This is a genomic window from Candidatus Halocynthiibacter alkanivorans (genome assembly GCF_003333265.1).
GTDB classification, from domain to species: domain Bacteria; phylum Pseudomonadota; class Alphaproteobacteria; order Rhodobacterales; family Rhodobacteraceae; genus Halocyntiibacter_A; species Halocyntiibacter_A alkanivorans.
This window is the reverse complement of the sequence record NZ_QOLB01000032.1, coordinates 1-56,756: the sequence shown is the minus strand read 5'-3', so window position 1 is coordinate 56,756 and position 56,756 is coordinate 1. Positions and strand designations below refer to the sequence as shown.

General features: G+C 60.8%; 54 protein-coding genes and 1 other RNA gene (1 of these 55 running past the window's edge). 18 read left to right on the top strand and 37 right to left on the bottom strand.

All coding sequences use genetic code 11. The annotated features are described in order from the left end of the window. Both DWA01_RS01975 and DWA01_RS01970 read left to right on the top strand, forming a co-directional pair. Window positions 1-705, top strand: the 3' portion of a protein-coding gene (locus DWA01_RS01975) for a helix-turn-helix domain-containing protein (RefSeq protein ID WP_114283966.1). The gene continues 696 nt to the left of window position 1, outside the view; the window shows 705 of its 1,401 coding nt (coding positions 697-1,401); its start codon lies off the left edge, out of view; its stop codon occupies window positions 703-705. 86 nt (window positions 706-791) lie between these two features. Next, window positions 792-1,244: an SRPBCC family protein gene (locus DWA01_RS01970; protein ID WP_114283965.1), complete on the top strand. Its 453-nt coding sequence runs from the start codon at window positions 792-794 to the stop codon at window positions 1,242-1,244. A 42-nt stretch (window positions 1,245-1,286) separates the two neighbouring features. Here the strand turns inward: DWA01_RS01970 and DWA01_RS01965 are convergent, their stop codons facing one another. Continuing rightward, on the bottom strand, window positions 1,287-2,195 hold the full coding sequence (locus DWA01_RS01965) for a DMT family transporter (protein ID WP_114284032.1): 909 nt from the start codon (window positions 2,193-2,195) through the stop codon (window positions 1,287-1,289). Window positions 2,196-2,236: 41 nt separating this feature from the next. Continuing rightward, window positions 2,237-2,839: a LysE/ArgO family amino acid transporter gene (locus DWA01_RS01960; RefSeq protein ID WP_114283964.1), complete on the bottom strand. Its 603-nt coding sequence runs from the start codon at window positions 2,837-2,839 to the stop codon at window positions 2,237-2,239. An 86-nt stretch (window positions 2,840-2,925) separates the two neighbouring features. Here DWA01_RS01960 and DWA01_RS01955 point away from each other — a divergent pair, with 86 nt between their 5' ends. Beyond that, complete coding sequence (locus tag DWA01_RS01955) at window positions 2,926-3,801, top strand: LysR family transcriptional regulator ArgP (RefSeq protein WP_114283963.1); 876 nt, start codon at window positions 2,926-2,928, stop codon at window positions 3,799-3,801. A 65-nt stretch (window positions 3,802-3,866) separates the two neighbouring features. Here the strand turns inward: DWA01_RS01955 and DWA01_RS01950 are convergent, their stop codons facing one another. From DWA01_RS01950 to mgtE, 6 genes are all read right to left on the bottom strand, one after another. Next, complete coding sequence (locus tag DWA01_RS01950; protein WP_114283962.1) at window positions 3,867-4,607, bottom strand: YebC/PmpR family DNA-binding transcriptional regulator; 741 nt, start codon at window positions 4,605-4,607, stop codon at window positions 3,867-3,869. A 123-nt stretch (window positions 4,608-4,730) separates the two neighbouring features. Next, complete coding sequence (locus DWA01_RS01945; protein ID WP_114283961.1) at window positions 4,731-5,573, bottom strand: AAC(3) family N-acetyltransferase; 843 nt, start codon at window positions 5,571-5,573, stop codon at window positions 4,731-4,733. Window positions 5,574-5,593: 20 nt separating this feature from the next. Continuing rightward, window positions 5,594-7,372: an SLC13 family permease gene (locus DWA01_RS01940; RefSeq protein WP_114283960.1), complete on the bottom strand. Its 1,779-nt coding sequence runs from the start codon at window positions 7,370-7,372 to the stop codon at window positions 5,594-5,596. An 88-nt stretch (window positions 7,373-7,460) separates the two neighbouring features. Further along, window positions 7,461-8,276 carry a TIGR00282 family metallophosphoesterase gene (locus tag DWA01_RS01935; protein WP_114283959.1) on the bottom strand — a complete coding sequence of 272 codons (816 nt, stop codon included), beginning with the start codon at window positions 8,274-8,276 and terminating at the stop codon, window positions 7,461-7,463. A gap of 152 nt (window positions 8,277-8,428) precedes the next feature. After that, window positions 8,429-8,980, bottom strand: a complete 552-nt coding sequence (locus DWA01_RS01930; RefSeq protein WP_114283958.1) for a 5-formyltetrahydrofolate cyclo-ligase — start codon at window positions 8,978-8,980, stop codon at window positions 8,429-8,431. An 11-nt stretch (window positions 8,981-8,991) separates the two neighbouring features. Beyond that, window positions 8,992-10,374, bottom strand: coding sequence for a magnesium transporter (gene mgtE, locus DWA01_RS01925; protein ID WP_114283957.1), 1,383 nt, complete (start codon window positions 10,372-10,374; stop codon window positions 8,992-8,994). Window positions 10,375-10,500: 126 nt separating this feature from the next. On the opposite strand from mgtE, the gene guaD reads away from it, so the two are divergent. Continuing rightward, window positions 10,501-11,793, top strand: coding sequence for a guanine deaminase (guaD, locus tag DWA01_RS01920; RefSeq protein WP_114283956.1), 1,293 nt, complete (start codon window positions 10,501-10,503; stop codon window positions 11,791-11,793). Between the two features lie 200 nt (window positions 11,794-11,993). Here the strand turns inward: guaD and DWA01_RS01915 are convergent, their stop codons facing one another. From DWA01_RS01915 to DWA01_RS01895, 4 genes are all read right to left on the bottom strand, one after another. After that, complete coding sequence (locus DWA01_RS01915) at window positions 11,994-13,334, bottom strand: 8-oxoguanine deaminase (protein ID WP_114283955.1); 1,341 nt, start codon at window positions 13,332-13,334, stop codon at window positions 11,994-11,996. 122 nt (window positions 13,335-13,456) lie between these two features. Further along, window positions 13,457-14,263 (bottom strand): inositol monophosphatase family protein, encoded by an 807-nt coding sequence (locus tag DWA01_RS01910; protein ID WP_114283954.1) that lies wholly within the window; start codon window positions 14,261-14,263, stop codon window positions 13,457-13,459. Window positions 14,264-14,328: 65 nt separating this feature from the next. Next, window positions 14,329-14,712: a helix-turn-helix domain-containing protein gene (locus DWA01_RS01905; RefSeq protein WP_114283953.1), complete on the bottom strand. Its 384-nt coding sequence runs from the start codon at window positions 14,710-14,712 to the stop codon at window positions 14,329-14,331. A gap of 1,292 nt (window positions 14,713-16,004) precedes the next feature. Beyond that, the gene (locus DWA01_RS01895; protein WP_114284031.1) at window positions 16,005-16,898 is read right to left on the bottom strand and encodes a LysR family transcriptional regulator; all 894 of its coding nucleotides are present in this window, start codon (window positions 16,896-16,898) and stop codon (window positions 16,005-16,007) included. A gap of 123 nt (window positions 16,899-17,021) precedes the next feature. Here DWA01_RS01895 and DWA01_RS01890 point away from each other — a divergent pair, with 123 nt between their 5' ends. Both DWA01_RS01890 and DWA01_RS01885 read left to right on the top strand, forming a co-directional pair. Beyond that, window positions 17,022-17,234, top strand: a complete 213-nt coding sequence (locus DWA01_RS01890) for a DUF1127 domain-containing protein (RefSeq protein WP_114283951.1) — start codon at window positions 17,022-17,024, stop codon at window positions 17,232-17,234. A 128-nt stretch (window positions 17,235-17,362) separates the two neighbouring features. Further along, complete coding sequence (locus tag DWA01_RS01885) at window positions 17,363-18,100, top strand: Bax inhibitor-1/YccA family protein (RefSeq protein ID WP_114283950.1); 738 nt, start codon at window positions 17,363-17,365, stop codon at window positions 18,098-18,100. A gap of 93 nt (window positions 18,101-18,193) precedes the next feature. On the opposite strand, the gene DWA01_RS01880 is transcribed toward DWA01_RS01885, so the two are convergent. The 8 genes from DWA01_RS01880 to DWA01_RS01845 form a co-directional block, all read right to left on the bottom strand. Continuing rightward, entirely contained in the window at window positions 18,194-18,697 is a 504-nt protein-coding gene (locus DWA01_RS01880) for a GNAT family N-acetyltransferase (protein WP_114283949.1), read from the bottom strand. Between the two features lie 120 nt (window positions 18,698-18,817). After that, entirely contained in the window at window positions 18,818-18,985 is a 168-nt protein-coding gene (gene rpmG, locus DWA01_RS01875; protein WP_008034579.1) for a 50S ribosomal protein L33, read from the bottom strand. Window positions 18,986-19,139: 154 nt separating this feature from the next. Beyond that, window positions 19,140-19,561: RNase P RNA component class A (rnpB, locus tag DWA01_RS01870), an RNA gene on the bottom strand. A gap of 55 nt (window positions 19,562-19,616) precedes the next feature. Then, the gene (locus tag DWA01_RS01865; RefSeq protein ID WP_114284030.1) at window positions 19,617-20,270 is read right to left on the bottom strand and encodes an N-acetylmuramoyl-L-alanine amidase; all 654 of its coding nucleotides are present in this window, start codon (window positions 20,268-20,270) and stop codon (window positions 19,617-19,619) included. Between the two features lie 81 nt (window positions 20,271-20,351). Continuing rightward, complete coding sequence (locus tag DWA01_RS01860; RefSeq protein WP_114283948.1) at window positions 20,352-21,110, bottom strand: hypothetical protein; 759 nt, start codon at window positions 21,108-21,110, stop codon at window positions 20,352-20,354. 31 nt (window positions 21,111-21,141) lie between these two features. Further along, the gene (gene gatA / locus DWA01_RS01855) at window positions 21,142-22,629 is read right to left on the bottom strand and encodes an Asp-tRNA(Asn)/Glu-tRNA(Gln) amidotransferase subunit GatA (RefSeq protein WP_114283947.1); all 1,488 of its coding nucleotides are present in this window, start codon (window positions 22,627-22,629) and stop codon (window positions 21,142-21,144) included. Window positions 22,630-22,631: 2 nt separating this feature from the next. Beyond that, window positions 22,632-22,919, bottom strand: a complete 288-nt coding sequence (gene gatC / locus DWA01_RS01850; protein WP_114283946.1) for an Asp-tRNA(Asn)/Glu-tRNA(Gln) amidotransferase subunit GatC — start codon at window positions 22,917-22,919, stop codon at window positions 22,632-22,634. A gap of 175 nt (window positions 22,920-23,094) precedes the next feature. Then, the gene (locus DWA01_RS01845; protein WP_114283945.1) at window positions 23,095-23,544 is read right to left on the bottom strand and encodes a nucleoside deaminase; all 450 of its coding nucleotides are present in this window, start codon (window positions 23,542-23,544) and stop codon (window positions 23,095-23,097) included. Window positions 23,545-23,900: 356 nt separating this feature from the next. On the opposite strand from DWA01_RS01845, the gene DWA01_RS01840 reads away from it, so the two are divergent. The 5 genes from DWA01_RS01840 (at window position 23,901) to dtd (ending at window position 28,349) form a co-directional block, all read left to right on the top strand. Next, window positions 23,901-25,088, top strand: coding sequence for a pseudouridine synthase (locus tag DWA01_RS01840; protein WP_114283944.1), 1,188 nt, complete (start codon window positions 23,901-23,903; stop codon window positions 25,086-25,088). 68 nt (window positions 25,089-25,156) lie between these two features. Beyond that, window positions 25,157-25,975 (top strand): TerC family protein, encoded by an 819-nt coding sequence (locus tag DWA01_RS01835; RefSeq protein WP_114283943.1) that lies wholly within the window; start codon window positions 25,157-25,159, stop codon window positions 25,973-25,975. Between the two features lie 84 nt (window positions 25,976-26,059). After that, window positions 26,060-26,428, top strand: coding sequence for a hypothetical protein (locus DWA01_RS01830; protein ID WP_114283942.1), 369 nt, complete (start codon window positions 26,060-26,062; stop codon window positions 26,426-26,428). Between the two features lie 299 nt (window positions 26,429-26,727). Continuing rightward, complete coding sequence (locus tag DWA01_RS01825; RefSeq protein ID WP_114283941.1) at window positions 26,728-27,675, top strand: DUF2927 domain-containing protein; 948 nt, start codon at window positions 26,728-26,730, stop codon at window positions 27,673-27,675. Window positions 27,676-27,902: 227 nt separating this feature from the next. Beyond that, on the top strand, window positions 27,903-28,349 hold the full coding sequence (gene dtd, locus DWA01_RS01820) for a D-aminoacyl-tRNA deacylase (protein ID WP_114283940.1): 447 nt from the start codon (window positions 27,903-27,905) through the stop codon (window positions 28,347-28,349). On the opposite strand, the gene DWA01_RS01815 is transcribed toward dtd, so the two are convergent. Both DWA01_RS01815 and DWA01_RS22880 read right to left on the bottom strand, forming a co-directional pair. After that, entirely contained in the window at window positions 28,346-28,768 is a 423-nt protein-coding gene (locus DWA01_RS01815; protein ID WP_160115941.1) for a CAP domain-containing protein, read from the bottom strand. The genes dtd and DWA01_RS01815 overlap by 4 nt on opposite strands. A gap of 221 nt (window positions 28,769-28,989) precedes the next feature. Continuing rightward, window positions 28,990-29,226 carry a hypothetical protein gene (locus tag DWA01_RS22880; RefSeq protein WP_136057645.1) on the bottom strand — a complete coding sequence of 79 codons (237 nt, stop codon included), beginning with the start codon at window positions 29,224-29,226 and terminating at the stop codon, window positions 28,990-28,992. A gap of 543 nt (window positions 29,227-29,769) precedes the next feature. On the opposite strand from DWA01_RS22880, the gene DWA01_RS01810 reads away from it, so the two are divergent. After that, window positions 29,770-30,120: a RidA family protein gene (locus tag DWA01_RS01810; protein WP_114284029.1), complete on the top strand. Its 351-nt coding sequence runs from the start codon at window positions 29,770-29,772 to the stop codon at window positions 30,118-30,120. Window positions 30,121-30,366: 246 nt separating this feature from the next. On the opposite strand, the gene DWA01_RS01805 is transcribed toward DWA01_RS01810, so the two are convergent. The 3 genes from DWA01_RS01805 to DWA01_RS01795 are packed head-to-tail and all read right to left on the bottom strand — an operon-like array spanning window position 30,367 to window position 33,448. Further along, window positions 30,367-31,428, bottom strand: coding sequence for an ABC transporter substrate-binding protein (locus tag DWA01_RS01805; RefSeq protein WP_114283938.1), 1,062 nt, complete (start codon window positions 31,426-31,428; stop codon window positions 30,367-30,369). Next, a complete protein-coding gene (locus DWA01_RS01800) occupies window positions 31,398-32,780 on the bottom strand; it encodes a sensor histidine kinase (RefSeq protein WP_114283937.1) in 1,383 nt (460 codons plus the stop codon). Before DWA01_RS01800 ends, DWA01_RS01805 begins: the two co-directional genes overlap by 31 nt. Continuing rightward, window positions 32,780-33,448: a response regulator transcription factor gene (locus tag DWA01_RS01795; protein WP_114283936.1), complete on the bottom strand. Its 669-nt coding sequence runs from the start codon at window positions 33,446-33,448 to the stop codon at window positions 32,780-32,782. Before DWA01_RS01795 ends, DWA01_RS01800 begins: the two co-directional genes overlap by 1 nt. A gap of 106 nt (window positions 33,449-33,554) precedes the next feature. Between DWA01_RS01795 and DWA01_RS01790 the strand changes: the two genes are divergently transcribed. The 4 genes from DWA01_RS01790 (at window position 33,555) to DWA01_RS01775 (ending at window position 37,646) form a co-directional block, all read left to right on the top strand. Then, window positions 33,555-34,526, top strand: coding sequence for a Bug family tripartite tricarboxylate transporter substrate binding protein (locus DWA01_RS01790; RefSeq protein ID WP_114283935.1), 972 nt, complete (start codon window positions 33,555-33,557; stop codon window positions 34,524-34,526). Beyond that, complete coding sequence (locus DWA01_RS01785; protein WP_114283934.1) at window positions 34,526-34,966, top strand: tripartite tricarboxylate transporter TctB family protein; 441 nt, start codon at window positions 34,526-34,528, stop codon at window positions 34,964-34,966. Before DWA01_RS01790 ends, DWA01_RS01785 begins: the two co-directional genes overlap by 1 nt. A gap of 11 nt (window positions 34,967-34,977) precedes the next feature. After that, window positions 34,978-36,483, top strand: a complete 1,506-nt coding sequence (locus DWA01_RS01780) for a tripartite tricarboxylate transporter permease (protein WP_114283933.1) — start codon at window positions 34,978-34,980, stop codon at window positions 36,481-36,483. Between the two features lie 119 nt (window positions 36,484-36,602). After that, complete coding sequence (locus DWA01_RS01775) at window positions 36,603-37,646, top strand: AbrB family transcriptional regulator (RefSeq protein WP_114283932.1); 1,044 nt, start codon at window positions 36,603-36,605, stop codon at window positions 37,644-37,646. 50 nt (window positions 37,647-37,696) lie between these two features. Here DWA01_RS01775 and DWA01_RS01770 read toward each other — a convergent pair whose 3' ends face one another. From DWA01_RS01770 to DWA01_RS01745, 6 genes are all read right to left on the bottom strand, one after another. After that, window positions 37,697-38,332 (bottom strand): dimethylsulfonioproprionate lyase family protein, encoded by a 636-nt coding sequence (locus tag DWA01_RS01770; protein ID WP_114283931.1) that lies wholly within the window; start codon window positions 38,330-38,332, stop codon window positions 37,697-37,699. A 110-nt stretch (window positions 38,333-38,442) separates the two neighbouring features. Continuing rightward, window positions 38,443-39,960: a caspase family protein gene (locus DWA01_RS01765; protein WP_114283930.1), complete on the bottom strand. Its 1,518-nt coding sequence runs from the start codon at window positions 39,958-39,960 to the stop codon at window positions 38,443-38,445. Between the two features lie 433 nt (window positions 39,961-40,393). Then, window positions 40,394-40,870, bottom strand: coding sequence for a hypothetical protein (locus DWA01_RS01760; protein WP_114283929.1), 477 nt, complete (start codon window positions 40,868-40,870; stop codon window positions 40,394-40,396). Next, window positions 40,860-41,576, bottom strand: a complete 717-nt coding sequence (locus tag DWA01_RS01755; protein ID WP_114283928.1) for a hypothetical protein — start codon at window positions 41,574-41,576, stop codon at window positions 40,860-40,862. The genes DWA01_RS01760 and DWA01_RS01755 overlap by 11 nt, the downstream gene beginning before the upstream one ends. Continuing rightward, window positions 41,549-43,210, bottom strand: coding sequence for a caspase family protein (locus DWA01_RS01750; RefSeq protein WP_160115940.1), 1,662 nt, complete (start codon window positions 43,208-43,210; stop codon window positions 41,549-41,551). The genes DWA01_RS01755 and DWA01_RS01750 overlap by 28 nt, the downstream gene beginning before the upstream one ends. A 161-nt stretch (window positions 43,211-43,371) precedes the next feature. Further along, window positions 43,372-44,193, bottom strand: coding sequence for a M15 family metallopeptidase (locus tag DWA01_RS01745; protein WP_114283926.1), 822 nt, complete (start codon window positions 44,191-44,193; stop codon window positions 43,372-43,374). Window positions 44,194-44,383: 190 nt separating this feature from the next. On the opposite strand from DWA01_RS01745, the gene DWA01_RS01740 reads away from it, so the two are divergent. Further along, on the top strand, window positions 44,384-44,965 hold the full coding sequence (locus DWA01_RS01740; protein WP_114283925.1) for an OmpA family protein: 582 nt from the start codon (window positions 44,384-44,386) through the stop codon (window positions 44,963-44,965). A gap of 267 nt (window positions 44,966-45,232) precedes the next feature. Beyond that, complete coding sequence (locus tag DWA01_RS01735; RefSeq protein ID WP_114283924.1) at window positions 45,233-47,503, top strand: serine/threonine-protein kinase; 2,271 nt, start codon at window positions 45,233-45,235, stop codon at window positions 47,501-47,503. Between the two features lie 349 nt (window positions 47,504-47,852). On the opposite strand, the gene DWA01_RS01730 is transcribed toward DWA01_RS01735, so the two are convergent. The 6 genes from DWA01_RS01730 to tagH form a co-directional block, all read right to left on the bottom strand. After that, entirely contained in the window at window positions 47,853-48,578 is a 726-nt protein-coding gene (locus DWA01_RS01730; RefSeq protein ID WP_114283923.1) for a PP2C family protein-serine/threonine phosphatase, read from the bottom strand. Further along, entirely contained in the window at window positions 48,575-49,615 is a 1,041-nt protein-coding gene (tagF, locus tag DWA01_RS23235) for a type VI secretion system-associated protein TagF (protein WP_200832486.1), read from the bottom strand. Before tagF ends, DWA01_RS01730 begins: the two co-directional genes overlap by 4 nt. Beyond that, window positions 49,615-53,214, bottom strand: coding sequence for a type VI secretion system membrane subunit TssM (tssM, locus tag DWA01_RS01720; RefSeq protein WP_114283922.1), 3,600 nt, complete (start codon window positions 53,212-53,214; stop codon window positions 49,615-49,617). The genes tagF and tssM overlap by 1 nt, the downstream gene beginning before the upstream one ends. Beyond that, window positions 53,211-54,656, bottom strand: coding sequence for a type VI secretion system protein TssL, long form (tssL, locus tag DWA01_RS01715; RefSeq protein ID WP_114283921.1), 1,446 nt, complete (start codon window positions 54,654-54,656; stop codon window positions 53,211-53,213). Before tssL ends, tssM begins: the two co-directional genes overlap by 4 nt. Before the next feature lie 19 nt (window positions 54,657-54,675). Beyond that, on the bottom strand, window positions 54,676-56,016 hold the full coding sequence (gene tssK, locus DWA01_RS01710; protein ID WP_114284028.1) for a type VI secretion system baseplate subunit TssK: 1,341 nt from the start codon (window positions 56,014-56,016) through the stop codon (window positions 54,676-54,678). 45 nt (window positions 56,017-56,061) lie between these two features. Further along, on the bottom strand, window positions 56,062-56,756 hold a 695-nt coding region (tagH, locus tag DWA01_RS01705; RefSeq protein WP_114283920.1), incomplete at its 5' end, for a type VI secretion system-associated FHA domain protein TagH.

Genomic DNA, 56,756 nt, shown 5'->3' with positions numbered 1-56,756 from the left:
CTGACCCAGAATGAACTGCTGGAAGCGACACTCGATCTGGCGCGGTTTCAGTCAGAAGACGCGAGGGCCATCGCCAAAATCGGTCTGGCGAACTATTTTGCCGGCGCCGCTTTGCTGCCCTATACGCTGTTTTTGCAAACCGCCCGTGAAACCCGCCACGATCTTGAAGTGCTGGCGGACCGCTTTGGCGCCTCGATCGAACAGGTCGCGCACCGTCTGTCGACACTGCAGCGCCCCAAAGCCCGCGGCATCCCGTTTTTCTTTGTACGGGTGGATCAGGCCGGCAACATCACCAAACGTCATTCTGCAACCCGGATGCAATTCGCCCGCTACGGGGGCGCCTGTCCGCTGTGGAATGTGCACCGCGCCTTTGAAACACCGGGGCGGTTTTTACGCCAGCTGGCCGAAACACCAGACGGGGTGCGCTACCTGTCGGTGGCGCGGGATGCCTCCAAAACCGGCGGCAGTTTTCACGCGCCGGTGCGCCGTTATGCCATTGCACTGGGGTGCGAAGTGCAGCACGCGGGCGAACTGGTCTATGCGGATGATCTCGACGTGGACAACCCCCAGGCCTTTTCCCCGATTGGCATCTCCTGCCGCATTTGCGAGAGGCCTGATTGCCATCAGCGCTCGGTGCCGCCGCTTGAGGGCCGCCTGACAATCACACCGGATGCACGCGGCGTGCTGCCCTATCAGATCAATTGAACAGCATCACTGCAGAAACCGCGCGATAGCTCTTGCCTGCCCCGGGCAATCCCTCCTAACCTGCGCCGGACACAGTGGAGGAACACATGGAACTTAAGGGCAGCCGTATCATCAAAGCAGATCGTGCAACGGTCTGGGCGCATTTGAATTCCGCGGAGACGCTGGCGGTCGCCATTCCCGGTTGTCAGGAGTTGACCGGCACCCCGGAAGACGGATTTGCCGCCGTGGTTGTGCAAAAAATCGGCCCGGTGAAAGCCAAATTCAAGGGCAATGTCACGCTGTCGGATATTGTCGAAAATACCAGCTACCGTATCAGTGGCGAAGGCTCCGGCGGGGTTGCCGGATTTGCAAAAGGCGCGGCACTGGTTCAGCTGAGCGACGCTGAAGATGGTTGTGAGTTGTCCTATGAGGTCGAAGCCCGTGTCGGCGGTAAAATCGCCCAGCTCGGCTCCAGACTGATTGACGGCTTTGCCCGCAAGATGGCCGATAAGTTCTTTGAAAATTTCGCAGAAGCGGTGGAAAGCCCGGCGGAGGCGTAAAACCCTCCCCGCCGGAGCTGATTGCCCGCTGGCGGGGCCGGATCAGAGTCCGCTCTGGATATCGGTCCGGGTCCGGGCGCGTTTCAGCATCGCCTCACGCCAGGTGATGAAGGACACCGCGCTGATGATCACACCACCCCCCAGCAGGGTGACCGGGTCCAGCGCTTCGCCAAAGATCAGAACCCCCATCAGCGTCGCCCAGATCAGCTGCAAAAAAGTAACCGGCTGGGTCACCGCCACCGGTGCCACCGCAAAGGCACGTGTCATCGTGTAATGACCCAGGGTGGCAAACACCGCCACAGCACTGAGCCAGAACAGCTGTGTCAGGTTCACCGGCACCCAGACCGCATAAGCAAACGGCGCCAAGCCCACGGTCACCATCACCGTCATCAGCATCACCACCAGCGTTGCCGGCAGTTTTTCAGACAATCGTTTGGCGACCACATAGGAGCAGCCAAAAGACACCGCTGCGCCCAGCATGGTCAGGTGACCGATTGAAATTTCACGAAAGCCCGGCCGCAGGATGACCAGCGCGCCGAGCAAAGCGACCACAATGGCCAGGCCACGCCTGAGCGCCAGCCGCTCACCGAGAAACAGCGCCGCGCCCAGTGTCACCGCAATCGGATTCAGATAGTTCAACGCGGTCACATCGGTCAGCGGTATGCGGGTAATCGAATAGAACCAAAGCCCGACAGCGCCCACATGGATCACCGCCCGCAGGATCGACAACTGCCACAGCCGCGGTGTTATTTCGCGCATGCGCAGCTTCAGAAACAGAGGGGCCATCAGCACCAGCCCGGCTGCAAAACGGATGAACGCGGTCTGCATCGCGGGCAGATCAGAGCCCACATATTTCACCAGCGCCGTCACCATGACAAAACAGAGACTGGACGCAAACATCCACAACATTCCGGCGACCGGGCTAAATTCGGGGGGTGTATTCTGTGTCATGGGCAGACCTGAACCGATCTTTGCCTGTCGCGCAAGTGCAATCACGCCGGCCAGAGTAATCTCCAGGCGATGGACCACATCAGCGCACCGACACCACTGTCCAGCACTTGCCAGGCCCGCGGGTTTGCGAACATCGGGCGCAGCAGCCTGGCGCCATAGCCAAGCGCCAAAAAGAACAGCAGCGACGCCAGCATCGCCCCGGCCCCAAAGGCAAATCTTTCGTCGCCAAAGCGCGCCGCGACTGAGCCGATCAGCACCAGCGTATCCAGATAGACATGCGGATTGAGCCAGGTCAGCGCCGTCAGTGTCAGCATCAGCGGCAGCAACGCGGCCGGCTGCGCATCGTCCGGTATCAGACTTTGCCCGCCTTTCCATGCGGCGAAAAAGGCCCGCGCGCCATAGGCGGTCAGAAATGCGGCGCCGCCGTAGCGCAGCACCGGCATCAGCCAGGGCAAGGCGTCCGCCGCCTGTCCAAACCCCATGACACCCGCCGCGATCAACAGCGCATCTGTCAGCCCACAGAACAGCACAACCGGCAGGATATGACGCCCGTTCAGCCCCACTTTCAGCACAAAAGCGTTTTGCGCTCCGATGGCGGCGATCAGCGTGAGAGAGGTGAAAAAGCCGGTCCAGGCTGCGGTCATGATCTTTTCCTTTTGTACCGCGCTTGACTAACCCGGACGCGCGGCGTAGCCAAATTAAATATCCTGCTGCAACATAAGGACTGCTAATGCTCGACTATCCCGCATTGATGGCGCTGGCAACGGTGATACGTCTCGGATCCTTTGAAGCGGCAGCGCAGGCGCTTGGCGTCACCCAATCTGCGGTATCCCAGCGCATCAAGACGCTGGAAGAGCGTATGGGCACCGCTCTGGTCATCCGCGGTCAGCCCTGTCGCGGCACTGAAGCCGGGGCGCGACTGGCGCACCATGCTGAAGATGTTCAACTGCTGGAGCAGCGCACCCTCGGCGACCTCGGCGCACCCACCCCGATGGCCCCTGCCCGCATTGCGGTGAACGCGGATTCTCTGGCGACCTGGTTTCCCGGCGCCATGGCCGCCTGTCCGCATCTGCTGTTTGACCTTGAAATCGATGACCAGGAGCATTCTGCCGACTGGCTGCGCCGCGGAGAAGTCGCGGCGGCGGTCAGCGCCCACCCGGGCGCGGTGCGTGGCTGCGACAGTACAGCGCTCGGCGCATTGCGCTATATCGCCACCGCCAGCCCGGCCTATATCGAGCGCTGGCTTGCCAGCGGCGTGACAACAGAAAGCCTGGGGCGCGCGCCCGCAATCACCTACTCGTCCAAAGACAGGCTGCAGCTGATCTGGAGTGAAATGGCGACAGGCACGGCCGTAACTGCCCCCAGCCATATGATTGGCTCCAGCCAGGGTTTTGTTGAAATGGCGCTTGCAGGCATTGGCTGGGGCATGAACCCGGAGCCGCTGATCCGCGACCATCTGGCGCGCGGCGATCTGGTGCCGCTGTTGCCGGATCTGGCGCTGGATGTGGCGCTGTACTGGCAGGTCAGCCGGTTGATGGCTGAGGCGCTTGCGCCGCTGAGCCGTGCGGTTCTGCAGCAGGCGCGCGCAGTGCTGGTTGCGCCTTAGGGCCAGACAATAAAAAAGGGCCGCGTTACGCAGCCCTTTTCCGGTTCGTTCAACATTGCCACGCGTTACAGCTGCGACATCACCTCATCAGAGGCTTCAAAATTGGTGGTGACCCGCTGCACATCGTCATCATCTTCCAGCGCATCCACCAGCTTCATCAGCTTCTGCATCGCTTCAAGATCCATTTCAGTGGTCATATTTGGCTTCCAGATCAGCTTGGTGGACTCAGAGTCCCCCAGTTCCGCCTCAAGCGCGGTCGACACCTCGTTGAGATCACTGTCTGCACAATAGATTGTGTGGCCCTCTTCCGAGCTTTCACAGTCTTCAGCACCCGCTTCAATCGCCGCCTCCATTACGGTGTCAGCATCGCCGGCAGCGCTGGTATAGGTGACTTCGCCTTTGCGCTCGAACATGAAAGACACCGAGCCGGTTTCACCCAGGTTGCCACCATTCTTGGAGAAGGTCGAACGCACCACAGAGGCGGTGCGGTTGCGGTTGTCAGTCATCGCCTCAACGATAACGGCAACGCCGTTGGGCCCGTAGCCCTCATAGCGGATTTCGTCGTAATTGTCGCCGTCGCCAGCCTCGGATTTTTTGATCGCGCGATCAATCACATCCTTGGGCACCGAAACCGACTTGGCCTCTTTTACAGCCATGCGCAGACGCGGATTCTTGTCCGGATCCGGGTCGCCCATCTTGGCGGCCACGGTGATCTCCTTGGACAATTTGGAAAACAGTTTTGAACGTACGGCATCCTGGCGACCTTTGCGGTGCTGGATATTTGCCCATTTTGAATGGCCGGCCATGTCTCACTCCGTCTGAAATAGCTGTCGTTTTGCAAACTCTATAAAGCACCCGCCCCCTGCGCCACAAGACCAGGGGCACGCGAAAGGCGCTGAACTCCTTGAAACCCACTCGAATTCGGCAAATTAGCCGGGTTCGTGGCGCAAGCGATCGTAATTCCCGGCCTCAAACCAATCCTGCGCGGCAGAGACAGCGTCCTGCATTTCCAGGAGAACGGCAGCGCCGCCGAACCCGCGACGTACCAGCCCGGTGGCTTCAAACCGACGACCAATTTCGGGGAAATGCTCTTCAAACCTGGCAACATCGGCCACGCGTTTCCATTGTGTCACCCCGTCAACACGACCAACCGGCAGGTTTTCCCACGCCACCACTGGTAATTCCACCAAATATTCGGCCAGATGGAAGCTGGTGCAACTGTCCCAGCCACCGCCAAGCATCAATACACGTGCGCCCAGATAGTGCATTGTTCCCAACGGTGTCTCCGGCCCCAGAGCATTGCTCAGCGGATGAGAAATCGTAATATCATCTGCCAGTGGCCCGCAGGCGAGAAAGGAAAATTTCGGATGCAGACTGCGCTGCACCCCTGTCCAGTGACGAAAGACTTCGGGCACCTGCCCGACATATCCGGTGGGCGTGTGGCAGGCGCTGAACACCGGCATCTGATCGCGAATTTCCTGATGCCAGCGCGCAGGCACCGGTGGGGCTGTCCAGCCGGCGGGATCGCTGAGGTCCAGAGAAAATCCGGGCATCACCAGGGTACCGCCAGATCCGAGAACATCAAACAGCGCTTCAATAACCGCCTGTGCCCCGCCACAAACCCAGCCCAACGCGGAAAGCGACGTATGCACCAGCACAAGATCGCCGCGTTTCAGCCCCATGTCGCGCAGTTCCTGCGCAAGGCCCGCGCGGGTCAACGGCGCGTCCGCTGACTGGATGACCTGGCGTATCCGGGAAATCGCATCGGTCATCGACAAATCCTTTCAGCGGTTCAAAGCGGCCAGAGAATTGGGATGATCGCACTTGCCAGCAATCCGACCGTCAGGTTCAATGGGATGCCAACACGCATAAAATCGGTAAATTTGTAGCCGCCCGGCCCATAGACCAGCATATTGGTCTGATAGCCGATCGGGGTGGCAAAACTGGCGGAGGCGGCCACCATCACCGCGATCACCAATGGCCGCGGATCAAGCCCCATCGCCTGGGCCAGACCAATGGCAATCGGTGTCACAACCACCGCGACCGCATTGTTGGAGACAAGCTCGGTCAGGATCGAGGTCAGCAGATAAATTGCCCAGACCACAAAGAACACCGGCAGACCGATCAACCAGGGCGCCACCGCATCCACGATCAGGCTCACCGCCCCGGAGTTTTCAAGCGCCGCGCCAATCGCCAGCATCGAAAAGATCATCGCCAGCAAGCGGCCATCAACAAACGCAAAGGCTTCTTCCGCATCAATACAGCGGGTGATCAGCACCACTGCCACCGCCAGAACCGCCAGTAAAAAGATCGGTGCCATGCCCAGCGCCGCCAGCACAACAAGCGCCACCAGCGTCGCCAAAGCAACTGGCGCGCGGCCCCGGCGATAGGCCCGTTCCGACGGTTTACTCACATCGACCATTTCCATATCAGCGGCGAGGCGCTGGATGTCCTCCGGCGCGCCTTCCAGCAACAGCGTATCGCCGACCCGCACCACCAGATCCTGAATTTTGTGGCCGATGTTCTGATTGCGCCGGTGCACTGCCAGCGGATAGACCCCATACCGCCGCCGCAGGCGCATTGAACCCAGCGAGCGCCCGACCATGCGGCAGCCGGGCGTGATCAGGACTTCGACGGTCGAGGTCTCAACCGCGGACACCTGATCCATCCGTTTCAGACTTTTGTCGCGCTGCAGCGACAGCAGCTCTGCCATCTGCGTGCGCAGCACAACCCGGTCCCCGACCTGCAGCACTACATCCGCCATCGCATGACGCAGCGAACTGTCTCCGCGCACAATATCGACCAGCCGCACGCCCTCGCGTTTGAACAACTGCACCCCGGTGACTTCACGGCCGATCAGATTGCTGTCCGGCGGGATCACCGCTTCGGTGAAAAATTTCATTTTTGATTTGCCCGACAGCATCGAGGCCATGGAGGCCCGGTCGGGCAACAAATGCGCCCCAAAGAAGCGCAGGTAGATCATGCCCCAGATCACCAGGATGATGCCCAGAGGGGTGACTTCAAAAATTGTAAACGGTTCCAGGCCTTGCGCCCGCGCCACCCCGTCGACCAGCAGGTTTGTGGAGGTGCCGATCAGCGTCATGGTGCCACCAAGGATCGCACCATAGGACAGGGGTATCAGCAGTTTTGAGGCGGAGACCGACAATTTCCGCGCCATCTGCACAAAGACCGGAATCATCACCACCACCACCGGCGTATTGGAGACAAAGGCCGAAGCAATAATGACAAAGCCCATCAGCGCTGCGATCGCCATTTTCGGATGGGTTTCCGCGCGGCTTTCGGCCAGTTGGATAAACCGGTTCAACGCTCCGGTGCGCACCAGCGCGCCCATAACGATGAACATCGCTGCAATGGTCCAGGGCGCCGGGTTGGACAGCACCGCCAGTGCTTTTTCATAGGGCAACACCCCCAGCGCCAACAACGTTGCGGCGCCGGTGATGGCAACCACTTCGGTCGGGAACTGCTCGCGTACGAACAGGACAAACATCACAAACACCACAGTCAGCGCAATAATAGCTTCACCAGTGGGGCTGAACTGAAATGCAATCATATGATCTGGCGGTCCCTCGCTGTGCTGACCCACATAATTGCCGCTCCGCTCACGAGGTACAAGCGCCGTGGCGCCTCAGTGGTGAAATTCAGACCGGGTGTGACTGTTGCAGGCGGCCGCCATCGCGGATCATCACCACCCGTGTGGCCTTGCCGCTCCTGTCGTCGGTTTCCACATAGAGCCCGGACAGAGTGGCTTCGCCATTGGCGGGCTTGAACCTGGTTTTGCCCATCCCGGTCACAAAACGGCGCATCGGCTCGTCTTTGTCCATGCCAATGACGGAGTTGTAATCGCCGCACATGCCGGCATCCGCCTGGAACGCCGTGCCGCCGGGCAGGATCTGCGCGTCTCCGGTGGGGATATGTGTATGGGTGCCCACCACAACAGAGGTGCGGCCGTCGCAAAAATGCCCCATGCCCATTTTTTCGCTGGTAGCTTCGCAATGCACATCAATCAGACTGGCCTGAACCGAGCCGCCAAGCGTATGGGCACGCAACACCGTATCCACCGCCGAAAACGGATCGTCAAACGGCCGTTTCATGAACACCTGGCCCAGAACCTGCGCCACCATGATCTTGCGGCCCCGTGTGGCCTCGAACACTTTAACGCCGCGCCCGGGAGCATTTTTGGCAAAGTTAAGCGGTCGGATCAGCCGCGGCTCGCGGTCAATGAACTGCATCATATCGCGCTGATCAAAGGCATGATCGCCAAGGGTGATGCAATCCGCACCGGCTTCAAGAAGCGCCTTGGCATGTTCGCCCGACAGCCCCATGCCATTGGTGGTGTTTTCGCCATTCACCACGACAAAATCCAGCCGCCACTCTTCGCGCAGCCGCGACAGACGATCTACAATTGCAGCCCGCCCGGAGCGGCCTACGACATCACCAAGAAACAGAATTTTCATAGGCACGGCCTAAGGCGGCATCAGCGATCACGCAAGCCCTTTTCCGCTGGCATCCACGCAACAGCACCTGACCGGCAGCAAAAACGCCGCAGCCAGGCCCGATCCACCTGATTTCCGCCCCCCTCCTGATCAGAGCAGAGCCCGGATGGGTGTCAGAAGCGCAGAACTTCTGCTTCGGTCACAATCGCGTCCAGCGGCTGATCGGTCGCTTCCGAGGGCACCTCGTCCGCCTCCTGCTCCCCATAAGCAAAGCCCACTGCAAACACCGGACCGCGCGCGCGCAGCAGTTCCAGCGTGCGGTCATAATAGCCACCGCCATAACCAATGCGCCGCCCGGCCCGGTCAAACGCTGCCAGCGGCACGATCATCACCTCAGGCACCACAATTTCAGACTCCGCCGGCACCAGGGCGCCAAACGGCCCTGCCATCATTTCGCAGTCCGGGGACCAGCGGTGAAACAGCAACGGCGTTGCTTTCGCCTGGATCACCGGCACCCCCACCGCGCCGAAACGCGCGAATTCTTCCATTGCCGCCAGCGGGTTAATTTCGGTGCGGATCGGCATATAGCCCGACATCGCGCGGCCCTGATACGGGCGCAACACTTCAATCAGCCGCGCACAGGCCGCCGCACTAAGCCCGTGACCATGGGCTTCTTTGCGCCGGGCAAAGCCTGCTTTACGGGCCTGGGTTTTCAATAATTCCATCTCATCCGCCTTCACAGCAATACCAAAGCCGCCAGCCCGAGGAAGGCAGAGAAGCCCACAACATCAGTGACCGTGGTCACAAAGGCTCCGGAGGCGAGCGCCGGGTCAATCCCCGAGCGGTCCAGCAGCACCGGCACCAGAATGCCCGCGAGACCGGCGACAAACAGATTGATAATCATCGCCGCCGCAATCACCAGACCCAAAAGCGGCATTCCAAACCACAAAACGCCGATCCCCCCCATCACCACGGCGAAAATAAGCCCGTTCACCAGGCCCACAAAGGCCTCCCGCCGGATCACCCGCCACATATTGGCACTGGTCAGATCGCGGGTGGCGATGGCGCGCACCGCCACGGTCAGGCTCTGGGTGCCGGCATTGCCGCCCATCGAGGCCACAATTGGCATCAGCACCGCCAGGGCCACAAGTTTCTCGATCGTGGCCCCAAACCGGGCGATCACCATGGAGGCCAGGATCGCTGTCACCAGGTTCACCGCCAGCCAGGGAAAGCGCGCGCGGATGGTTTCAAAGATCTTGTCGGCCAGGCTGCCTTCACCGACACCGGCGAGACGCATGATGTCTTCCTCATGCTCTTCATCCAGCACCGACATCGCATCATCAATGGTGATCATCCCGGCCAGACGCCCGTCATCATCAACAACCGGCGCCGAGATCAGGTGATACTGGTTGAAGGCATAAGCAACGTCTGCCTCGTCTTCGAGCACGTGAAAGGTGCGGAAACTCTCTTCGACCAGATCCCGCAGTTTCGCCGCCCGCGGTGCCCCGAGTATCTTGCCCAGGGTGACATAGCCGGTGGGGCGCATTTTGGGATCCACCAGCACGATGTGATAAAACTCCTCCGGCAACTCTTCGGCATGGCGCAGATAGTCAATCGCCGCGCCCACGGTCCAGTGTTCCGGGCCCATCGCCAGCTCGCGCTGCATCAGACGCCCGGCCGAAGTTTCAGGATAGGTCAGCGCCTGTTCAACCGCGACCCGGTCCGCGTCTTCAAGCACCTCAAGGATGGCTTCCTGCTGCGGCTCATCCAGGTCCTCAACCAGATCCACCACGTCATCTGAATCCAGTTCCCGCACCGCTTCGGCCAGAACAGTCGGCGTCAGAACGGCCAGCACGTCTTCGCGCACACCCTCTTCCAGTTCCGACAGAATATCGCCGTCAAAATCCTGGCCGTAGAGCTCAATCAACTCGCGGCGATCGGTAGAATTCACCTGTTCCAGAAGGTCGGCAATATCCGCCGGGTGCAGCGGGGCCATCAGCCCGCTCAGACGGTCCTTGTCACTGGCGCTGACCGCCCGAAGAATGTCGGAGACCTGCCGGTTGGACAGCTCATACACATCTTCGTCCTGTTCCGGATCATGTGCCAGATTGTCTGCCATGTGCTGCCCTCTCGCCTGTTGTCCCAAGCATAAATCAAGCCAGGCAGGAGCAACAGGGGGGCAAAACGATTTACCTTCGATAATACTGCGCTTAGGCTTAGGCCGCCGCTTAACAATGAGAATGTGATGACCAAAATTTTGCTGGGCCAGACCCTGAGCTACCAGAAAAACCCGTTTGCCGTGCCCGTCTCCGAGGCTGCGCAGCATGAACGGCGCGGCGCCGTGGTCGTTGAAAACGGAAAAATTGCAGCCATCGGCGCTGCTGACCGGATCCGCGCCGCCTGGCCGCAGGCTGAGGTCACTGATTATGGCGATGCGCTGATATCGGCGGGCTTTGTCGACGCCCATGTGCATTACCCGCAGACCGGTATCATTGCCAGCTGGGGAAAACGGCTGATCGACTGGCTCAACAGCTACACGTTCCCGGAAGAGATGCGCTTCCATGATGCCGGCTACGCCCGTGAAATTGCGGCGCTTTATTTTAATCTGGCGCTGGCGAACGGCACCACCACCTCGGTCAGCTACTGCACCATTCACCCCGAAAGTGTTGACGCATTTTTCACCGAGGCGCGGTCGCGCGGGCTGCGGGCGCTGGCGGGGAAAACCTGTATGGACCGCAATGCGCCCGAAGGGCTGCGCGACACGCCGCAATCGGCCTATGACGACAGCAAGACGCTGTTGCAGCGCTGGCACGGGGTTGACCGCCTGTCTTATGTGATCACGCCACGTTTCTCGCCGACCTCAACGCCAGACCAGCTGAGCGCGCTTGGCGCTCTGTGGGGCGAACATCCCGACTGTCTGATGCAGACCCACCTGAGCGAACAGACCGATGAAATCGCATGGGTCAAAACCCTGTTCCCGTCCGCGCGGGATTATCTGGACACTTATGAGATGCACGGGCTGCTGCGCGAAGGCGCTCTGATGGGGCACGCAATCCACCTGGAGCCGCGCGAACGCGACCGGCTGCGCGAGATGGACGCCGGGCTGATCCATTGCCCGACCTCCAATACATTCATCGGATCCGGCCTGTTTGATATGGCGGGTCTGATGGCAGAGGGACACCGGGTGGGGCTGGCAACGGACACCGGCGGCGGCTCCAGTTTTTCGATGCTGCGCACTATGGCTGCGGCCTATGAGGTCGGCCAGCTGAACGGCACCCCGCTGCACGCCTCACAACTGTGGTGGCTGGCAACTCAGGGCGCGGCGCGCAGCCTGCGAATGGAAGACAAGATCGGCAACCTGGCACCTGGGATGGAGGCCGATCTGGTGGTGACTGATCTGGCGTCGACCCCGGTGATTGCCCAGCGCGCCAACCGGGCCGACACGTTCTGGGACCAGCTGTTTCCCACCATCATGATGGGGGATGACCGTGCCGTCAAAGCGGTCTGGAGTGGCGGACAGTTTCAGCACAGCGCCTGAACGGCAGCCGGGTCACCTGGCATCAAAGGACGCACTCCCGCGCCGGCCCGCACCATAAAAATGATGCCAGCCCCGGCTTGGGCCGCGCCCCGCGCCAGGGCGCGGGGCCGCAGCCTGATTGCAGCGCAATCAGGCTGCCCGGAACGGGCGGGTCCTGCACCGCAGGGGCCGGGGGAGGCGGGAGGCGGTTCGCTGAGGCACTATCCGTCAGCGAGCTCGCGGGCCAGTTCGTTCTGACGCCGGATCACCGTGGGCAGATGGAACGGCACAAACGCACCGCGATCCACAATCTGGCGCCCTTCAACATAGAGGTCGCGCACCGCCCCCGGCCCCGCCAGCAACAGTGCCGCCGGATCCCAGCTGCCCGCAGCCGACACGTTTTTCATATCCCAGACCGCGATATCAGCCCGCATGCCCGGCACCAGCTGGCCGACGTCGCTGCGCCCCAGCACCTGAGCGCCGCCCCTTGTGGCAATTTCAAGCGCTTCGCGGGCGCTCATTTTATTGGCGCCAAAGGCCACACGCTGCAACAACATCGCCTGGCGCGCTTCGGCCACCATGCTGGCGACGTCATTGGAAGCAGACCCGTCCACCCCGAGCCCCACCGGCACACCCGCATCCCGCATAGCCCGCAGCGGCGCAATGCCGGAGCCAAGGCGGCAGTTGGAGCAGGGGCAATGGGCAACACCGGTACCGGTACGGGCAAACAGCTCGATTTCAGACGCGTCCAGTTTCACACAATGTGCGTGCCAGACATCGCGCCCGACCCAGCCCAGATCCTCAGCATATTGCCCTGGCCGACAGCCAAAGGTCTCCAGTGAATAGGTGATGTCCTCGTCATTTTCGGCCAGATGCGTGTGCATCATCACGCCCTTGTCGCGCGCAAGAATGGCGGCATCGCGCATCAGCTCGCGACTCACCGAAAACGGCGAACAGGGCCCCACCGCGATGCGCAGCATCGAGCCCTCCGCCGGATCATGGAACTTATCGATCACCCGGATGCAGTCTTCCAGAATGGCAGCCTCGTCCTCAACCAGCGCGTCCGGCGGCAGGCCACCGTCACTTTCGCCGATGCTCATCGCACCGCGGGTGGCGTGAAAGCGCATCCCGGCCATTTGAGCGGCGGTGATGGTATCGTCCAGCGTGGACCCGTTGGGAAACAGATAAAGATGGTCCGACGTGGTTGAACAGCCGGACAAAGCCAGCTCTGCCAGCCCGACCAGCGCCGAAACCTTCATATGTTCCGGACCGAAACGCGACCAGATCGGATACAGCGTTTTCAGCCAGCCAAACAGCAGCGCGTCCTGCGCCCCGGGCACCGCCCGTGTCAGGGTCTGATACAGATGATGATGGGTGTTCACCAGGCCCGGCGTTACCAGGCAATCCTGCGACGGGCGCAGCACCGCATCATCGGCGTAAAGATTGTGCCCCACATCAACGATGACCCCGTCCCGGATCAGAATATCCGCCCCGGCAAGTTCGCGCCGGTCGTCATCCATCGTCACCACCAGCTGGGCGCTTTTAATCAAAATTGCGTTCATGCAACTCTCCACACTTCATGTTTGCCCATTTCGGTTTGAAGTGTGAACTGCGCCAACAGAAACGGGGCAAAGGACTTGGCGCGATGTCACCCAATACCGGGTCCGGCCTGTTGTCGCAAGCATCAAGGACAATGGCGCAGGATGTCGAGAGCCTCCGCGTGAATTTCCGCATTTGCAGCCGCCAGGACACGACCGCCCTCATGCGCCGGACCGCCACGCCAGTCGGTGACGATGCCACCGGCGGCCTCAATCACCGCCATCGGCGCCATGATATCATAGGTATGCAGCCCGGCCTCGACCACAAGATCCACCTGGCCGGCCGCCAGTAACATGTAACCGTAGCAATCCATCCCGTAACGTGTCAGCCGCGTGCGCGACGCGAGCTGATGAAACGCGCGCCCTTCCGCTTCGCTGCCCACTTCGGGAAATGTGCTCAGGATGGTGGTTTCTGAAAGGCCGCGTGCGGCACGGGTGGCAAGCCGCCCCTGCCCCATCGGGCCGTCGATGCGGGCCTCGCCAAAACCACCGGTAAACCGTTCGCGGATATAGGGCTGGTCAACCAGACCAAAGACCGGGCCGCTTTCATCGCGCAACCCGATCAGAACGCCCCAGGTCGGGGTACCGGAAATATAGCCGCGGGTGCCGTCAATCGGATCCAGCACCCAGGTCAGCCCGCTGCTGCCGTCACTGTGACCAAATTCTTCACCCAGAATCGCATCTTGCGGCCGCATCCGGGCGATGATCTCGCGCATTGCAATTTCGGCGCCGCGATCCGCAACTGTCACCGGATCAAATCCACCGGCCAGCTTATTGTCGGCCCCCAGATCCGGATGTCGGAAATGTTCAAGAGTTACAATACGCGCCGCATCCGCAGCGGCATGGGCCGTCGCGAGAATTTGTGCACGATCTTCAGGTGATATTGGTTTCATAGCCGGCCCCGTTCACGACAGTTTAAGTTCGCGTAATGGGCCGGCTGCAGTCCGTCAAGTGTTGCTCAGGCAACTTCGGAAAGAACGCGGGCCAGCTCAAACAACCGGCGGCGCTGATTTTCCGGGATGGCGTAATAAGAGCGTACAAGCTCCAGAGCTTCTTTATCCGCGAGGATATCGCCCGGAACAACCGAGCTTGCCGCCGAATTTGCGTCGCCCGTGTCCGCAGTATCGCTGATGCCTTCAAAGAAGAATGCCACCGGAACGGTCAGCGATTCCGCGATATCCCAAAGCCGCGATGCGCTGACACGATTCATGCCGGTTTCATATTTCTGGATCTGTTGAAATTTGATTCCAACCTGTTCTGCCAGCTGTTGCTGAGTCATCCCCACCATCCAGCGACGCTGACGAATTCGTTTACCTACATGGACGTCCACCGGATGCTTCATGACTACTATCTCCCAACCTTAAAATCTAACTCTTCCCCGAGTGTTCAATCTATACGCGCACGTTATAGGTGTCGGATTCAATCTGTCTTTTTGGATAGGTACGCGGCGATATAGATTATAATTGTTTGTTTTCATGCGCTTAAAATCACCGAACTCAAAAAAAAACTACGCGATCACAGTCGAATTACCCATTCGTATAGGTTGAGTACACTAATTGTAAGGTTGTTTCGTTGCAATTTACGCAAACAAACGACGCTTCCAGTAGCTATTTGCAAAACATTCACCCGACGGACAAGCGAGTCGGCCGGAATGACATCGCCGTCAATTTCACACGGGAGGAGTCGGAAACAATCAGAAAACCTCCACTGGTCTGCCTGCTGGGGTGTGTGACCATCCTGTCGCCACCCCGGCTGTCGGGAAAGCTCCCGTCTGCATTGCCGCATGTGGATTGAAATTCGCCGGCCTGACGATGATCCGTGGCCAGGTTCAGAACACTCCGGAGCTCCCCCCACGCAGGGAATGGTCGTTTCCAAATCCCCGGCACTCAGCGTTCCGGAGCAGAGGCTCCGGTGCCAGGCCTCATGCCGCAGTATTTTCAGCTTCGGTCAGGCTGGCGCGCCAGAATTGTTTCCAGGCCATATGCTGTGCGACCGCGCGCGGCTACATGACATAAAAGAGATTGCGCTGTTTCAGGTCGCTTTCGGGATCCGCCATCTGACCCTGAGCGCCTGAGCCCGCCTGCAGCCCGTGAAAACCTTGCCCGTGCCTGGCGTGGCAAGAGCCATTAGCTCCGCCGCAGTTGGAATCTGTAAACTTATCGGCGCAAAGGGGATCGCCTGAACCAGCGGGATGCGAGGCCAAATTTGTAAAATGCGCCGGAGCAGACCAGCTGACTGGCAGTGCCACCGCCGGTGCTCGCATCGCGGTCCAATCCCCCGCCAGCATGAATGTAGTCACCGGCGCGGTGGGCGGCAGCCGCCTCAAAGCCAGGTTTCGCGCCTTCAATCCGGAAGTGCGGTTTCTGCTGACTGGCTGTGCAAGTGACGGAACGTCGCAAATCTCTGCAAAGCATATGTTGCTGAACAACATTATTATGACCGGGATTTACCAGGCGGGCTGGCCAAGCCGCCGCGCGCGCACCAGACCAGCAGCCTGCGCCGGGTATATTCGCTGTCAGAACAGCGCAGGATCATGCCGCATACCGGCCGGATTCAGCCGCCGAACCAGCCGGCTGAGGCGCTTGATCTGCTGCGCCCGCGCCGGTCCTGCGGCAAATTCGTGCCAAAACGCGCTCAGGAGGCGTGAAGTTCCGTTACATTTGCCGCCCGCGACCTGGAGGGAGAATAGGCCTGGCGCAGCAACGCAACCAGTTCTTTAACCACGGTGCCCTGATCCAGGTTCGCCACATACATATTGATCTTTTTGGACCCTAGTTCAGGCAGCGCCCCGCCGTGCTGGATTGATTCCGTATAGGGCGGTGTGGTGTCAGACAGCATGATATGCACCGCCAGATCGGCGCTGACCGAGGCTTCGATGGTCCGGCTCTGCTCGCTTTCGATCGCCATCTCCCACGCTACGCCGGCCCGGTCCAGCGCTTCCAGCGCCGCTTTGCGGAAGATACAGCGGTGTTCAAAGGCCAGTTGCAGCGGCCGTTGACGCCAGGCAGCACCGCCAGGTGCCCCGACCCATTCCAGCTGCACCTCCGCCAGGGTTTCACCGCCCTCGCCGCAGATGTCTTCTGTCGTCAGGATCACATCAACCTCACCGCGGGCGAACTGCGCCTTCAACCCGGTGGTAAAAGAGGACACCAGCTGCACCTTGACCCGGGGATAGTTGCAGTTGAATTGACGCAGAACATGGGGAATCGACGGGTAGACGATGTCATGCGGCACGCCCAAAGTGATAACGCCTTCATATTCCTGCGCCGTCAGCCGGGAATATATCTCATCATTCAGCTCCAGCATCCGGCGCGCATAGGACAGCAGCTGCTCGCCCGACGCGGTAAGGGAAATCGTGCGCATAGAGCGGTCCAGCAATTGCAGGTCCAGTGATTCTTCCAGCCGTTTCAGCTGCATCGACACTGCCGACTGGGTCAGATTCAGAAATCCTGCCGCCCGCGTAACGCCGCCGCTGTCCGCCACCGCCACAAAGGAACGCAGCGCGGTCATGTCTATATTTCTTGGCATATCAATCTCCGTGATGTAACGCAGCAATAACATTCATTTCCCTAATCAATCACTTTCAGGCAGAAGTATCAAGGAAATTGATCAGAACCGACGCATGGTTCACAAACCTGAAAGGATCAAGTCATGACTACCTTCACTCAGAGCTCCCTCCGTCAGCCCGCACGCCGTCCAGGTCTCGTTGCAGGACTGCTACATTTGTTCGCCGTGCGCCGCAGCCGGCACACTCTGGCCGCGCTTGATGACAACGCGTTGAAAGACATCGGCCTCAGCCGTTCCGACGTTGCACAGGAAGTAAACCGCCCGTTCTGGGACGCGCCACAAAGCTGGAAAAGCTGATTTGATACATTCCGCAGCGACTTAGCTCCGGTTTCACTTGAAAACGGGACCATCTGCACCGATATTCAGGGGTGAAGGTGGTCCCATTTCTGCGACCGCCCCAATTGTATACTCAACGGAGGCAGTCCATGGCTGACTATCAGACGATCCGCACCGGTGTTGGTGCCCGCTCGGCACAGATCGACGCGGGTCTTCGCGCCCATATGAATAAGGTTTACGGCACGATGTCCGTGGGCCTGCTGATGACAGCGCTTGTCGCCTGGGCCGTAGGCTCCAACGACGCGCTGTTCTCGATCTTTCGCGACCCGATGACACTGAGACCAAATATCCTGGGTTATGTCGCGATGTTCCTGCCTCTGGGTATGGTGTTCCTGTTTGGCTCGATGATCAATAAATTGTCCGCCGCCGGCGCGCAGCTGTTCTTCTATGCCTTTGCCTCCGCGATGGGCCTGTCCATTGCCTGGATCTTTGTCGCTTATACCGGCATGTCGATTGCCTCGACGTTTCTGGTGACTTCGATCTCTTTCGCCGGTCTGTCGCTCTATGGCTATACCACCAAGAAAGACATTTCGGCCTGGGGCTCTTTCCTGATCATGGGCGTGGTTGGCATTCTGATCGCTTCGATCGTCAATATGTTCATCGGCTCGTCGGCACTGCAATTTGGCATCCAGGTGCTGGGTGTGCTGATCTTTGCCGGTCTGACCGCCTATGACACCCAGAAGATCAAAACCGATTATATCGCTCATGCCCACGCTATGGATCAGGAATGGCTGACAAAATCCGCAATTATGGGCGCGCTGAGCCTGTATCTGGACTTCATCAACCTGTTCATGTTCCTGCTGAGCTTCCTCGGCAACCGCGAGTGATCTGAACCGAATTCGGCTGATACCGGATTTGACTGCTAAGAGGGCCAGCCATGCGCTGGCCCTTTTTTTTGCGCGATGGTCATTGGACCACGCTCAGGGCCGCCGCATCTCCACCGCTGCCATGAAGTTGCCGGGCTCAAGCCGGATGTCGACTGTTCCCACCGTGCGAAAGCCGAGCGCTTTGTAAAAGGGTTCCGCCGTCAGCGTGGAGAAGCAGCTGAACGCCCGCACACCGGCCATTGCGCCCTCTGCCAGAGCACGGCCCATCAACTGACGCCCGATGCCCTGACGCACCAGCCTGTGGTCGGTCACAACGTGTCGGATATGCGCCAGATCCACCGGCCCGACACCGCCGCCAGGCGCGTTCCAGGTCCAGCCGCCCGCCGCAACGAGAACGCCCTCGCGTTCCGCCACATAATAGGTGCCCGAGGTCAGAAGCGCCGGCTGACAACGGGTGATCAGCGGCAAAACACGCTTCAGAGTTTCCTCAGCATAGCGGGCCTTAAGCAGCACCGGACAGCTCTGCGTCAGCAGGGAGCTGACGGCTTCAAAGTCGTTGGCGCATGCGAGGCGGATATTTATGGGCAGGTCTTCCATGTCTTTGTCCTGACGGGCTGTGTCTCGGGTCTCGGAAACATCGCGCGGCGCTTTCAGGGCAAAGAAAAAGCCGCGCGACGGTGTCGTGCGGCTTTTGCATTTGTCTGGTACTGAAGTAGATTACTTGATCTTGCCTTCTTTGTACTCAACATGCTTGCGCACGACCGGGTCGTATTTTTTGACGACCATTTTTTCGGTCATCGTACGCGCGTTCTTTTTGGTCACGTAAAAGTGGCCCGTGTCTGCTGTCGAGTTCAGACGGATTTTGATCGTCGTCGGCTTCGCCATGTTGTTTCTCCTGCAACGGGGCAGTCGGGCCGCCCGTAGACTCATTGAAGCCCGTCTTTTATAGGCTGGGCGGTCCAAGTCAACGCCATTTTACCCGCCCGTCGGACAAATATGGCTGTTTCTTCAAATTAGTACGTTCCCGGAGGAAAGCTAGTCGCGCGGACGGCCTGTAAGCCGGATTTTGTCCGGGCAGCGAACTGCCCTGGGTAACCATTCATCTAGCCCGCCTGTTACCAGACGGGTCCAGCTGCCAACCCGGGTCTCTGGGTTGAAACATCCCTGTGGCGGTCTGCCGTTGCCGGCACACGAGCCCCACAGCGAGACCCCTATTTGGCATTGCTCCAGGTGGGGCTTGCCGTGCCGCCCCTGTTGCCAGCGGCGCGGTGGGCTCTTACCCCACCGTTTCACCCTTACCTGCGCGTGATGTCCCATGGGCGAACCCCGGAACCGGCAGGCGGTTTCATTTCTGTGGCGCTTTCCCTTGGGTTGCCCCAGCCGGGCGTTACCCGGCACCTTTGTCTCATGGAGTCCGGACTTTCCTCGGATGTTGCCACCCGCGATCACCCAGCCATCCGCGCAAATGAGCAGTTAGGCGTTTCACACCCTGCGGTCAAGCAGGCCCCGGCAGGAATCAGCCACAGACCGGTGCACGCCCCAGACCACGCGCCGGAAACCGGTGCGCAAGATCCGCGATTCGTGCCATATCCCGCAGATTAAGCGCGCCATGCTCCCAGGGGGAAAACCGCAAGCGAAAGGCGGAGAGAACCGCTGTCAGAGGATCGGTGCACATTTCAGATGGCGGAAAGACATAGCCAAACCTTGTGGCGAGCGCGTGAAACTTCACCGCATCCGCCGGCAGACCACCCCCAGCGCCAGGCCAGACCGACAGGTCCTGACGTGCCAGCCGCGCCCAGTCAAACCGCGCGCCGGGGTCCCCCTTGCGCAGCGGCGCCATATCCGAATGACCGATGACCCGCTCGCGCGGGATTGCATGGCGTTGCAACAGCGCTTGCAACAACTGCTCCAGCGCCGCCATCTGCGGCTCCGCAAATGGCTGCCTGCCGCTATTGGCAAGCTCAATGCCGATGGAATGGGAATTCACGTCGGTAACCTGCCCCCAGGCCCCTGCCCCGGCATGCCAGGCGCGTTTCTCATCGGCGACAAGCTGAAAAACCTGGCCCAGCTCAGAAATAAGGTAATGCGCCGAAACTTCATGCTCCGCAGCACAGAGCCGCTGCAACGCCTCTTCAGTCGTATCCATGGCAGTGTAATGCAAAACCACCATGTCAGGTGCAGAAACACCACGGCGGGTGCCAAAATTTTCAGATGGGCGCGCCAGGACCGTCAGCACGGGTCTGCCCCCGGATCAGTTCTGCGCTGCAAGGCGGAACGGGGCCGGATCCCAGGCACAGGCAAAACCGTCGCCATCCGGGTCCATACCTTTGCGATCCCGTTTGGGACCACCGGCAGCCAGGAACGCTTCCTGGGCCTGATCGGGTGAAGTGAACTTGCCACAGCTTTTCAGGAACCGGCTTTCGGCAAATATCAGGGATCGGGAATAAATCGGCTGCCCCACCTGGTTGGAGGTTTCCAGCGCGAATGCCACGATATTGGGGCCTGTGCCGCCCTGCCGCGTTGGCAGCGCCTTGGCTTCGATCACCTGATAGACTTGGCGTTGCTGCTCAATGCGCTCCGCATCACTCTCAATGGTTTCCCGCGCGGAGACCGCATCAAAATTCTGCTCATCGGACAGCTCTTCATTGCCTGACCTGGTGGCAACCGGGGTGGTTGCGGGGTCGCCCAGTAATGCATCAAGCTGAGCACTGTTGCCAATGCCCGCCGCCGCCAGTTCGCTGCTGCTGATCCCGTCAGCTGCCGGGCTTTCAGCAGCGTCAACCGCAACGTCCGGTGCCGCAGCGATGACGCTGGTGGTGCCACTGGTGGTGCGTTCTGTTGAAATCACCGGGGCCGCGGCAGAAGCACCGCCAGCCAGTTCGGCTTCGGTGCGGGCCGTGTAATTGGAGTAATTGTCAAAACCAACACCCGCGCCAGCGCCGCTGTCGGGGAGACCCATTTGACACGCCCCGAGCACCAGTACTGAAAACACCATATATCTTGCACACATCGCCGCACCTCTGCCAATTGTTACCGAATGATTACCACCATTTAGCAGGCTTGGAAACAAAGCCTGTCGCGGTTTCCAGCGTATGAGCGATATTCAGCAACTCGCCCTCTTCCCATGGTTTGCCAATCAGTTGCAGCCCAAGTGGCAGCCCCTGGGCATCCAATCCTGCAGGCACCGACACGCCAGGCAAGCCCGCGAGGTTCACCGTTACAGTGAACACATCGTTCAGATACATCTGGATCGGATCCGCGTCGGTCATCTCACCAATGCCAAACGCCGCTGACGGGGTCGCAGGTGTCAGAATCGCGTCAACGCCGGTCGCAAACACATCCTCAAAGTCCTTTTTGATCAGGGTGCGGACTTTGCGGGCGCGGTTGTAATAGGCGTCGTAAAAGCCCGCCGACAGCACATAGGTCCCGATCATCACCCGGCGCTGCACCTCATGGCCAAAGCCCTCAGCGCGGGATTTTTCATACATGTCATCGATGCCTTCGCCAGCATCAAGCGTGGCGCGGTGGCCGTAACGCACGCCGTCATAGCGCGCCAGGTTGGACGACGCTTCGGCCGGGGCAATCACATAATACGCCGGTAGCGCGTATTTTGTATGCGGCAGCGAGATGTCAACGATCTCAGCGCCAGCGTCGCGCAGCATGTCTGCACCCGCAGCCCAGAGTTTTTCGATCTCAGCGGGCGTGCCATCCATCCGGTACTCTTTCGGAATACCGATTTTCTTGCCACGGATATCGCCGGTCAGCATCGCTTCAAAATCTGGCACGGCCAGATCGGCGCTGGTGCTGTCTTTGGCATCATGGCCCGACATTGCGCTCAGCATAATAGCGCTGTCGCGCACGGTCTTGGTCATCGGGCCGGCCTGATCCAGCGAGGAGGCAAAAGCCACAACGCCCCAGCGCGACACACGGCCATAGGTTGGTTTGATGCCGACAATGCCGGTAAAGGCGGCAGGCTGGCGGATCGAACCACCGGTATCAGTGCCGGTCGCCGCCAGGCACAGGTCTGCAGCAACAGCCGAGGCCGAACCACCAGACGAACCGCCAGGCGTCAGATCGGCGTCCGAGCCGTCACGCCGCCAGGGATTGATCGCATTGCCATAACATGAGGTCTCGTTGGACGAGCCCATGGCGAATTCATCCATGTTCAGCTTGCCCAGCATCACTGCGCCGGAACCAAACAGGTTGCTGGTCACGGTTGATTCGTACTGGGGCTTAAAGCCTTCCAGAATTCGTGAGCCCGCCTGTGAGGCTACGCCTTTGGTGCAAAACAGGTCTTTGATACCAAGCGGGATGCCACACATCGCCGGCGCATCACCGGATTTGATCCGTGCATCTGCCGCCACGGCCATGTCATTGGCAACATCCGGCGTTTTGTGCACAAATGCGCCCAGCGCGTCGGCACCCTCGATTGCGGTCAGACAGGCGCTGGTCAGTTCGACCGCCGTTACCTCGCCTTTGCGCAGCGCGTCACGGGCACCGGCAATGGTCAGTTTATTGAGATCAGACATGATTATTCCACCACTTTCGGAACCGCAAAGAAGCCTTCACGCGCATCGGGCGCGTTGGCCAGAACTTTGTCCTGCTGGCTGCCGTCGTTCACAACGTCAACGCGACGTTTCAGACGCTGAGGCGTGACCGAGGTCATCGGCTCCACGCCTTCGACATCCACTTCACTCAGCTGCTCAACAAAGCCGAGAATGGCGTTGAACTCGCCGGCAAGCGCCGGCAGTTGATCTTCTTCAACCCGGATACGGGCGAGTTTCGCCACGCGGCGGGCGGTTTCCATGTCGATCGACATCGTGCGGCTCCGTTAATTGCTCAGGCAGGGGTTTAGCCTCCCTGTGCGCGCGCTTCAAGCGTGAGGATCGGCAATTGCGCATTCAACGCGGTCAGAAACCGCGCAATCTGCAACCCACACGCACAACAGCCAGTGAGGATGGCCCATTTTCACCGGATCCTGCGCTGACGAGCTGTCAGCGGCGATTGCGGAAGAATTCTTTTAGCAGGCTTTCGGAAGCCGCACCGCCGATGCCGTCATAGACTTCCGGCACATGGTGGCACTGAGAATGAGTAAACATGCGCGGCCCCTGGGCGATGCCGCCCGATTTCGGATCATCTGCGCCATAATACAGCCGCGCGATCCGGGTCTGCGATATCGCGGAGGCACACATCGGGCACGGCTCCAGCGTCACATAAAGATCATAGCCAGGCAGCCGTTCAGATCCAGCGAGCACACAGGCCTCGCGGATCGCCAGTATTTCTGCATGCGCGGTGGGGTCATTCAGTTCACGGGTTCGGTTGCCAGCCCGGGCCACGACTTTCCCCGCAGGCGAGACAACCACAGCGCCGACCGGAACTTCACCACGCGCGGCGGCGGCGCGCGCCTCAGAAAGCGCCAATTCCATATGTGAGGTAAAAACCATATCCCCCTCTTGCCCTGCACGCGCCTGTTTCTCAAGGTCGCATCCTGGGTCAAGACCCCATTTATACCGCATCTTCAGCGCGAGATCAGTTTTTACGGCGATTGCATACAAAATATGACCTCGTGGCGGGGCCAGAAGGGAGGATTTTGTGCTATCTCAGGCTGAAAACAGGCCGCGCCCTGCGTCTCCACCCTGAAAGCTTTTCCCGCGACTTCATGCAAACGTGACATTGAGCCCATATTTACCCTGGAGTTCACGACATCAAAGGCTATCAGAATGGGCTGATGGTGCAGGATTAATGGCTTTTGACCCCAATTAATGTTGGCCCTTTCAGCGCAACCGCGCTATGGGACGGCATGAGCTCAGATCAGAACAAAACCCCGCCCGGCGACCGGATCGCCAAAGTACTGGCCCGTGCCGGTGTTGCGTCGCGCCGTGAAGCTGAACGTATGATCGAAGCTGGCCGCGTTGCGGTGAATGGCGTGGTCATCGACAGCCCGGCCTTGAACGTGTCCACCAGTGACCGCATCACTGTTGATGAGGCCCCTATCGCTGAGGCCCAACCGGCGCGGCTCTGGCTCTATTATAAGCCAATCGGACTGGTGACCACGGAACGCGATGAAAAGGGCCGCGAAACGGTCTTTGAAGCGCTGCCCAAAGAGCTGCCCCGGGTAATGTCGGTCGGCCGGCTTGATATCAACTCCGAAGGCCTGCTGTTGTTGACCAATGACGGCGAACTCAAAAGAAAACTCGAACTGCCAACCACCGGCTGGCTGCGCAAATACCGCGTTCGGGTCAATGGTCGTCCCAATGATGATACGCTGGCGCCACTGCGCAAAGGCATCACTGTGGACGGAGAAAACTTTCAGCCGATGTCGGTGGCTATTGACCGCCAGCAGGGCGCCAATGCCTGGCTGACCGTCGGCATCCGCGAAGGCCGCAACCGCGAAGTCCGCCGCGCGATGGATGCTGTCGGGCTGAGCGTGAACCGCCTTCTGCGCATCAGCTACGGTCCGTTCCGGCTTGGCGATCTGAAACCGGGCGACGTTGAAGAAATCAAAGCGCGCGTGCTGCGCGACCAGCTTGGCTATAGTGATACAGACAGTGCCGCCGCTGCAGAAAAACCCCAGCCGCAGCGTACCCGCAAGCCAGGGGCTGGTCCGCGCCGCCGGGAACGCGATGATTTTGGCAATGTGAAATCTGCGCCGCGCCCGGAAGGCAAATCCTTTGGCAAACCAGGTGGCAAGCCTGCTGGCAGACCCGGCGCAACGGACAAACCCGCTGGCCGCTCCTTTGGCAAGCCAGGCGGCAAACCCGGCGATAAACCCGAAGGGCGTGGTGCAAGATCTGGCGGCAAGCCTGGCGGCGCACCAGCAGGCCGCTTTGGGAAACCTGGCGGCAGCCAGGACGGTGGCCGCAGTGACAGCCGCGGCCCGGACCGGGGCGGACCACGCGGCGGGCGGCCCGGCGGCAAGCCAGGAGGCGGCCAAGGCGGCCGGCCACAGGGCAAACCAGGCGGCAATCGCGGCCCACGGCAGCGCTGACCCCTTTTCGAAAATCAGATGATCGCCTATGACTTGAATGAACATTCATGTCATAGGGATCACTGGCAATGGCCGACCTGCTTACAATCGAAAATCTTGGTAACCTGTTGATGCTGTGCTTTTTGCAGGCAGTTCTAGGGTTCGACAACCTTCTTTATATCTCCATCGAAAGTCAGCGCGCTCCCGCAGAACATCAGAAGTCGGTGCGTTTCTGGGGCATCCTGCTGGCGGTGGCGCTGCGGGTGGTGCTGCTGTTTGTCATGATCCGGTTGATTGATGCGATGTCGGCGCCGTTTTACGTGTTCGACATCCCCGGTATCATTGAGGGCGGCGTCAACTTTGCCACCGTGGTGTTTGTCTTTGGCGGCGCCTTCATCATGTACACGGCGGTCAAAGAAATCGGCCATATGCTGTCAATTGACCACCTGGAAACTGACGTGGCACGCGGCGGCCGCAAATCCGCCGCCAAAGTGGTTATCAGTATCGTAATGATGAACCTGATTTTCAGCTTTGACTCGATCCTGTCCGCGCTGGCGATCACCGATGTGTTCCCCATCCTCGCAGCCGCAATCCTGATTTCTGGTGCCGCAATGCTGATCCTGGCCGACGGGGTGACCGCTTTTTTGCAAAAAAACCGCATGTATGAGGTGCTGGGCCTGTTCATTCTGCTGATCGTCGGCGTGGTCTTGCTGGGCGAGGCCGGACCTGCGGCGGCGCACGCAATGAATGACGACACGCTGAACATCCGACTGGCGGGCTATGAGCTGATCCCGATGTCGAAAACCACATTCTATTTCTCGGTACTGGTGCTGTTTGCAGTGGAAATCCTTCAATCCGGCTATTCCCGCAAACTCGACGCGGAACGCAAGTCGCAGCACCAACGTTAAGATTGTTAAAACTTGACCGAAGGTACAATATTCTGTGCGCCTTCGGTCGCATTCCCGCCTTAATACGTGCGTAATTTCAAACACATGAGTTACATCACCGACATAACCGACTTTCTCCTGCGCAAGGCCGATACCCGCCGGGCAGAACTCAGTTTCCGCCTGGCGCGGCAGGACCTTGCGCAAATGCGCGCCTTTGTCGATGCGCTTGGAGATCAGTCTCTGTCGATCCGGATCCGCAGCCACGAAGAATCCGCATTATACCTGCTTGACCGGCTCGGCCCCCACGGGCTTGCCGCTCCGATCGGGCGCAATCTGCGCCGCACACGGAAGTCCACCCAACGCCTGGCACAAGCCTATCGCGGCGGTCCTGATCTGGCGCTGCGCGCTGACTTCGAAGATCTTCTGGCCCATATGGAACAGCGTTACCACGCCCAGCTTCGCGTTATGTCCTGATCCCGGAAGGCGCGCCGTAACCCACCGCCATTTCCCAGGCTGATCCGTTTGTACTTCTCCCCTAGTATGCGAGAAACCCTTCGCCTATATCTTTAGCTGTAGCAGGTGTGAGAGGGTGAGAAATAGTGTCAGATACTGGCCTGAAAAAACTGACGTTTTCCTGGTATTCCCCGGTGATGCCGCAGATGACAACGTCGGAACGGCTGTCATGACTTTACGTCATTCCCGCGACCTCAGCCGTCTCAGTGCAAATCACAGCGCCAGCGGATTGCCCGCGGCCCGCCGGGTCGCCGCCTGAAATGGCGGTAAATACCAAATTACGCGCCGCGTTCACGCTGGTGGCCGGGCTTGGTCTGGCCGGGTGCGGCGCTATGCTGACCTCTCCCCTGCCCGCCACGCCTCCGGATGCAGCAAGCGCACCCCAGGCGCCAGCCGCATTGCCGCCGGAGAGCGCCAGGCTCGCCGCCTATTATCAGCGGGTCGAGGACGGGTTGCTGGTGCAGGGTCTGCTGCGCACCGATGGCGGCGGTCCGGACGTGCCTTATTCGTCGCGCCAACTGGCTGAAACATTTGAACAAATCGCCCTGTTCGAAGAATACACTACCTCCGGAAACCGCCTGGTGGCGCGACGCAACAAAAGCAACCTGCAGCGCTGGCGCGACCCGGTGGTTATGCGGGTCAGTTTTGGGGCCAGTATCCCTGCAGATCAGCAGCAACGCGACAGTGATGCGGTCAATGCCTATGCGCGCCGGCTGGCCCGCGCCACCGGCCACCCGGTGCGCAGTGCACGCAGTGGCGCGAACTTTAACGTCTTGATTCTAAACGAAGCCGAACGCCGCACGATCGGCCCGCTGATGCGCCGTCTGCTGCCCGGAATTTCGGACGCCGCCGTGGAATCTGCCGTGAATATGCCCCGCTCCACCTATTGCGCGGTCTATGCGATTGCCCCGGGTGGCAAAGGTGAATTCAGCGGCGCGGTGGCGATTATCCGCGGCGAACACCCTGACCTTCTGCGCCTGTCCTGCATCCACGAAGAACTGGCCCAGGGGCTTGGGCTTGGCAATGACAGCCCCTCCGCGCGCCCCTCGATCTTTAACGATGACGAAGAGTTTGGCCTGTTGACGACGATGGATGAACAGATGCTCTCGATCCTGTATGACCGGCGGCTGACGCCCGGCATGACCGCCGAAACCGCCCGTCCAATTATCCGGGATATCGCTGCGGAACTGACGGGTGGGTCAAGCTGACATACCTGTGGCGGGCCTTTGTCGCGCAGCCTAAGGCACGGATTTCATACCGGAAAAACTAATCTGCCCATTTCGCGTGGCCACTGGGCGGTTAGAATTTTTAATCCTGATTGCGCGACCCGTTGCTTATGAGCAGGGTCGTTTTAACACCGACCCGCGCCGCAGATGTTGCCTGTCCTGATGTTATCCGTCAGTAGTCTGGCATAGACACAGACAGGAGAGACATGATGCGCGCCTTGGTTCAACGGGTTAGCGAAGCCACCGTACGGGTGGACGGCGAGATCACCGGAAAATGTGACACCGGTCTGTTGGTGCTGATCTGCGCCATGAAGGGCGACAGCGAGGCGCAGGCCGACAAACTGGCCGCCAAAATATCCAAATTGCGGATTTTTACCGATGAGGCGGGCAAAATGAACCGCTCCCTGCTCGACATCCAGGGCGGCGCGCTTGTGGTCAGCCAGTTCACTCTGGCCGCCGATACACGACGCGGAAACCGGCCGGGATTTTCCACCGCCGCGGCACCGGAAGACGGCAACCGGCTCTATGAATACTTCGCTCAGGCGTTGAAGGATTTGTCGGTGCCGGTCGCAACCGGAATTTTTGGCGCCGACATGAAAGTCAGCCTGGTCAATGACGGGCCGGTGACGATCTGGATCGATACCGAGGTGAATTAACAAGGCCTGGCAAAGACTTGCACCCAGACCAGCCGTCCTTTTTGCAAGGCGACACCAACACCGGTATCGCTTACGCCGCGCCGCAGGATGTGGGTGCGGTGGCCTTTTGATCCCATCCACGACGCCATAACCTGGGCCACATCGCCCTGGCCCAGCGCAATGTTTTCGGCAATCAGACATGCCTTGTAACCTTGCCGTTTTGCCCGTGTCATCACCGTCGATCCATTGCGCCCCTCATGGGAAAAATAGCCCCGTTTGCCCATCTCACAAGCATGGGCCTGAGCCGCGGCAGTAAGCTCCGGATCCTGCTTCAGCGCTGGCAGCCCCCGGGTGGCGCGCTCCGTATTCACTGATTGGATGACCGCCGCAGACAGGGTGGAATAATCGCCAGGCGCGTCGCAGGTCTGCGCTGCGCTCACTGCCGGCAGACTTAAAATTATGACTAAGATCAACGCTGTAAAACGCATAGATACCCCCCTGCCAGACCATTGCGCCGTCAATTAACAGCCGGCGCAGCGCAAGTTTAACAACTTATTCCGGTAATTTTCCAGACATCACCGGCAGCCCGCGACGCATCGCTTGCCCCCGCTGATCCACAGTCCAGACACTTTGCTTTGCGCCCGAATTCCAGCCCGATTTCTCAAGCATCACTGGCTGGCTGAAACCCGCTAAGCTTTTGAACGGAAATGATTTCAGCCGGCTCCAGCACCAGGGTTTTTTCTGTGTCGGCAAATATTGCGACGACACCCATAGCAAGAACGAAGGCAAATCCAGCGGCGGTTTTGATCAGGGTACGGGCGGTTCTGCTCATGGCGATTGTCCAGTGTTCGGGGTTTGTAATTTTCTGCCTGAACATTCGCATCCCGCGCGATGCCATGCGATATCGCCGCCCTGTTATCGGATAACAACGCTGAATTTACCAAAGTTTCGCCCAGAAATATTTGCATAAACCTCTGAAAACAAACATTAATCATTGAACCTCAAAAACGGCCCGGCATGTGTGTGCCCAGGGCATGTTTCTTTGGCGCCGGGAGGGATTGTGCGCGTCGGCGTGTGATTCTGAATGGAACGATCCGAGATCGCGCAGGCCGGAGCATGTTGCCCGCTGGTCATTTTAGCACCGCGCAACCTGCGTACCCGGCGGCCAGTTCACGGGCTGCGGCTGCGGCTGCGGCTGCGGCTGCGGCTGCGGTGAGGTGAGGTGAGGTGAGGTGAGGTGAGGTGAGGTGAGGTGAAACTTAAACCGGCGCACGAACCGTCAAAACAACGTTCACAGCACAGAACTTATATACCAATTGCACGATACAGCGGCTTGGATGTACAAAACCGTGAACATTTGTTCCGTTCCATCACCTATGGTCCTGTCCCGACGCTCATGGCGCGCTGCTGCCGCCCTGAATTCAAACTAAAAGAGGCAAATATGTCAGACATCACCCGCATCAATCCAGGCGCCCGCATGAGCCAGGCCAGCATTCACAACGGTATGATTTATCTCTCGGGCCAGGTTGGCACAAGGGGCGCATCAACGGCGCAGCAAACCCGCGATATGCTGGACAAGGTGGATGCGATTCTGCAGGCGAACGGCTCGTCCAAATCACGCATTCTGCAGGCGGTGGTCTGGCTGTCCGATATTGCAGATTTTGCCGAGATGAACGCGGTCTATGACGCCTGGATCGATCCGGAAAATCCCCCGTGCCGTGCCTGTGGCGAAGCCCGGCTGGCGAGTGCTGAGCTGAAGGTGGAAATCATCGTGACCGCCGCTCTGGGCTGAACCCGCCTGCAGTTTCGCGGCCTGCGCGCCGGCAAAACATCCCGGACACACCCGGCCGGGACCCGGCACAGGCACAGGCACAGGCACAGGCACAGGCCGTACCTGGACACTGCACCTCAACGCTGCAATGGGGAAGCGCCGGCCAGGGACGCAAAACCCGGCACTGGCGCGGGTGTCGACCCTGGCCAGCAGCGCCGTCCAAAGACCCGCGCCCTTGCGGGGCCGCCTGGCAGGCGGCGCCGCGCCCTATTGCTGCTCAATCGCATTGGCCCAGTTGCGCAGAAAAATCTCTTTTTTCAACTGATCGAGAAACACCAGCAGCCCGGGCCCTAACCGGATCGGCCTTGAGGCGCTGTTGGTGGCGTAGAGATCCGATTTGACCGGGGTCAGGTTGGTGAGACGTTCGAGCCCGGCGCGGGTGTCCAACGTCGCCAGAAAGTCGATCATCAGACCCGCGCCGCGCGGATTTTGCGCCGTCACCGGGATCAGCACACTGCGCAGCATCACATTGAGAAAATCGTCATACTGCAGGATGCGGATACCGGGGCTGTCGGCCAGCCGCGAAGCGGCGTAGCTGCCGACCACATTATACGCCAGCGCCAGCCGGCCACTGGCCACATCGGTGATCATCTCGTCCGAGCCACCATAAAGCTGCGCGTTCAGCCGTCCCATCACCTCGGTCAGCCGCCAGTAGCTGTCGGTATTGCGCGAATCCTGGGTGGCAAACAGATACCCAGCCCCGGAAATACGCACATCATAAGTGCCAATCCGGCCAGAAAACCGCTCCGGGTTGTCGCGCAGCAGGGTGATGACATCTTCGCGGGTGCGCGGCAGTTCCATGCCCTCAAACGCCGCCTCCGAGATCACCAGCACTGCCGGCTCCTGGGTGAAGGCAAACACCTGGCCGCGCCAGCTGGCCCATTTGGGCAGCGCGTCGGTGGCATCAGAGCGATAGCTCTGGGCAAAGCCGTCATTGGCCAGTTTGGTCTGCAGATCCATCGCCGAGGAAATCGCCAGGTCAAAACTGGCCCCCTCCTCGTACAGCGCCGTCATCAGCTCCGTGGAACTGACGATGGTGTAATCCACAGTGATACCCGGATAGCTGCGCTGAAACTCAACGATGATTGGTTCAAACACATTCACATCGGCTGTGGATATGATGCGCAGGATTGAGCTGTCACCAGGCCAGGTGTAATTGCGGTGATCCTCGATGACATAAGCCCGGGTCTGAGACAGGCCGAGGCCTATGCTGAAGACAAGGCTGAGCGCAAATGTTGTCAGGGCTGCGGAAAAATAAGCGAAACGCATGCGCCGGGTCCCTTTGGGTTGGAGGAGATTTCAAGCCGGCCATTATGTGCACGCGCGACCTCGTCCGCGATGGTCAGCCCGAGGCCGGAGCCGACGATATCGGCCACATTGCTGCCGCGCGAGAACCGCTGGGTCAGCGAGGCCACATCGCTGCTGCCAAAACCGCGGCCCTGGTCGTTAAAGGAGATCCGGTAGCCCTGATCATCACTGTCCACACCGATGTGCACGGTGCTGTCAGCCGGGGAATATTTCAGCGCATTGTCCAGCACATTGCGCAGGGCGTTCTGCATCAGGATCGCGTCCCCTCTGAACGGGCATGGGGTGTCGGGAAACTGCTGGATCAGCAGAATGTCTTTCAGTTCTGCGGTCGGCAGCAGGTGGTCGCAGACCGATTTGGTCACCACAGCCAGGTCAAATTCGTCATCGGCCAGCGCGTCGGTTCGAAACGTCACCATCGCGTGGTCCAGCAGCTGCCCCGCCGAGCGCGAGCTTTCGTCCACCGCCCGGATCATTTCCCGCAGGCTGGTTTTGTTTTCAGGGCGCTCCACCCGGCGCAGCGCAATCTCGGCCTGGGCCCGCACCACCGCAAGTGGGGTGCGCACCCGGTGGGCGGCCTCGGCGATAAAATCCTCGGACTGGGCCAGGGAAGCGCGCAGCCGGCCCATAAAATTGTTCAGCGCGTCCACCAGCGGTGTCAGCTCGTCCGGCAGTTCCGCCTGCACAGGACGCAGATCATGGGCCCCGCGCCGCTGCAGCGATTGTTTCAGCCGTTCCAGTGGCGACAACGCCGATTGCGCCGCAAGCAGGGAGAGTGCGGTGGCCACGAGGAAAAACAACACACCAAAAATAGCGGCAAAAAACGAGATGCGCGACGAGATCAGCGCCAGGCCCAGCCGGGTCTGCGCCACCACCACTGTCACATCAACATTGCTGCCGCCGGAGCTGACCGTGCGCGACACCGCCACAGAGCGCACGGTTTCACCGCGGTACAAGAACGTGTCAAACCGGCTTTGCGCGGCGCGCGGCGCCACATCCGGCAGCGGCAGATCGTCATATCCGGTCAGGGTGCGCCCGCCCTCGCTGACCCGATAAAACACCCGGTCCTGCGAAATCGTGCCAAGCATGGAGAGCGCCGAATAGGGTATTTCCACGGTCACCGCGCCGCGCTCAGAGTAGAGCGCGTCCGAAATCGACGTAGCCGAGGCCAGCAGAATATTGTCCTGGGTGGCGGTGGCGGCCTGGTCCGCAATGACACGCACGATCAGAAAAAACACCAGCGACAGCGCCGCCGCGATCACCAGCAACTGCACCGTCAGCCGCCGCCGGATCGACGATTTAGCCGGCCAGAACATCACGAAACCGCCACCAGCCGGTAGCCCAGACCGCGCACGGTTTCGATCTTTGCTGCCGAGCCTTCAAGCTTTTTGCGCAGCCGGCCGATATAGACTTCAATGGCGTTTTCGCTGGCCTCTTCATCAAAGGAAAACAGCCGGTCCATCAGGTGGGATTTGGTGAAAATCTGCCCTGGCGAGCCATAGAATATTTCCAGCAGCCGCAGTTCACGATTGCGTAAATTTCTTTCGGTGCTGTCAAAAGAAAGTGTCGCCGCCATCGAATCAAGCACGGTATTTGCAAAGCTTCGGCGGTTATCCGCCACGCCGCCCTGGCGGCGCAAAACCGCCCGGCAGCGGGCTTCGAGCTCGGAAAATTCAAAAGGTTTGGTGATGTAATCATCGGCGCCAAGATCCAGTAAACCGACCCGGTCCGAGACCTGAGAGCGTGCTGTCAGCACGATCACCGGCGTTTTGTTTGCCGCCCGTCTGTGCGCCGCCAGAAAGTCGCGCCCGTCGCCATCAGGCAACATAATATCCAACAATATCAAGTCATAACTGGCCGCAGCTATACAGGCATGTGCCGCAGAAATTGTATCAGCATGATCAACCGCATGACCGTCAAGCGTCAGGCGGTCGACCACCGCGCTGGCCAGCTGAATATTGTCCTCAACCAGTAGAAATCTCACCCTGCGTCCCCCAAAAATGCAGCACGTGACAGGTTCATGTCAGGTTCGCGTCCGCATTCTTAAACATGTGCGGGAGAAGTCCCGGATGTCAAATGGGAGGAATAAAATGAAAACTCGTATTCTGAAGGCGCTCGCGGTGAGCGCTGTTATCGGCATGAGCGCCACCAGTGTTTCGGCACAGGCTGCTGAATGTATTGCACCGGCGAACCCCGGTGGCGGCTGGGATTTCACCTGCCGTCAGATCGGCAAGATCATGTTTGATATTGGTGCGGTCGACAAGCCAATCCAGGTCACCAATATGTCCGGTGCCGGCGGCGGTCTGGCTTACAACTATGTGGTCACCGAGCGTGGCGACGACGACAATCTGATCATCGCGGCCTCTTCGGCCACCTCAACGCGTCTGGCGCAAAACGCTTATGCGGGCATGACTGCGGATCAGGTCCGTTTTGTCGGTGCCATTGGTGCCGATCCGGGCGTGATCGTTGTGGGCAAGGACAGCCCGTTCCAGTCGCTGAATGATCTGATCGATTCGATCCTTGCGGATCCGGGTTCGGTCGCTTTTGCCGGCGGTTCTGCCACCGGTGGTTTTGACCATCTGAAACCGCTGATGCTCTTGCAGCGTGCCGGTTTTACCGACATCAGCAAAATCAAATACATCAGCCTTGACGGTGGCGCAGATGCGATCACTCAGACCATCGGCGGTTTCACCCAGGCGATGACTGGTGACATGTCCGAAGTGGTTGGCTTCCTGAAATCCGGCGACGTACGCGTGCTGGCGGTTCTGACCGATGAGCGCGTGCCTGGTTTTGACAGCATCCCGACTGCCAAAGAACAGGGTTATGACGTGGTTGCGGTGAACTGGCGTGGTCTCTACGTGCCAAAAGACGTCTCTGATGACACGTTCAACATGTGGGCTGGCCGTCTGCAGCAAGTGGCTGATTCCCCCGAGTGGGCAGAAGCCATGGCGGCAAATGGTCTGGCACCGTTCACCAAGGTTGGCGGCGACTTCCAGGGTTACATTGACGGCGTGGTCGAAGAAGTCCGCGAGTTGAGCAAAGAACTGGGAGTGATCCAGTAATGGCCAGTGACCGGATTTTTGGTCTGGTCATGGCGCTTTTGGCGCTCGCGTATATCGCGAGCGCCGTTCAGATCCAGACCAGTTTCCTGAGCGACCCTGTGGGTCCGAAAGCCTTCCCCATCCTGATTGGAGTGGTGGCGGCGATTAGTTCAATTTTCATGGTGCTGCGTCCGGATGAGGATCCGGAATGGCCCGCAATGAAGACACTTGGTGCGTTGGCCGTCTCAGTACTGGTGCTGGTGGCTTATGCTTATGCGCTTAAACCGCTTGGCTTCCTGCTGCCCACGGCCCTCGCCGCCGGAGTCCTTAGCTATCAGATATCGCCGCGTCCCAAAGCGGCTGTGCTCTCAGGTGCCGGGCTGTCCGCCGGCCTGTTTGTGATCTTTAAATATGCGCTTGGGCTTGGGCTTGTTGCTCTGCCTGCAGCCCTGGCCGGATAGGAGACCAGGATATGGAAATTCTTGATAACCTGGCGCTTGGTTTTTCAATCGCCGCTTCGCCCTATACGCTGATGCTGGCCGTGATCGGTTGTTTTCTCGGCACCATCATTGGCGCCCTGCCCGGTCTGGGCCCGTCAAATGGCGTGGCCATTCTGATCCCGATCACCTTCACGCTCGGACTGGACGCCACCTCGGCGCTGGTTCTGATGACCTCAGTCTATTACGGCGCGATGTATGGCGGCCGTATCAGTTCGATCCTGCTGAACATTCCCGGCGATGAACCTGCGCTGATGACGACGCTGGATGGCTATCCGATGGCCAAAGCCGGCCGTGCCGGAGATGCGCTGGTGCTGTCGGGCGTGGCGTCCTTTGTGGGTGCATTTCTGGCCACCATCGGCCTGATGCTGCTGGCTCCGATGCTGGCGCGTGTGGCTTATGTCTTTGGCCCGGCCGAATATTTCGCGCTCTATCTGCTGGCGTTCTGTACGCTCGGCGGCATGGCAAGCAACAACCAGGCCAAAGCGGCGCTGGCCTCCTGTCTGGGCCTAGGCATCGCGATGATCGGTGTCGACAATACGTCCGGTTTACCCCGTCTGACCGGCGGCAACCTGCATCTCTATGACGGCATCGACTTCCTTGTTGCCATTGTCGGTCTGTTTGCGGTCGCGGAAGTGTTCTTCTTTATCGAAAGCCACGGCAAAGGCTCCGCTGTGGGGGTGAAACTGGAAAAAGTAACCGTGCCCTGGAAGGATATCTGGGACACAAGATGGACCATGCTGCGCAGTTCGGGCGTTGGATTTATCGCCGGCATTCTGCCCGGTGCGGGCGCCTCGCTTGGCAGTTTCATGGCCTATATGACCGAAAAATCCATTGCCGGTGAAAAAGGCGGATTTGGCACTGGTGTGCCCAAGGGCATCGCCGCGCCTGAAGCAGGGAACAATGCCTCTGCCGGTGGTGCGCTGATTCCGATGCTGACGCTGGGTGTGCCAGGTTCCGGTACCACCGCGGTTCTGCTGGCGCTCTTGATGACGCTGAATATCACTCCAGGCCCGACCCTGTTCACAGAGCGACCGGAAGTGGTCTGGGGCCTGATTGCCTCGCTGCTGATCGCCAATTTCGTGCTGCTGGCGATGAACGTGCCGATGGTGAAGGTCTTTGTACGTGTGTTGCAGGTGCCACCGGCGATCCTGCTGCCGGGCGTGACAATGATTTCCTTTGTCGGCATCTATTCCCTGTCGGGCAGTTACTTTGACCTGCTGCTGATGATCGGTTTTGGCGTGCTGGGCTATGTGCTGCGTAAGCTGGACATCCCGACCGTGCCGGTGATCCTCGGCATTCTGCTGGGTGGCAACATGGAAGACGCCCTGCGCCGCGCCATGGTGCTTTCGGATGGCGAGGCGAGCTATCTGTTCTCTTCCCCGATTGCAATCGGGCTCTGGGTGGCGGCGATTACAGGTTTTGTCGCACCGATGTTCATGCGCAAACTGCTGAAAAAACCTCAGCGGGTCACCGACTGATGTGGCGCCGGGTGCTGAGATGAACGGCACTGGTGTAAAAATATGGGCGGGGGCACCGGACGGGTGCCCCCGCCCTTTTTGTTGGATATAAGACCAGTAACAAACCGCCAGGACATAGTATGAGCACGCAAAACAGTTTTCTGACCGTCGCAAACACCCTGGCCACCGGCGCTGTCGGCGCCGCGATCGCCGTCTGGCTGTCGGTGCCCGCTCCCTATCTGACCGGGCCGGCGATGCTGGTCACCCTGGCCGGGCTGCTGGGGCTGAAAACTCATATCCCGATCAAACTGCGCAACACTGTTTTTCTGGTGATCGGGCTGGCGCTTGGCTCGAGCGTGACACCGGAGACATTGCAATCTGCCGCCGCCTGGCCGGTCAGCCTGATTGGCATGAGCCTCGGGCTTGCGGTGCTGATGCTGAGCAGCAGCTGGATCCTGACCAACCTGTTCCGGCTGGATCCCACCACCGCGCTGCTGGCCTCCAGCCCGGGGCATCTGAGTTTCGTGCTGAGCCTTGGGTCCGACACCGGCGCGAATGTGCCACTGATTTCGGTGATTCAGTCGGTGCGGGTGCTGGTGCTGACGCTGATGGTGCCCTTTGTTATCGCCGTGACGACCGATGTGGACATGGCAATGCGCGCGCCAGTCGGCGACGTGATTTCGCTGCTGCATCTGGCGGTGCTGGCGGTGCTGGCACTGGTGCTGGGTCTGGTGCTGGGGCGCATAAGGGTGCCCGCCGCCCTGCTGATCGGGGCGATGATTGTCTCCTCCATCGGCCATGGTATGGGCTGGACACCCGGTCTGTCACCTCAGCCGCTTTCGGTGGCCGCCTTTGCCATCATGGGCACGCTGATCGGCACCCGGTTTTCCGGCGTCAGTGGCGCCGAGCTGCGCCATGCGGCGCTTGGCGGTCTGGCGACCACAATGCTGGGGCTGGTGCTGTCGGGCATTTTTGCTGCGGCCGTGTCCTGGCTCACCGGTATCCGGCTGATTGATGTGGTTATTGCGTTTGCGCCCGGCGGGCTGGAGACGATGATTGCCATGGCGGCGCTGATGGATGCGGATCCGACCTTTGTTGCCATCCACCACATCACCCGGCTGTTTTTCCTCTCCGTCTTTGTGCCGCTGGTGCTGTTTATGCAGAAAAGAGGCGCCAAAGGCTGAGTGCACTGAACCTGCTGGCGAGCGCAGAACAGGCCCGCATCCGCGTCCGGTTATGTCTCCGACCACAGGCACCAGATGGCCAGCAACGGCGCATCTGTGGCCTGCATCGCGTGCCAAATATCTGGGGCATTATAAACCAGATCGCCGGAGCGCCTGGTCACGAATGCTCCGTCATTCTGCATCCATTTGCCGGGAGTCAGCACGACATATAGTTCTTCGGGAGGGTGGCGGTGGCGAGGGTAAGGCATGCCCGGCGCCAGCAGGCTTATGCCGATGGTCACCGCGTCATGATGTTCAAGCCCGCCTTTGCCGACTAGGATTGCATTGGCGTGGCTGTCATAGAACGCGCCGTCCTGCGGTGTTATTCCGCGCCGGCGGGTCCAGCTGAGATCCGGCTCAATTTCGGCCAGCGCCTCTGACAGTGCAGCGACCACTGCAGGACCCGCGCGTGCCGCATCCATGGCGCTGTTGAAATAGCTACAGGCCGGCAGCCGGGCTGCAGGGGGCCGGGCACCATTGTCCGGTGTGCTGCGCGTTGCGGCGGGTTCCGGCGCGGTGCGGGCGTTTTCCAGAGCGGAGAACACCCGGTCCGCCATTGGCATCATGTCGGGGTGGTCAGTGGCACGGGCGCGGATCGCAACCCTGGTCGCATCGATAAAGTTCTGCAGCTTGGTGTTGCGGTCCAATGTCTTCCCCCTGACGACTGATAATTCAATCTGTCAGAACCCAATCACGGAACGCCAAGCTGATCAACACCTCTGCCGTCCGCTCTGGCAGCACAGATATCACGGCCGCTTCAGCCGGTGAGCCCGTAGGCCAGCCGGATGCCGCGTTGGGTGCCGGGGCCGAAATCACCGTCGATGGTGCCGTCATAGAATTCATTGTCGCGCAGCCGGCGTTGCAGCGCCTGGCGCGTTTCCAGTTTGAACATCGTCGGGCGGTCGCTGAGCAGGTTCAGCACATCGGTGCTGCCGCTGCGCAGGGCCTGGTACAGATAACCTGCGGCGTCTTCCAGTGATTTGGACGGGATCAGCCCGTCGTCAATCAGCGCCGCAAAGTTGAACATCGCCTGGGGGTGGCGCAGATCGGCGGCGCGTTCAAACAGCGCGAGCGCTTTGGCCGGGTCCTGCGGCAGGCCCAGAAGGCCCTGGTAATTCATGAAACCAAGATCATTGATCGCATCGGCAAAATCCTGGTCCGCCGCCGCCCGGTACAGCGCCAGAGCCCGCGCCGGATCCTGGGCGGTGCCGATGCCGCGTTCATAAAGCTTGGCCAGTTCAAACTGCGCTTCGGGCGAGCCGGCGGCGGCGGCACGGCTGAGATAATCCAGCGCCTCAGAGGGATCAAATCGGCTGCCTTCCGGGTTCAGGCGCATATAGGCCAGCCCCAGCATCGAGCGGGTGTCGCCGCCCTGCGCCAGCGCTGCCATCTGCACTTCCTGATCCGGGCGGATTTTGGTCCAGGCCACGGAGGGGTCGGCAATATCCACCGCCTCACTGCCCTCGGCCGGGCCGGCAAGGTAGAACGGGATACTGGTGAGCGAGCCGTAGGTATAGGGCTCCTGCAGGTTATAGGTGCTGGCCAGCACCTGGTCGCGCACCTGGCGGAACATCAGGCTGATTTCCAGACCGGGCCGGGCCAGGGTTTGTGCCAGCGCCATCGCAAAGGGGCTGTTGTCCCCCTCGCCGTCCAGCGCCACCTGGCCGTCGCGCGCCGCAAAGGCCACCATCGTACCCCGGTCGGGGCTTGGCACTGCCAGCCCGCCGGCACTGCTGCGCAGGTCGGATCCGTTATTGTTGTCCGCGCCCTGAGCCGCGCCCTGCCCCGGTTCGGACCGCGCCAGCGCGTCGCCAAACGGGTTGTTGCGGCAGGAATCCAGGATCACGATGCGCATTTTGCGCGCCCGGTCCACCGCCGTCAGTAACTGGCTCAGCGACACCGACTGGCGTTGAATATCGCGGTTGGAGCGCACGTCGGCATCCACTGGCACCAAAAAGTTTTCGCCTTCAACTTCGACCCCGTGGCCGGCGAAATAGATCAGCGCCAGGTCGGCGGTTTCGGAACGGAAGGAAAAATCGTCGATCGTGTCCATCAGCTCCGCCATTGGCGCGTCCATCAGGGTGGTGACTTTAAAGCCGATGCCGTCCAACGTCTCTGAGATCAGCCGCGCATCATTGACGGTGTTTTTCAGATCCGGGATGTTGTCATATTGCGACATGCCGATCACCAGGCCGATACGGTCACCTGCCGCCTCGCTGGTCAGCGGTGAAACCAGCAAAAAGACGGTGGTGGCGAAAGTGCGGAACAGGGTCATACCGGGCCTTTGCTTCAATCAGGTCAACAGCGAAAAACGGCGGCTGTGGGCGCCAGGTCTATACAGTTGTGCCGCCAGAATAAGGCGGTATTTTCCAGCCAGAGCGCCGCAACGTCGCCGTGCCGCGTTCCAGCGTGCCAGCGTGCCAGCGATCCGGGTAAGGCGCTGTGTACGCACCGCCCGAATTTTCACATCGGGCGCGATCAATGCCCCCGGCGCGCATTTTACACATCACCCTGACCAGTACACGCCCGGCCCAAACAAGCCGGGAGGCCAGCCGGGAGGCGGCTAAACTGCCGCATCGCCCGAGTGTAGGCCGGGACCCGTAGCAGGTCCAGTGCCCGCTCCGGTGACGGCTCCGGGGCAGCGTCGCAGGTGTGGCGCCCGGTGAAACTGCGGCGCGACGGCGCCCGCGCAGGACCCGGCGGCTGGCTCAGCCGGCAAGCTGGGTCAGTTCTGCCGACAGGGCGCGGGCATTGGCCACGGAGCGGCGCAGGCTGGCAAGCCGGCTGCTGTCCGTCCCGGTCGGGCTGACGGTGTTGAGCGTGGTCTGCACCCTGGCGTTCAGCGCGGGCGGCAGCACTCCCAGCGCGTTTTTCTTTTGCAATATGTCAAATTTCAGCCGGGTCATGTCACGTTCCAGCGCCGCGATTTCAGCCCGTACCGAGGCCAGATCACCGGTCACCTGGCCCTGCTCGGCGCCAAGAGCAGCGTTGCGGGCTTCGGCGGCGGCGACCTCGTCTTGCTGGGCTTCTATACCGGCCTCATAGCTGCCGCTGGCAATGCCGGAGACCCCTTCAAAAAAACCACCCTCAGAAGGGTCGTCGGTGCTGACGCAGCCGGCAAGTGCGCCAAGGCTCAGCAAGGCAAAAGCGTTGAGGATACGTGTTTGGGGGCGATTAAAGTTCATTGGCCAGATCCGATGCTATGGCTTTCATGGAGGCAATCTGCATGCTCAGGCTGGAGAGTTCACTGTCGATAGAACTGGTAGTATCATTAACCAGCACCAGGCCCCGGGCTTTGTTGAATTCGTCCTGACGGCCGACAGCGCCATCGACCGCGATCTGCATCTGTTCCAGGTTGCTGTTGGCGACGCTGAGTGCAGCGTCCAGCACGCTGGCTTCTGCGCGCCCGGCCAGCACCTCTTCCTTCAGCGCTGCCAGTTCGGTTTTTTGCAGCACCAGCACATCGCGCATCACAGTGATGGTGGTGGCGATCTCGCGGGCGGAGTCATCCAGATCGGATTTGATCTGGCGCAGGCGGCTTTGTCTGGTGATAAAATTGCTTTGCACATGGGCCACATAGGTGCCCGCCAGCAGCCCGCTGCCGAGGCCTATTTTCAGTCCCTGAAGTGCGCCGTCATCCTGGTCCAGCGCAAAGCCGATGGCCGTGCCAACGCCTGCACCGGCGGCGGCGCCCTGAAGTACGGTTTTGCGCAATGCGCGCGCGCGTTTCACAAGTTCAGGATCCGCCTGGCTCTGGCTCAGGTTTTGTTTGGCGTCGGCGCGGGCCTGGGCCGAGGTGTTGATGCTTGGCACCGCCGTGCAGGCCGCAAGCGAGAACACCGCGCCGGCGGCAATAAGCCGGGTCAGTCCGGCAAAAGATCTGTCAGCCATGAATAACTTCCTTTCCGTGCTTCATCTGCATTTTTCACATGTTCTAAGAACTGCTCTGCGTCCTGGAACACTTGTTGGTCGAGCTGGCCCAGGCCGCGCTGGCGCTCAGAGGAGCCCAGCAGGGAGACCGAGGCTGTGTCGGGGACAAATCGAATCGCCCGGTTCAGGATCAGCTCATAATAGTCCCGGCTCTGGTCCAGCCGCTGTAAAATCACCTGGCGGGCGTCGCGGATCGCGTTCAGATCGCGTTCGGCATCGGCCAGAACCGGCAGTGCGTCGGCGTTGCTCAGCGCGATATTGCGGATCTGCGCGGTGGCGTCTTCTGCGATCACCAGGGTGGTCTGAACGCTTTTTAAGGCCACCATATCGGTGCGGATCCGCTGTGCGGTGCTGGCGGCAAACACCATCGAGACCCGGGCGGCATCATCATAGAGCTGGCCGGGGGTGGCGCTGGTCGGGTCCGGGGTTTGCTGGCGGTAATTGCGGAAGGCGGCGGTCAACTCGCGGTTGTTGGCGCGGGTCAGCCCCCGTTGCAGCGGCAACAGCCCCAGCGCGGAAAGCGCGGCGGAGACCTGCCCTGGATCGGCGCTGGCCAGCAGGGTGCCGGTGGTGGTGCTCAGATCGGTTTCATCCGTATCGACGCGTGTCAGCAGTGCGATACGGTCTTCGGCGAAGGCGGCAAACAGACCGCTGGGGTAGCGTTTCAGATAGGTTTCAAAGCCCTGCACCTGCGCGCGCGTGCTGACTTCGGACCAGAGCGCAATCTCGGCAGCCACCGCATCGCTTTGCTGCGGCGCACCGGGGTCTGCCGGCGCGATGGAATATTCCCCCAGCACCGATTCCTCGACCCAGGGCACTTGTTCGCCAAAGGTTTCCAGCACCACTTGCTGGCGGACCCGCCCCATCATCAGCCGTGCGTCCAGCCCAGGCGTGGAAATGTGATCGAGCAGCGCATTGGTAAAAACGCTGTTTTCGCCGATGCCGTCATAGGCGACATTGCCGGGATCCGTCGCATAGGCGATCAACATTCCGGTAACGCCCTTGGTGCGTACGAGACCGCGCTCGACCACACCAGCGTCGACAAAGGGATTGTTGCGGCAGGCGTCCAGGATCAGCACGCCAAGATCAGGCCTGGCTGCGGCAAACGCGTCGCGCACCGCGCCCATCGGCACCGAAGCAGCGGCCAGGTTCGCCGCGTCAGACACCTGAAAATCAGTGGCGATCATATAGTTTTCACCGCCAATCTGCACCCCGTGGCCGGCATAGAAGTACAGTGCGATCTCAGCGCCGGCGGCCTCGGTCTGAAAGCGGGCGATCTGCGCGCTCATTTCAGCCTGATCCATGTCGATGGCGCGGGTGACCTGAAAGCCCAGCGTTTCAAGCCGGTCGCCAAGCGCGCGCGCATCATTGGCCGGGTTGCGCAGGGACAGCGTCGGATCGAGGTAATTGGCATTGCCCACCAGCAGCGCCACCCTTTGCTGGGCCTGCGCGGAAAGGGGCAACAGCAGCAAACATGACAGCAGCAGCAGTCGCAGCGTGCCGGTCAGGCGGGATGCAGTGAACTCCGGAAAACCCAAAACGATATACTCCTGACAAATGCCTTCACTTAACTTCAGTGCCGAACCGACGACCACTGTGCAGGCGCCCGGCCCCTCAGCGGACCGCTTCAGATCAGCGTCGCTTCAGACAGGCCCGTCTCAGATCGCCCGATTCTGCCTGTCTGGTTCAGATCGCCCGGTTCAGGCCATCCGGTTCATATCGCCCGCCGCAGACCGCCCGGTTCAGATCAGGCCGCTCAGATCAACCCCTGGCTGCGCCACTCTTCAACCTTCTCACGGCTGACTTCAAAATGCATCGAATCCTCGCGGCTGAACCCGGCGCCCCAGATCCAGCCCTCGGTCTTGAAAAAATCCGCGAGGATGGTGAGGCCCAACTGAGTTTTGCCGTCGCCCAGCGTGTCCAGTGCGCCGTCAATATTGAGATCGACCGACAGGCCGAAAGAATGGCTTGAGAGCCGGCCAACCGTACCACGGATCTGGCGCACACAGAGCGAACCGGCGGTGTTGATGCGCTGAAACAGATCCGGGTCGGTGGCATCAATGGCGTCAAACACCCGGCGCAGCGACTCGATCGCCGGGGACAGCATGCGGACCCGGATCGGGCCGACCGATTCCAGCATCAGCATATCCAGCAGGGTCTCGTTGGTCATTGCTTCGCATTTGTCGCTGAGCGTGGCGCGCGGCCGCCCCAGGGTAGCCTCGAGAAAATCCGGGCTGGCGACAGACAGTGAACTGTTCACATTGCGCCGGTCCGCGATCTGCACCACCTGGGCATAGGCATCGATAATGGTATTGGGCCCGTCGCGCACCACGCCGTCCTGATCCGAATAGGTCACCGGTCCACGGGCAGCAGAGTTAAGTTGCGTTTCCAGCGAAGCGAGCTTGTCCTGCAGGCTTTCCAGCTGCTGGCGCATCATCTCGATCTCGATGCGGGCGCCGCTGTCAATCGCCGGACCGTCAAAGGTTTCTTCTACCGAAATCACAATTGGGGCCAGGTACCAGACCACCGGTGTCAGCAGCAAAGAGATCGCAATGATAACGGCGGGCAGATAGCGCATTCTGTACCAACTTTTGTTGTTGAAACTGTGGTTCCATCTTGCATTAAGTTTAACCTGACCAACGAAAATTTCGCAAGGGTCTGTGCAGGCCCTTCCCGACACAGGCCGCGACAACCGAAAAAGCTTTGTGGCAAGGGGATCCTTGCTATACGGTGAAATTCAGATTTTATTCAGGAGACTAACTACTCCCATGAAACAAATTATTATTCCCTTTGCTGCCGCCCTGACATTCACACTTTGGGCCGCTGCGCCCGGCCTGGCCCAGACGACAGATTCTTCTGAGCTGAGCGCCGAAGAAATTGCGGAAATTTTTGCCCGTCAGAAAACCCGGGGGCTGGTCCTGGCCCCCTCCACTGGCCTGCCCGGGGAACCAGTGGAAGACAGCAGCGTGGTGGCACCCTCTGCCGCCGCGGCGACCTATGTGAAGCTGGAAACTGAGGATCAGGTGAACATCCAGATTTCCTTTGATTTTGACTCCTCCGCTCTGCGCAACGACCAGAAGCCCAAACTGGCATCGCTTTGCCAGGTGCTTACTGCGCCCGAAAGCGGTGAGTTCCGTATTGTCGGCCATACCGATTCCTCGGGCTCGGCGCAGTATAATGAGCGATTGTCGCTGCTGCGCGCCCAGGAGGTGAAACGTTACCTGGTCTCTGACTGTGGTGTGGTGGCAGAAAAACTGCATGCGGTCGGGGTTGGTGAAAGTTTCCCGCTGGATGCGGCGGATCCGCGGGCCGACCGCAACCGCCGGGTGGAATTCCAGGCTATGAGCTAGGTTATTTTGATCCACGCTGCACCGGGCCGGTTGCAGGCTGGCAGAGGCGGGCAATCGTGGGCACGGTTGTGCTCTGATAACCGCCAGCCAGCATAAGGACCACACGGCCCGGTTTTGCAGGGCCTGTAAGGCGAACCGGACTGACGGGAGCTGAGCGCCGGCCTTAATTGAGCGGCCCGCCGGAGCGGCCAGGACCACTGGCCCCAATATGCGGCCCCGATTTGCAGGCGGCGGAACCGAACGAAGATCTGAACGGACAGGATTGATATGAGCGATTCCAGACCCGGCGACACATTCCAGCCCGGAGACCTGTTAAACAACACCTATCGGATTGAAACCGTGCTGGGCCGGGGCGGCACGTCAGAAGTGTACCGCGCCCACAGTGAAATTTCCGGACGGGTGGTGGCGCTGAAAGCGCTGCGTCCGGAATATGCCAGCAACGATGATTTCCTGGTGCTGATGACGCGGGAAGAAGAGATCCGCGACATCCGCCACGACGCGGTGGTTCGCTATTCGGAAAACCAGCGCATGGAAGACGGCACTGTCTATCTGGTGATGGATTTTGTCGACGGGCCGGGGCTGGATCAGAAGATGCGCGCCGGTGGCATGGCGGCACAGGATCTGATGGCGGTGGGGCTGCGCGTCGCCGAAGGGTTACATGCAGCGCATACGCACAACATCGTGCACCGGGATCTGTCACCGGACAATATCATCCTGCGCGGCGATGTGCCCTCAGATGCGGTGATCATTGATTTTGGCATCGCCAAGGACACCAACCCCGGCGCGGAAACCATAGTTGGCAATGAGTTTGCCGGCAAATACGCCTATGCGGCGCCGGAGCAGCTCAGCGGCCAGACCGATGTGCGCTCTGACATCTACGCGCTGGGGGCGCTGTTGCTGGCGGTCTATCGCGGCAAGACCCCCGACATTGGTGCCAACCCGATGGAAGTGCTGCAGAACAAGGGCAAACCGCTGGATACCGCAGACCTGCCGGAGCCGTTCAAAACGCTGATTGAGCGCCTGTCGGACCCGCTGCCGGAGCGCCGGTTTCAGAATGCGCTGGAGGTGCTGGAGTTTATCGCGCCCACCGCCGCCTTTGATGCCCAGGCACAACGGCCGCTGACAGTGCCCCCCGCCGCTCCGGGCACGGCCGCCGCAACGCCTATGCCCGCTGCTGAAGCGCCGGATGCCGCGCCTCAGACTTCGCCGCCCGCTGCGGACCCCCTGCCGGGGCCGGAGTTAGGGGCAGCGACAGGCACAGAGCCAGAGATTTTGGGCGTGCCGAAAGCAAAGCCCGCGCCCGCCGCTGCAAAATCTGAAAAGAAGCGCGGGGCGCTGGTTCCCGTTCTGGGCATTGCCGCGCTGCTGGCAATTGGCGCCGGCGGCTATTTCAGCGGCGTGTTTGACGGGCTGCTGGGGCCAAAATACCCGCTGGCCGACCCCTATACGCTGATTGTGGACAAGCCGGAAAACGGCCCGTTGCGGGCGGTGGGTTATGTGCCCTCGCCCGACGTGTTGACCGAGCTTGAAAACCATGTCACTGCCGCCGGCGGCACTGCGGAGCTGACGCTCGCCACCGGCAAGATCGCCGAGAGCTGGGGTGCGGATATTCTCGCCACCGTCGCCAAGGCGATGCCGCTGGAAGAGTGGCGGCTGGCCGTGAGTTCTAATTCGGCCCGTTTAACCGGCCTGACCACGGACCGCGATCTGCGCGAGAGGCTGGCGGATGAATTCAAACGCAGTGGCCTGCCCGGGGCATTGGAAGGCAGCGCAGACATCGCGCTGGGCCCGCGGCTTTTGACCGCTGAAATGCTGCGACCGGTGCTGGAACAGAACGCCGATTGCGGTGCTCTGCGCACCCCGTCCCTGCCGGAAAACGGGTTTGCGTTGGGCGCCACCGTGACCATATCCGGCCGGCTGGCCGCCACCGCTTCAAGGGTGGCTGTTTTTGACGCGGTCCAGGCCATTGCCGGGGATCGCGGCGTGGCGCTGGATGTGGAAGTATTGAACCCGTCGCTGTGTCTGATTGAGAGCTATCTGCCCCAGGCCCAGTCCGGCGAACTCGACATTACGTTCCGCTTTGGCAAAAGCGGCGAAGAGAACCCCGGCGGGCGGTATTTTGTTGGTGAAAACCCGGTGATTGATGTGGTGTTGCCGGAATATCTGGATATTGGCTATCTCTGGGTGTCGATCATTGATGTGACCGGCAACGTGTTCCATCTGCTGCCCAATCTGAACCGGCCCGACAATGCGGTCGCCGCGCTGCGCCAGGGCGCCCAAGGTGCGGTGCCGGTGCGGGTGGCTTTTGGTCTTGGTGAGGCGGCCAATACCAGCAAACTGGCATTTCTGGTCGATGACAGCACGCTGGGGAAATCCAAGGTGGTGGTTTTTTATTCGCGCCAGCCGCTGTTTGACGGGCTGCGGCCCACCACGGAATCGGCAGCCGGATATGCCGAAGCGCTGGCAGCAGCGGATCGTGCCGGTGGCAGCGAAATTTTCTCTTTTGACAGCCGGATCCTGACCACCGCGCGCCCCTGAGGGCCGTGCAACCAGACGGCTGTGACCGCGGTCTGTCCAGGCCCCTTCTGTTACCGGAGCAGACCGCCATTGCCCGCAGACAAATACCGCCCCCGGTCCGTCACCGCTCCGGCCGGCCAGGTCCCGGGCCGTCTCCGGCATATTCGCAGATGTCGTCGCAGATACGGCGCTGAATTGGTTGCGCCCGGCCCCGCGCCCGGCCGGTCCGGTGGCCCGCCCCCTGCGCGCAGCTCTGCCGCTGGCCTCTCGCCCCGTTGCGCCCCCGCCAGAGCGCCCGCGCCCGACCGTGCCAAGAGCACGGCCCCTGCGCTTTGTCCCCGCGCACGGCCCGCCGGCGCCGGGCCCGCGCTCAGATCACATCGACCACAATCACCGAAATATTGTCGCCGCCGCCACCGTCCAGCGCGATCTGCAACAGTTTGTCGGCGACAATTTCGATCGGTGTGTGGTTCATCGCGCGTTGCAGAATGTCAAATGTGGCATATTTGGTCAGCCCGTCTGAACAGATCAGGAACCGGTCGCCGGGCAGGATCTCACCGCGGATCATGTCCAGCTCCAGAGTCTCGCCGACGCCGACAGCACGGGTGATGGCGTTGGATTGCGGATGCAGTTCGGCCTCGTCCCAGCTCATCTGACCGCTTTCAACAAAAGCGGCCACGACGGAGTGATCGGTGGTCAGCATCTCGATGCTTTCACCGTGACGAAAGCGGTAGAGCCGGCTGTCCCCGGCCCAGAAACACAAAAAATGCCCCTCTGCCACCATGAAACTCACCACAGTGGCGCCGATGGTGCCTTTGTCGCGCCGTCCGGCCTCAGCGCGGATCAGCCCGTGGCTGGTCTGAAGCGCATCATCCACCGCCTGGCGGGTCTGTATCGGGCTCATGCCCTCGGGCAGCGTCGCCACCGCATCCGCAATCAGCCGACTGGCGTAATCGCCGGCCTCGTGGCCTCCCATACCGTCCGATACCAGCCAGATGCCGAGCTCTGGCAGCGCCAGGATGGCATCTTCATTCACCTGGCGTTTCAACCCGACATGGGTGGTGGCGCTGTAGCGGATGTGATGGGTGGCTGTCATTCGGCCGCCTCTCTGTTGCGCCAGAGCGGCGCGTGAAGATCAAACAGGGCTGCAAGCTGTGCTGCCGGGGGCAGCCCTTCAAAGGCGATCAGGCGCTGCTCACCCTGGCTGTGCATGCTCCAGACCGATGGACGGCGGTAGTCTGGTGCAATCAGCGCAGCGGCCAGGGCCTGGCTCAGATCGCCGCCGCCCGTCCCATCCGGTAAGGCGCCGCCCGGGCCGGCGTCTCTTTGGAGTGTCGCAGCAGGGTCAGTAGCGTCAGCCGCAGCGCGATCAGCCGCATCTGGGCCAGTCGCAGCGGCGTAAGCCCCAATTAACGCGGCCTCAGCGAAGCCGGTTTGCAGCGTAAGTATCCCCTGGCCGCAGTCGAGCCGGGCGCCGCCGGCACCTGTGCCGGCGGCGCCCCCGCTGCCATCCAGGCGGGCAAGGCTGGCCAGGGCGTCACCAAGGCGCTCCCGGCTCATGGCGTCGTCCAGCGTGTCCAGCGCCAGCAGTTCCAGCGTTTCGAACAGGGGGGCGGAGCCAAGATGGCAGGCGAACACTGCGGCACTGTTGTTGCCGGTGCTGCCGGTGCTGCCAGTGCTGCCGGTGCTGCCGGCGTCGCTGCCAGACCGACAGCCATATCCACGCCCTGTCAGGCGCGGGGGCCCGCTGCTGCGCACGTTCTCTGACCCGCTCTCTGGCCCACGCTCTGGCCCACGCTCAGACCCACGTTCCATCGCACTGTCCGGCACCACTGACGCGGCTGGGACGGGCACCACCAGGGTGAGCGGAAACTGCCGTCCGACCCGGTCCACTGAGGGCATCATCACCCCCAGAAGCGGCGCAGGGCCGGCAAGACCGGCGGCGAGGCTGAAGCGCCAGATCGGCGCCGACATGTAACAGGCGTCCCAGCGGTCTCCGAGCTGGGCGCGGGCGGTGAGCAGCCCGGCCTGCAGCCAGGCATCCCAAACCGGGACGAAACCGGGCGGCGGGTTGAGCCGGAAGAAATCGCCCAGCGCCGGCATCTTGCCAAAGGCTGCAAATTCCCCCGCCATCAAAACGACTTCGGACAGCTGAATTTTGTCAGCGCCGGCAGCGCGAACGGGTTCAGCACCGAACCCGACTGCAGCTGAAAGATTGCGATGCGGCCACCAACGTTAAAGATCACCCGCTTGCGGTCTGAGACGTTGGTATTGCGCACCTCCGCCCCGTCCAGCAGGCGGAACCAGGCCCAGGGCCCGTCTTTGGAGACCACGCTTTCGATATTGCGTTTGTCGGGCTCAAAGCTGACCCGCGCCATGCCGACAGAACCGGGCCAGGTCACGGCGGCGGGGGTGGCGCGCCCGTCTTTGTGGCTGAACTGAATTGGCTGGCCATCGATTTCCAGCACCACTTTGCGGGCCTTGGGGTCGAGCGCCTCAGGCGTGATCTGAAACTTGATTGCGGGCGTGGCACCGCTGGTAAAAAACGCGTCGCGGATTTCGACACTGTATTGCATCTGGCGCAGCACGGCGGGGGACATGCCAAGGTCGACATTGTTCACCGCTTTCCATGTCCAGGGTCTTGAGCGTGTATCGATATGTTTCAACAGGTTTTCATTGATAAACCCGTCGATCAGCCCGCCGGGCGCAAAGAGTTTCTGAAAGTCCTGCAGCGCCACATCGGCCTGAGCGCGGCGGTTGAACGGATAACGGTTGGCCAGCGCCTGTTCGCAAAACGGCAACACCTGGGACTGCCAGCGCGCGTTGATTGAAGCACGGGTGCCGTCAGCGGTGATACCGGAGCTGCCGCTGGCGATCTGGGTGGCCCAGCGCTGCATCGGGCCTGGCACCCGGCTGACGGCGGCCTGAAAGCGCTGAATCGCAGCGCCGCCATTGCCATCGCTGTTGCCCAGCCCGCCGGAGAAAGAGAGTTTGTTCAGCTCCTGATAGACCTCGGTCAGCGTCGACATCATCGCGTCCAGTTGTGAGGCCTGACCGTCGGGACGGGCCACCAGATCATTGAGCCAGGCAAAGCGTTCTTCAACATAAACGCCGGGTGCTTTGGGCGGTTCGCGGCCAGAGCCGGAGGCGGAGGAATTGCTCAGGGCTTCGAGGAAAATCTGGCCCTGGACATTGAGGTTGGAGCGCATCTCCAGCCGCGACACTGCGGACAGGCCCTCGGTCACGCCGGTGGCGTCCAGCAGCGAGCGGTCTTCCGTCAGCCGGGTTTCCCCGGCGATTGAGGTGAGGATGTTAAAGATCGGTGAGGTCGGACCAGACAGCACATTGGTGACCTCGACCGCGTGGCTGAGGGATTCCATCGGGATGATGTCGATGTCGCCGAGGATGGCGTCATATTTGGCGATATAGTCGTTGTAATACAGATCGAGCACATCGCGGCTCATCGCCAGCAGCACCTCTTCGCTCTGCGCCGCTTCGCCGCGCGGGCCCAGCACCCAGCTTTCACTTTGGATGCGTTTGGCAACACCCAGCGCTTCTGACAGAAACACCTCGTTGAAACCCACGTAGGTAAAGATGCCGTCGATGCCCTCGTTCAGCGGTTTGCCAGACGAGCGCACCAGCACGCGGGTTACCGCCGGGCCGCCGATATCGGTGATGCGCCATTTGGGCAGGCTGGTGGCAACAGGGCTGTTGATGATGCCGTTATAGACCCGTTGCGCCAGCGGCATTTCTGAGAGCAACCCCTGGATCTGTTCCACCAGTGGCCCGTTCAGCGCGATTTCGGTCATCGGCTGGGACAGCAGCGCCTCAAGGTGGCTGGCGAGGTCTTCACGCAGCGGGGCGCGGCTGGCACCGGAATAGGCCAGCGACCAGTCGATCGCCATCCAGTCTTTGATCAGATCGGCATTCATCGGGCCTTGCAGGCCCAGCATCAGGTAGATTTTCAGCGCCTCATAAAGCAGGTCCGGGCTGTTCATATTGGCGCTCATCTGCTCTTCCAGCCGCAGCAGCATGCGTGGCAGCAGATGCTCGTTCAGCGCCGCGCGGTAGGTCTGCGCGCCCTGGGTGCCGACCACTTCGCCCTGGTAAAGCCCCCAGGTCAGGCGGCGTTCGGGTTCGGGCTGGCCGAACACCGGATTGCCCGGCATGTCGCGCAGTGTATTGAGCGCGGAAGTCACTGAGGGCAGATCGGTGTCCCCCACCGGGCTGCCGGGGATGGCAGCGGCGGCGGTGCGGTAGGCGCTGACCCGGCCCGCGACATCTTCCAGCATCGCCTGATTGCCAAGATAGCTGCGGGTCCAGAGCGTGCCGGTGGTGACCGCCACAATCAGGGTGGCGGCAATGGCAAGCCGTTTGCTCCAGCGGTAACGCCGCTCGACCTTGTCATCCGCCGAAACCAGCCCGGCTTCGGGGAAGATCACCCCTTCAAACAGCCGGGTGAGGAAATAGGACCGCCCGCTGCCCCGGCCAGTGCCGATGGCCTGGCGGCCAATGCCAAAGGTGCGCGCCATGCCCAGCATGAGGCGGTCAATCGGCGTGCCTTCCTGGGTGCCGGAGGTGAAATAGACCCCGCGCAGCATGTGGCGTTTTTCAAAGCGGTTGTCCTGGAACACTTCAGAGAGAAAATCTTTGGCCACCGGGCGCACCGAAGCCAGCTGACTGGGGAACCCCGCGATCAGGCTGCGGCGCTGGGGGTCGGTCTCGGTCTGCATGCGCTCCAGCGACTGGGCGTTGAGCTGGCCCAGTAGCAGCGAAAATTCGTCATCAAAGGCGCGCACCGGTGACATGTCGGCACCCGCAGCGGCTTTTTTACCTTTGCGTTTGTCCAGCGGCAGGGTGAAGCCCCAGACCTGTTCGCGTTCCTCTTTGCCCATGGTTTCAAAGAACTCGGTAAAGCCCACCACCAGATCGGCCTTGGTGAACAGCACATAGACCGGAAAACGCACCCCAAGTTTTTCGCGCAGCTCATGCAGGCGGCGGCGCACCGCATTGGCGTGGCCTTTGCGGGTCTGTTCATCCTGAAGCGAGAGATCTGAGAGGCTGATGGCGATCAGCGCACCGTTCACCGGTTGGCGTTTGCGGTGTTTTTTCAACAGGCTGAGAAAACCGAGCCAACCGGCGTTGTCACTTTCGGCGTCGCTTTCCTGGGTGGTATAACGCCCGGCGGTGTCGATCAGCACCGCGTTGTTGGTGAACCACCAGTCACAGTTGCGGGTGCCGCCGACGCCGCCGATGGCGGCTTTACCCAGCCCGTCGGAAAGCGGGAACTGCAGGCCGGAATTCACAATTGCCGTGGTTTTTCCGGCGCCAGGCGGGCCGATAATCACATACCAGGGCAGCTGATACAGATGTTTGCGCCCCAGTTTGGATTTGCGCAGTTGTTTCATTGCAAGGCGCAGCTTGTCGCGCACATCTTCCAGCTCGGCTTTGACGATCTCGTCTTCGGTATCGGTGTCGACCGATTCAACGATTTCCTCGGTCAGTTTGCGCTCGCGGCGCCGGCGCAGCCAGAACACCAGGATCAGCAGGGAAAATGCGATGCCCCAGAGGATGCCGATGGTGATCAGGCGGGACTTTACGCTGTCAAAGGGACGCCAGGTGTCAGAGCCGATCCAGCTGCCAAAAAACCACAGGCAGACCGAAAGCACCAGGGTGAAGAACAGGATCGAGAAATAGGTGGATTTTAAAGCCCGGAGCAAACGCTGGATCATTGGGAACCTGCCCTTATCAGTACAATTTCGATGCGGCGGTTTTTGGCGCGGCCGGCGCGGGTGTTATTGGGCGCGATCGGATCTTTTTCGGCGCGGCCCTCCGCCGTCAGCCGGCCAGGGTCATCGATCTGAGCCGCGATGGTTTTCATCACCGATTGGGCACGCGCCAGCGACAGGTGCAGGTTGGAGGGAAAACGCGAGGAGCGGATCGGCACATTGTCAGAGTGACCGACAACAATCACCGGGCCGCTCTGTTCATTCAAAGCGCGCGCAACCCGGGCCAGCGGCACGTCAAACGCATCCTCCAGATGGTCAGAGCCGGAGCCAAACATGCCGGAGCCGGCGATGCGCACGGTGATGGTATTGGCGTCCTGAAATACTTCGACGATGCCTTCAGTGATTTCCTGTTCCAGAAAACCGGTGACGGTTTCGATCTGGCTGTCCACCAGCAGCACCGGTAGTGGTGGCGGCGGCGGTGGTGCGCGCCTTTCAAGCGCCGCGGGGATGCCGCTGTCCAGCACCGAGAGCTGACCCAGCAGCCGTTCGGTAGAACCGCCCAGCACATAGCTCAGCGCCATAAAGCCGCCGGCAAGCAGCAGCAGTGTCACCGAAACAGCGATCCAGACCGGGCGCCAGGCCGAGAGCGCTTTGTGTGGCCGGTCCAGCCCCTGCCAGTGGGGCGAGACGTCCCATTCTACCGCGCCGCGCTGGCCGCGGATGATGCGCGCCAACCCGGTGCGGATCTGCATATGTTTGTCGCCGCCGCCCTGCTCCACCCGCAAGCGCCCCTCAAACCCGAGGGAGAGGCACATGAACAGGAATTCCAGCAGGTCGGTGTTGTTGCCCGGGTCAGCTTCCAGCCGCGCCAGCAGATCAAAGAAGCGGTCGCCGCCGACGGTTTCACGGTGAAAAGTGCCGACCATCGACTGTTGCGCCCAGACCGACTGGCCGCCCCAGGGCGTGTTCAGCACCACGTCATCCAGCGTGGCACAGATGGCGTAGCGGGCGATTTTCACTTGTTGGGCGTCAATGCCGGCCTGCAACGCGCGGTTTTCAAAGGCACGCACCTCGGCAACCACACTCTGACGCAGCTTGTCGGGGTCCATATGCTGAGCGCGGTTGCGGATGCGGGAAACCAGCGAAAACAGGGTTGAGCCGCAGGCGTTGAGCTGGTTCATCCCAGTCATCGACTGCGCCGCGACATTGGCATCCGCGCCGCCGCTGCTTCGCGGCGCTGCCGCAGCGGCCTGGGGCTGAGAGGAGGCCGGAGGCACGCCAAAGCCCTGCCCGCCGCCTTGGGCCGGCGCCGGGATATCTGCCGGGCCGGGCTGCGGCGCGGCGGCAGGCTGGGCCGGCTGCATGGTGCGCCGTCCGCCCGGGTTGGGTTTGATCACCGTTTTTTCGCTGTCGTCCGGGTTTGCGAACGGGTCGTTGTCAGCCATCGTTCAGATCCTTCAGATTTCAGCCCTGGCGAATGGCCCAGAGTTCCATATTCAGCCCCGGGAAATCGCCGGAGATATGCACCGCAATGCCGCCCGACGTGGTCATTTTGCCCCAGTAAGGACTGTCGGCATCCAGTTCGAAGTACACCACTCCGGCGTGATACGGGATCTGGCGCGGCGCCACCGGTAGTGGGCGCAGGGTGATGCCGGGCAGCGCCGAGTTCACCAGCTGGCGGATTTCCTCGACCGGGCCGATTTTGGACTGGCTGGAGAAATGCCGGCGCAGGTCTTCGATTTTGATGTCGGCTTTGACCGCCAGCACGAAACTTGCATTGCCCAGCAGTTTGCGGTCGGCAATGACCCCGACACGGATGCCGTATTTGCGTTCTTCCAGCGGGATTGCCACTGCGGTCTGTTCCAGCACCGAGCTGAGATACTGGCGCAGGGTGCGGATCAGCGGCGCAAAGGTGGCCGTCAGGTCATCGTGGCGGTAGGCGGGGAACTCCGGCGGATGTTTTTCCGGCGCCATAAAGGTCGCCAGCTCGCCCGCCAGCGCCAGGCAACTGGCAAAGGCGCGCTCGGGGTGGATGTTTTCGATCTGGATCATATGGCGGAATACAGGCAGTGACCGGTTCACCACCATCAGCAGCAGGAAGTCGGAGATATCGGCCACACCCTGGGTGCCGCCGCCCTCAGACAGCCGGCCCGAAAGCGCCTGCATGCGATGCGCCAGCAGCCCTTCCATTTCGCGCATGAACCCGTGCAGGGTCGCTGCTGCGCGGATGTCGAGACAGCTGGGAATAAAGCCGCTGTCGAGAATGATTTCGCTGTCCGGGCGCACTTCAATGATGCGGGCAATCGGAATCGCCAGCCGGTCGGCCATGTCATCAACTTCCAGCGCGAATTGCAGCCGCAGTTTGCCCACCCCGAGCGTGACCGGTTTGCGATCCACACTGACAGTGTCGGCAATCTCAAGCTCCGAGGCGCGGAACCGGGTGGCAGATTGTTCCGCTCCGGTGAGATCCACTTCAGTAGCGCCCTGACGCCGTTGCGGCACCGAGAGATAGACCACGCAGTCCTTGATGGTGGCGGGCACCTGCAGCGCTTTGGGATGGTCTTCGGTTTGCGGCACCCGGAACACCGCGCCGTCGGGCGTCAGGCCGGAGCAGGATTTCAGCGCGAACTGGCCGACTTTCAGCACCTCATCATCGATTTCAAAGGCGCTGAGCCCCCAACAATACGAGCCAAGACGCCGGGCCAGCCCTGCGACCAGCGCTTCGGTATAGCGGTCCGATTGCTGGAAGTGATGCGGCTGCAGGAACAGCCCTTCGCTCCAAAGTACTTTACTATCCCAGGACACAAACACCTCCGAAAAACTTGTCATTCTGGTCAGGCTGAAACCACATCATTTCAGCTTGTCCATCTGCTCTTGATAGGCTTTGGCGAATTCACGGCTGAAGAGATCGTGAAAATCGTTCTCGGCCTGGTCGGCTATCTCAGCGTACATTTTTTCGTAGACGTCCCAATAGCGCGCCTTCTTGCCTTTGAGGATAGAGCCAAGACCGCCGCTTGTCTCGATTTTATCTTCAAGAACAGCGGGGTCGAGGCGTTTCAGCACGCCTTTGAGCGCCGCTTCCATACCGGTGACCATGGCGATTTCATGGGCTTTGATATCGTCGAGCGCCTGGCGGGTGGCCTCGTCGGCTTCAAGATAACCTTTGCGCCGCGGCCGGATCATTGCCTCCACCGCCTGATCGACGCTGACGGAGAATTTCAGCGGGTTGTTCTGGCTGGCGCCGATGCGGGTCTGGTCGATGCGGAATTCGCTTTTGATCGAGGTGCGGGTCATCAGGATTTCGCGCAACCCCTGGATCATCATCCGCAGCATAGAGCCGACCCGTGTCATCGCCGGGGTGAGATCCTCATCGGTGAGGCTGAGATCTTCGACTTCAAGCGCAGCGAGAAAGGCACGGGCGGCGGATTGATCGCCGCTGGCCACAGGGGGCGCGGGAGGCGTGGGAGGCGCGACCGGCGCCGGGGCCGCCGCGGCTGGTGCGGCGGCTGGCGGGGCGGCGGCGGGCCTGGCTCGTATACACATCT

Excerpts from the sequence above, each read along its gene's own strand:
- DWA01_RS01970 (WP_114283965.1), top strand. The coding sequence starts at position 792 with ATGGAACTTAAGGGCAGCCGTATCATCAAAGCAGATCGTGCAACGGTC.
- DWA01_RS01965 (WP_114284032.1), bottom strand. The coding sequence starts at position 2,195 with ATGACACAGAATACACCCCCCGAATTTAGCCCGGTCGCCGGAATGTTG.
- DWA01_RS01960 (WP_114283964.1), bottom strand. The coding sequence starts at position 2,839 with ATGACCGCAGCCTGGACCGGCTTTTTCACCTCTCTCACGCTGATCGCC.
- DWA01_RS01955 (WP_114283963.1), top strand. The coding sequence starts at position 2,926 with ATGCTCGACTATCCCGCATTGATGGCGCTGGCAACGGTGATACGTCTC.
- DWA01_RS01950 (WP_114283962.1), bottom strand. The coding sequence starts at position 4,607 with ATGGCCGGCCATTCAAAATGGGCAAATATCCAGCACCGCAAAGGTCGC.
- DWA01_RS01945 (WP_114283961.1), bottom strand. The coding sequence starts at position 5,573 with ATGACCGATGCGATTTCCCGGATACGCCAGGTCATCCAGTCAGCGGAC.
- DWA01_RS01940 (WP_114283960.1), bottom strand. The coding sequence starts at position 7,372 with ATGATTGCATTTCAGTTCAGCCCCACTGGTGAAGCTATTATTGCGCTG.
- DWA01_RS01935 (WP_114283959.1), bottom strand. The coding sequence starts at position 8,276 with ATGAAAATTCTGTTTCTTGGTGATGTCGTAGGCCGCTCCGGGCGGGCT.
- DWA01_RS01930 (WP_114283958.1), bottom strand. The coding sequence starts at position 8,980 with ATGGAATTATTGAAAACCCAGGCCCGTAAAGCAGGCTTTGCCCGGCGC.
- mgtE (WP_114283957.1), bottom strand. The coding sequence starts at position 10,374 with ATGGCAGACAATCTGGCACATGATCCGGAACAGGACGAAGATGTGTAT.
- guaD (WP_114283956.1), top strand. The coding sequence starts at position 10,501 with ATGACCAAAATTTTGCTGGGCCAGACCCTGAGCTACCAGAAAAACCCG.
- DWA01_RS01915 (WP_114283955.1), bottom strand. The coding sequence starts at position 13,334 with ATGAACGCAATTTTGATTAAAAGCGCCCAGCTGGTGGTGACGATGGAT.
- DWA01_RS01910 (WP_114283954.1), bottom strand. The coding sequence starts at position 14,263 with ATGAAACCAATATCACCTGAAGATCGTGCACAAATTCTCGCGACGGCC.
- DWA01_RS01905 (WP_114283953.1), bottom strand. The coding sequence starts at position 14,712 with ATGAAGCATCCGGTGGACGTCCATGTAGGTAAACGAATTCGTCAGCGT.
- DWA01_RS01895 (WP_114284031.1), bottom strand. The coding sequence starts at position 16,898 with ATGCCAAGAAATATAGACATGACCGCGCTGCGTTCCTTTGTGGCGGTG.
- DWA01_RS01890 (WP_114283951.1), top strand. The coding sequence starts at position 17,022 with ATGACTACCTTCACTCAGAGCTCCCTCCGTCAGCCCGCACGCCGTCCA.
- DWA01_RS01885 (WP_114283950.1), top strand. The coding sequence starts at position 17,363 with ATGGCTGACTATCAGACGATCCGCACCGGTGTTGGTGCCCGCTCGGCA.
- DWA01_RS01880 (WP_114283949.1), bottom strand. The coding sequence starts at position 18,697 with ATGGAAGACCTGCCCATAAATATCCGCCTCGCATGCGCCAACGACTTT.
- rpmG (WP_008034579.1), bottom strand. The coding sequence starts at position 18,985 with ATGGCGAAGCCGACGACGATCAAAATCCGTCTGAACTCGACAGCAGAC.
- DWA01_RS01865 (WP_114284030.1), bottom strand. The coding sequence starts at position 20,270 with ATGGTGGTTTTGCATTACACTGCCATGGATACGACTGAAGAGGCGTTG.
- DWA01_RS01860 (WP_114283948.1), bottom strand. The coding sequence starts at position 21,110 with ATGTGTGCAAGATATATGGTGTTTTCAGTACTGGTGCTCGGGGCGTGT.
- gatA (WP_114283947.1), bottom strand. The coding sequence starts at position 22,629 with ATGTCTGATCTCAATAAACTGACCATTGCCGGTGCCCGTGACGCGCTG.
- gatC (WP_114283946.1), bottom strand. The coding sequence starts at position 22,919 with ATGTCGATCGACATGGAAACCGCCCGCCGCGTGGCGAAACTCGCCCGT.
- DWA01_RS01845 (WP_114283945.1), bottom strand. The coding sequence starts at position 23,544 with ATGGTTTTTACCTCACATATGGAATTGGCGCTTTCTGAGGCGCGCGCC.
- DWA01_RS01840 (WP_114283944.1), top strand. The coding sequence starts at position 23,901 with ATGAGCTCAGATCAGAACAAAACCCCGCCCGGCGACCGGATCGCCAAA.
- DWA01_RS01835 (WP_114283943.1), top strand. The coding sequence starts at position 25,157 with ATGGCCGACCTGCTTACAATCGAAAATCTTGGTAACCTGTTGATGCTG.
- DWA01_RS01830 (WP_114283942.1), top strand. The coding sequence starts at position 26,060 with ATGAGTTACATCACCGACATAACCGACTTTCTCCTGCGCAAGGCCGAT.
- DWA01_RS01825 (WP_114283941.1), top strand. The coding sequence starts at position 26,728 with ATGGCGGTAAATACCAAATTACGCGCCGCGTTCACGCTGGTGGCCGGG.
- dtd (WP_114283940.1), top strand. The coding sequence starts at position 27,903 with ATGCGCGCCTTGGTTCAACGGGTTAGCGAAGCCACCGTACGGGTGGAC.
- DWA01_RS22880 (WP_136057645.1), bottom strand. The coding sequence starts at position 29,226 with ATGGCATCGCGCGGGATGCGAATGTTCAGGCAGAAAATTACAAACCCC.
- DWA01_RS01810 (WP_114284029.1), top strand. The coding sequence starts at position 29,770 with ATGTCAGACATCACCCGCATCAATCCAGGCGCCCGCATGAGCCAGGCC.
- DWA01_RS01805 (WP_114283938.1), bottom strand. The coding sequence starts at position 31,428 with ATGCGTTTCGCTTATTTTTCCGCAGCCCTGACAACATTTGCGCTCAGC.
- DWA01_RS01800 (WP_114283937.1), bottom strand. The coding sequence starts at position 32,780 with ATGTTCTGGCCGGCTAAATCGTCGATCCGGCGGCGGCTGACGGTGCAG.
- DWA01_RS01790 (WP_114283935.1), top strand. The coding sequence starts at position 33,555 with ATGAAAACTCGTATTCTGAAGGCGCTCGCGGTGAGCGCTGTTATCGGC.
- DWA01_RS01785 (WP_114283934.1), top strand. The coding sequence starts at position 34,526 with ATGGCCAGTGACCGGATTTTTGGTCTGGTCATGGCGCTTTTGGCGCTC.
- DWA01_RS01780 (WP_114283933.1), top strand. The coding sequence starts at position 34,978 with ATGGAAATTCTTGATAACCTGGCGCTTGGTTTTTCAATCGCCGCTTCG.
- DWA01_RS01775 (WP_114283932.1), top strand. The coding sequence starts at position 36,603 with ATGAGCACGCAAAACAGTTTTCTGACCGTCGCAAACACCCTGGCCACC.
- DWA01_RS01765 (WP_114283930.1), bottom strand. The coding sequence starts at position 39,960 with ATGACCCTGTTCCGCACTTTCGCCACCACCGTCTTTTTGCTGGTTTCA.
- DWA01_RS01760 (WP_114283929.1), bottom strand. The coding sequence starts at position 40,870 with ATGAACTTTAATCGCCCCCAAACACGTATCCTCAACGCTTTTGCCTTG.
- DWA01_RS01755 (WP_114283928.1), bottom strand. The coding sequence starts at position 41,576 with ATGGCTGACAGATCTTTTGCCGGACTGACCCGGCTTATTGCCGCCGGC.
- DWA01_RS01745 (WP_114283926.1), bottom strand. The coding sequence starts at position 44,193 with ATGCGCTATCTGCCCGCCGTTATCATTGCGATCTCTTTGCTGCTGACA.
- DWA01_RS01740 (WP_114283925.1), top strand. The coding sequence starts at position 44,384 with ATGAAACAAATTATTATTCCCTTTGCTGCCGCCCTGACATTCACACTT.
- DWA01_RS01735 (WP_114283924.1), top strand. The coding sequence starts at position 45,233 with ATGAGCGATTCCAGACCCGGCGACACATTCCAGCCCGGAGACCTGTTA.
- DWA01_RS01730 (WP_114283923.1), bottom strand. The coding sequence starts at position 48,578 with ATGACAGCCACCCATCACATCCGCTACAGCGCCACCACCCATGTCGGG.
- tagF (WP_200832486.1), bottom strand. The coding sequence starts at position 49,615 with ATGGCGGGGGAATTTGCAGCCTTTGGCAAGATGCCGGCGCTGGGCGAT.
- tssM (WP_114283922.1), bottom strand. The coding sequence starts at position 53,214 with ATGATCCAGCGTTTGCTCCGGGCTTTAAAATCCACCTATTTCTCGATC.
- tssL (WP_114283921.1), bottom strand. The coding sequence starts at position 54,656 with ATGGCTGACAACGACCCGTTCGCAAACCCGGACGACAGCGAAAAAACG.